The 57,671-nt window shown below is 71.2% G+C and carries 34 protein-coding genes and 3 pseudogenes (1 of these 37 running past the window's edge); 17 read left to right on the forward strand and 20 right to left on the reverse strand.

The features are described from left to right. Positions 1-527 precede the first annotated feature (527 nt). Positions 528-620 (reverse strand): annotated as a pseudogene (locus tag AB0J58_RS14385) (class I SAM-dependent methyltransferase); the annotation flags it as partial. A gap of 326 nt (positions 621-946) precedes the next feature. Here AB0J58_RS14385 and AB0J58_RS14390 point away from each other — a divergent pair. The 3 genes from AB0J58_RS14390 to AB0J58_RS14400 all read left to right on the forward strand — a co-directional run bounded on the left by AB0J58_RS14390 (position 947) and on the right by AB0J58_RS14400 (position 3,314). Beyond that, positions 947-1,102, forward strand: coding sequence for a hypothetical protein (locus AB0J58_RS14390; RefSeq protein WP_364214971.1), 156 nt, complete (start codon positions 947-949; stop codon positions 1,100-1,102). 88 nt (positions 1,103-1,190) lie between these two features. Next, positions 1,191-2,177, forward strand: coding sequence for an MvdC/MvdD family ATP grasp protein (locus AB0J58_RS14395; protein WP_364214974.1), 987 nt, complete (start codon positions 1,191-1,193; stop codon positions 2,175-2,177). Between the two features lie 3 nt (positions 2,178-2,180). Further along, positions 2,181-3,314, forward strand: a complete 1,134-nt coding sequence (locus AB0J58_RS14400) for a TIGR04500 family putative peptide maturation system protein (protein WP_364214977.1) — start codon at positions 2,181-2,183, stop codon at positions 3,312-3,314. Between the two features lie 910 nt (positions 3,315-4,224). Here the strand turns inward: AB0J58_RS14400 and AB0J58_RS14405 are convergent. Continuing rightward, positions 4,225-4,938 carry an alpha/beta fold hydrolase gene (locus tag AB0J58_RS14405; protein ID WP_364214980.1) on the reverse strand — a complete coding sequence of 238 codons (714 nt, stop codon included), beginning with the start codon at positions 4,936-4,938 and terminating at the stop codon, positions 4,225-4,227. Between the two features lie 372 nt (positions 4,939-5,310). Between AB0J58_RS14405 and AB0J58_RS14410 the strand changes: the two are divergent. Then, positions 5,311-6,555: pseudogene (locus AB0J58_RS14410) on the forward strand (RNA-guided endonuclease TnpB family protein). Continuing rightward, a complete protein-coding gene (locus AB0J58_RS14415; RefSeq protein WP_364214982.1) occupies positions 6,552-7,046 on the forward strand; it encodes a hypothetical protein in 495 nt (164 codons plus the stop codon). The pseudogene AB0J58_RS14410 and the gene AB0J58_RS14415 overlap by 4 nt, the downstream one beginning before the upstream one ends. Before the next feature lie 135 nt (positions 7,047-7,181). Here the strand turns inward: AB0J58_RS14415 and AB0J58_RS14420 are convergent, their stop codons facing one another. From AB0J58_RS14420 to AB0J58_RS14445, 6 genes are all read right to left on the reverse strand, one after another. Beyond that, positions 7,182-9,044: a hydantoinase B/oxoprolinase family protein gene (locus AB0J58_RS14420; RefSeq protein ID WP_343977525.1), complete on the reverse strand. Its 1,863-nt coding sequence runs from the start codon at positions 9,042-9,044 to the stop codon at positions 7,182-7,184. Then, positions 9,041-11,080 carry a hydantoinase/oxoprolinase family protein gene (locus AB0J58_RS14425; RefSeq protein ID WP_364214984.1) on the reverse strand — a complete coding sequence of 680 codons (2,040 nt, stop codon included), beginning with the start codon at positions 11,078-11,080 and terminating at the stop codon, positions 9,041-9,043. Before AB0J58_RS14425 ends, AB0J58_RS14420 begins: the two co-directional genes overlap by 4 nt. A gap of 443 nt (positions 11,081-11,523) precedes the next feature. Beyond that, positions 11,524-12,912: a HAMP domain-containing sensor histidine kinase gene (locus AB0J58_RS14430; protein WP_364214987.1), complete on the reverse strand. Its 1,389-nt coding sequence runs from the start codon at positions 12,910-12,912 to the stop codon at positions 11,524-11,526. After that, positions 12,909-13,616 (reverse strand): response regulator transcription factor, encoded by a 708-nt coding sequence (locus AB0J58_RS14435; protein WP_364214990.1) that lies wholly within the window; start codon positions 13,614-13,616, stop codon positions 12,909-12,911. The genes AB0J58_RS14430 and AB0J58_RS14435 overlap by 4 nt, the downstream gene beginning before the upstream one ends. Before the next feature lie 73 nt (positions 13,617-13,689). Then, entirely contained in the window at positions 13,690-15,204 is a 1,515-nt protein-coding gene (locus AB0J58_RS14440; RefSeq protein WP_364214992.1) for an NAD(P)/FAD-dependent oxidoreductase, read from the reverse strand. 249 nt (positions 15,205-15,453) lie between these two features. Next, on the reverse strand, positions 15,454-16,380 hold the full coding sequence (locus AB0J58_RS14445) for a LysR family transcriptional regulator (protein WP_364214995.1): 927 nt from the start codon (positions 16,378-16,380) through the stop codon (positions 15,454-15,456). A 70-nt stretch (positions 16,381-16,450) separates the two neighbouring features. Here AB0J58_RS14445 and AB0J58_RS14450 point away from each other — a divergent pair, with 70 nt between their 5' ends. The 5 genes from AB0J58_RS14450 to AB0J58_RS14470 all read left to right on the forward strand — a co-directional run bounded on the left by AB0J58_RS14450 (position 16,451) and on the right by AB0J58_RS14470 (position 23,177). Next, on the forward strand, positions 16,451-17,506 hold the full coding sequence (locus AB0J58_RS14450) for a putative sulfate exporter family transporter (protein ID WP_364214998.1): 1,056 nt from the start codon (positions 16,451-16,453) through the stop codon (positions 17,504-17,506). 123 nt (positions 17,507-17,629) lie between these two features. Next, positions 17,630-18,571 (forward strand): pseudouridine-5'-phosphate glycosidase, encoded by a 942-nt coding sequence (locus AB0J58_RS14455; protein WP_364215001.1) that lies wholly within the window; start codon positions 17,630-17,632, stop codon positions 18,569-18,571. A gap of 7 nt (positions 18,572-18,578) precedes the next feature. Next, a complete protein-coding gene (locus AB0J58_RS14460; RefSeq protein ID WP_364215004.1) occupies positions 18,579-19,529 on the forward strand; it encodes a sugar kinase in 951 nt (316 codons plus the stop codon). Positions 19,530-19,593: 64 nt separating this feature from the next. After that, positions 19,594-21,255, forward strand: coding sequence for a hypothetical protein (locus AB0J58_RS14465; protein WP_364215007.1), 1,662 nt, complete (start codon positions 19,594-19,596; stop codon positions 21,253-21,255). A gap of 452 nt (positions 21,256-21,707) precedes the next feature. Then, a complete protein-coding gene (locus AB0J58_RS14470) occupies positions 21,708-23,177 on the forward strand; it encodes an MFS transporter (protein WP_364215010.1) in 1,470 nt (489 codons plus the stop codon). Between the two features lie 103 nt (positions 23,178-23,280). Here AB0J58_RS14470 and AB0J58_RS14475 read toward each other — a convergent pair. From AB0J58_RS14475 to AB0J58_RS14485, 3 genes and pseudogenes are all read right to left on the reverse strand, one after another. Continuing rightward, positions 23,281-25,014 (reverse strand): annotated as a pseudogene (locus AB0J58_RS14475) (hypothetical protein); the annotation flags it as partial. After that, on the reverse strand, positions 25,011-25,901 hold the full coding sequence (locus AB0J58_RS14480; RefSeq protein WP_245651495.1) for an SIR2 family protein: 891 nt from the start codon (positions 25,899-25,901) through the stop codon (positions 25,011-25,013). The pseudogene AB0J58_RS14475 and the gene AB0J58_RS14480, both read right to left, overlap by 4 nt. A 210-nt stretch (positions 25,902-26,111) precedes the next feature. Further along, positions 26,112-26,270 carry a hypothetical protein gene (locus AB0J58_RS14485; protein ID WP_364215013.1) on the reverse strand — a complete coding sequence of 53 codons (159 nt, stop codon included), beginning with the start codon at positions 26,268-26,270 and terminating at the stop codon, positions 26,112-26,114. Between the two features lie 202 nt (positions 26,271-26,472). On the opposite strand from AB0J58_RS14485, the gene fxsT (AB0J58_RS14490) reads away from it, so the two are divergent. Then, positions 26,473-29,004 carry an FxSxx-COOH system tetratricopeptide repeat protein gene (fxsT, locus tag AB0J58_RS14490; protein WP_364215016.1) on the forward strand — a complete coding sequence of 844 codons (2,532 nt, stop codon included), beginning with the start codon at positions 26,473-26,475 and terminating at the stop codon, positions 29,002-29,004. Positions 29,005-29,015: 11 nt separating this feature from the next. On the opposite strand, the gene AB0J58_RS14495 is transcribed toward fxsT (AB0J58_RS14490), so the two are convergent. Both AB0J58_RS14495 and AB0J58_RS14500 read right to left on the reverse strand, forming a co-directional pair. After that, positions 29,016-30,320 (reverse strand): HEXXH motif domain-containing protein, encoded by a 1,305-nt coding sequence (locus tag AB0J58_RS14495; RefSeq protein WP_364215019.1) that lies wholly within the window; start codon positions 30,318-30,320, stop codon positions 29,016-29,018. Then, positions 30,317-31,564 carry an FxsB family cyclophane-forming radical SAM/SPASM peptide maturase gene (locus AB0J58_RS14500; protein WP_343977565.1) on the reverse strand — a complete coding sequence of 416 codons (1,248 nt, stop codon included), beginning with the start codon at positions 31,562-31,564 and terminating at the stop codon, positions 30,317-30,319. Before AB0J58_RS14500 ends, AB0J58_RS14495 begins: the two co-directional genes overlap by 4 nt. A gap of 190 nt (positions 31,565-31,754) precedes the next feature. On the opposite strand from AB0J58_RS14500, the gene AB0J58_RS14505 reads away from it, so the two are divergent. Beyond that, positions 31,755-34,268: an FxsB family cyclophane-forming radical SAM/SPASM peptide maturase gene (locus AB0J58_RS14505; RefSeq protein WP_364215022.1), complete on the forward strand. Its 2,514-nt coding sequence runs from the start codon at positions 31,755-31,757 to the stop codon at positions 34,266-34,268. Positions 34,269-34,344: 76 nt separating this feature from the next. Here AB0J58_RS14505 and fxsT (AB0J58_RS14510) read toward each other — a convergent pair whose 3' ends face one another. Beyond that, positions 34,345-36,882 (reverse strand): FxSxx-COOH system tetratricopeptide repeat protein, encoded by a 2,538-nt coding sequence (fxsT, locus tag AB0J58_RS14510; RefSeq protein WP_364215025.1) that lies wholly within the window; start codon positions 36,880-36,882, stop codon positions 34,345-34,347. A 278-nt stretch (positions 36,883-37,160) separates the two neighbouring features. On the opposite strand from fxsT (AB0J58_RS14510), the gene fxsA reads away from it, so the two are divergent. From fxsA to AB0J58_RS14525, 3 genes are all read left to right on the forward strand, one after another. Beyond that, complete coding sequence (gene fxsA, locus AB0J58_RS14515) at positions 37,161-37,337, forward strand: FxSxx-COOH cyclophane-containing RiPP peptide (RefSeq protein WP_364215028.1); 177 nt, start codon at positions 37,161-37,163, stop codon at positions 37,335-37,337. A 78-nt stretch (positions 37,338-37,415) separates the two neighbouring features. Further along, positions 37,416-38,294 (forward strand): SIR2 family protein, encoded by an 879-nt coding sequence (locus tag AB0J58_RS14520; RefSeq protein ID WP_343977574.1) that lies wholly within the window; start codon positions 37,416-37,418, stop codon positions 38,292-38,294. Further along, on the forward strand, positions 38,291-40,276 hold the full coding sequence (locus AB0J58_RS14525) for a tetratricopeptide repeat protein (protein WP_364215031.1): 1,986 nt from the start codon (positions 38,291-38,293) through the stop codon (positions 40,274-40,276). The genes AB0J58_RS14520 and AB0J58_RS14525 overlap by 4 nt, the downstream gene beginning before the upstream one ends. Here AB0J58_RS14525 and AB0J58_RS14530 read toward each other — a convergent pair. Then, positions 40,212-41,027, reverse strand: a complete 816-nt coding sequence (locus tag AB0J58_RS14530; RefSeq protein ID WP_364215034.1) for a hypothetical protein — start codon at positions 41,025-41,027, stop codon at positions 40,212-40,214. The two genes, AB0J58_RS14525 and AB0J58_RS14530, sit on opposite strands and share 65 nt — an antisense overlap. Before the next feature lie 96 nt (positions 41,028-41,123). After that, entirely contained in the window at positions 41,124-41,546 is a 423-nt protein-coding gene (locus AB0J58_RS14535) for a DoxX family protein (protein ID WP_343977580.1), read from the reverse strand. Positions 41,547-41,625: 79 nt separating this feature from the next. Here AB0J58_RS14535 and AB0J58_RS14540 point away from each other — a divergent pair, with 79 nt between their 5' ends. Then, on the forward strand, positions 41,626-42,129 hold the full coding sequence (locus tag AB0J58_RS14540; RefSeq protein ID WP_364215036.1) for a MarR family transcriptional regulator: 504 nt from the start codon (positions 41,626-41,628) through the stop codon (positions 42,127-42,129). 133 nt (positions 42,130-42,262) lie between these two features. Here the strand turns inward: AB0J58_RS14540 and AB0J58_RS14545 are convergent, their stop codons facing one another. After that, positions 42,263-43,591, reverse strand: coding sequence for a glycoside hydrolase family 6 protein (locus tag AB0J58_RS14545; protein ID WP_364215039.1), 1,329 nt, complete (start codon positions 43,589-43,591; stop codon positions 42,263-42,265). 261 nt (positions 43,592-43,852) lie between these two features. Between AB0J58_RS14545 and AB0J58_RS14550 the strand changes: the two genes are divergently transcribed. Next, positions 43,853-45,517, forward strand: a complete 1,665-nt coding sequence (locus AB0J58_RS14550; protein WP_364215042.1) for an IS1182 family transposase — start codon at positions 43,853-43,855, stop codon at positions 45,515-45,517. Positions 45,518-45,589: 72 nt separating this feature from the next. Here the strand turns inward: AB0J58_RS14550 and AB0J58_RS14555 are convergent, their stop codons facing one another. The 3 genes in view from AB0J58_RS14555 to AB0J58_RS14565 are tightly spaced (at most 10 nt apart) and all read right to left on the reverse strand, a layout consistent with a single transcriptional unit that may run on beyond the window. Beyond that, on the reverse strand, positions 45,590-46,876 hold the full coding sequence (locus AB0J58_RS14555) for an MFS transporter (RefSeq protein ID WP_364215045.1): 1,287 nt from the start codon (positions 46,874-46,876) through the stop codon (positions 45,590-45,592). 7 nt (positions 46,877-46,883) lie between these two features. Further along, positions 46,884-48,254, reverse strand: a complete 1,371-nt coding sequence (locus AB0J58_RS14560) for a serine hydrolase domain-containing protein (protein ID WP_364215048.1) — start codon at positions 48,252-48,254, stop codon at positions 46,884-46,886. A 10-nt stretch (positions 48,255-48,264) separates the two neighbouring features. Continuing rightward, a protein-coding gene (locus AB0J58_RS14565; protein ID WP_364215051.1) for an amino acid adenylation domain-containing protein crosses the window boundary here: on the reverse strand, positions 48,265-57,671 show its 3' portion. It continues 3,061 nt past the right edge of the window; the window shows 9,407 of its 12,468 coding nt (coding positions 3,062-12,468); its start codon lies beyond the right edge, outside the window; the stop codon is at positions 48,265-48,267.

Below are 57,671 nucleotides of genomic sequence, written 5' to 3' on the forward strand. Positions count from 1 at the left end.
CGGACACTGGCGCTCCTCGGGGGAAGGGCCCACTTGCCGGGCCTGTTCTCTGTGGTGTCCCCCGTCTCAACTGCCTCACCAGTCAGGTATCACAGATGTCACCCGATTGGACACGGATGGTAATCGACCCTGGACGTATCCAGCCCGTCCATCACGACCCCTTCGGCGCCCAGCTGCTCCAGCAAGCTCGACTTGCCCGAGTCCCCGTCCATAGCCGTCACCTGGTGTCCCCAGGCCGCGAGCTGCGGCACCGACCGCCGCCCCAACGCCCCGGCCCCGCCGGCCACGAACATCGGCTCGATCCTGCGGCCGTCGACGCCGCCGCGACGGAGCGGGATGCGGTGCTGTCGACGCTCGGAGTGCTGCCCGCCAGAGCAGCACCTTCAACCGGCGCCGCAACCGTCCGGAGGGGCCTTGCCCGGCACGGGACCCCGTGCCGCTTCCGACGCCTGATCCTCAGCCGGGTTGCCTGGCCACGACGACCAGACCCGGCCCGCTCTGCTCATCCGCAGGGAACCGAAGTTCGGCGACCGGAGGTCCACCCCGGACACGTCTAGTCCCCGTTCGGCAAGGTAGGCGGTCACCGTTCCGGGTCCGCAGCCGACGTCGAGGACAGGCCCAAGCTCGCTCACGGTGTCAGCGAAGGCGTCGGATGATCCCCTCACGGAGTGCCGGCATCCCACAAGATGACGGTGTCGCCTGACCTCGGGACCGCTCTTCAAGTTCCACGAGCTGCGGGACATCCTCGCCTCCCCGTTGAGGATCAGTCCAACAGCTCTCTCAGCATCCCGTTGACCTGTATGAACAGAGCTGCTCCTGCGTTCTGGTTCCGTCATAGGTCCGGCCCCGAGCCACGTGCCTGCAGCCGTTCCCAAGCTGTTTGCAAGACAAGATCTGCAGCATTGACTGGGACATCGTCTTCTTACACGGAAAGGAGGAATGTTCCATGGAATCGGCGCCACGCACCGAGCTCGGGGAAATCACCTCGGTCGGTATGGAGTTGGACGAGAGCGTGCTGAGCAACGTCAGCGGCGGCCGGTGGGACGAGTTTCACACGGGCGAGTATCACGACCCGCCCGGTGTCTGCCTCCCCGACTCCTGAGCGCTCACCCGCACAGCCCGCCGTGGTCGCCGTTCCTTCTGGGGGGCCACGGCGGGTGGCCTGTCGCCCCCGCTCTCCGAGGAGATCCGTGTCACCCCCGCATGTCCTCGTCCTCACCCGTGACCACGACGCGCACGCCGATCACGTCCGGCATCTGCTGGCCGGGCGCGGCGCCCGTACCACCGTCTTCGACAACCGGGACTATCTCACCCGGGCCCACGTCGAGCTGGCCTACACCACGCGCGGACTCTCCCGGCGGCTGCTGCACACCGAGTCCGGCACGCTCGACCTCGACTCGCTGACCGCGCTGTGGTGGCGGCGCCCGAGACCGCCGGAGGCCCACCCGGCGATCACCGATCCGTCGGTGGCCGCTTACACCACCCAGGAGAGTGTGAACCTGATCACCGATCTCTGGGAGCACCTGCCGTGTCGTACGGTGCCCGCACGCGAGTCGGTGTTCCGGCGGGCCGCGCACAAACCGTCCCAGCTGATGCTGGCGGCCGAGCTCGGGTTCGAGATCCCGGAGACCCTGATCGCGACCCGGGCGGACGACCTGTGGGACTTTCACAACCGCCATGACGGGCACATCGTCACCAAGCCCATGGGCCTGCCGTGGGTAGAGAACCTCGCGGCGGGCCACACGGTCATCCGCAAGTGCGACTTCGTCTCGCCCCGCGATCTGGCGTACGCCGAGGCGCTGCGGTTCTGCCCGGTCATCGCGCAGCAGTACGTGCCCAAGCGACTGGAGCTCCGGGTCACCGTGGTCGGGCGACGGGTGTTCGCGGCCGAGATCCACTCCCAGGAGAGCAACCGGTCGATGGTGGACTGGCGCCGGTACGACCTCGCGACGACCCCGCATCGCGTGCACCCGCTTCCCGACGAGGTCTCCGACCGATGCCTGGCGATGACAGACCGTCTCGGACTCGACTTCGGAGCCTTCGACCTGGTCCTGACCCCGGACGGCCGGTATGTGTTCCTGGAGATCAACCCCAACGGGCAGTGGCTGTGGATCGAAGGGCTGACCGGCCTGCCGATCAGCGAAGCCCTCTGCGACCTGCTGCTGGAAGGAGCCTGACCCGTGTCCCCGATCGTGCCCCCCAATCTCCTCGATGAGGCCCTGGAATGGCTGTGCGGGCTGGACGGCGTGCCACCGGAGCATGCGAGGGAGCGGCTGACGGAACTACGCGCCCGATATCCGGAGACCAGGATGCGGCTGCTGTGGCAGCGCGAGGCGGCCACCGAGGAATACCACTACGACCTGCTGTTCCCCTCACCCGAGGGGAGCGTCTCGGTGGCATTCGCGCCGGACCGGGTGATCCCCTGGCCGCTGCGGGGAGGCCAGCGCTCCGGCGAGCAGCTCGTCCTGCGCGTCGACGGCGTCGACATGACGATGGAGCGGGCCATCTCGGTCCTCGACGCGCTGTGGAACGACGCCGCACTCGCCAGGCGACTGGTCGACGCCGCCCTGGTCGAGCAGGCCGTGGACGCCCGCGGCCGAGACCTGCCCACCGACCGGCTCCAGGAGGCCGTGGACGCTTTCCGCCGGGCGCGGGGCCTGCTGACCGCGCAGGCGCTGCGGCAGTGGATGACCGAACGCGGCCTGAGCCACGCCCGCCTGGAGGAGATCGTCGCCGGCGAGGCGGCGGTGGCGGACCTGCGCCGGGAGGTGGCCGCAGATCGGGTGGAGGACTTCTTCGCCGCCCGTCACGAGGAGTTCGACCGGTTGCGCGTGGTCAGGCTGCGGTACGCGGATCCGGATCGTGCCGACGCCGCCGTGGCCCTCCTGCGCGCAGGACGACCGGCCGAGCCGGCGGTGAGCACCGGAACCGTTCAGGTTGACGGGGCGGGAGCGTCCGGCGGGGCGAGTGGACGCGATCCCGTCGCGTTGGCGGCCGAGGAGATGCTGGCGGCCTCGGCCACCTGCCGGATGGAGGCGAACCTCAGGGACGACCTGGTCGCGCTCTTCGGCGCCCCGGCGGCGGATGCGCGGGCCGGTCAGGTGCTCGGCCCCGCCCGGCTCCCGGACGGCGGCTTCTGCGTCGTGTCCGTGCTGGCCGTGGAACCGGCGGTGCTCGACGAGGCGACCCGTCGGCTCGCCGAGAAGCGGATCTTCGATGACTGGCTGGCGGAGCGGCGGCGCCACGCCCACGTGGAGTGGTTCTGGGGCAGCCGGGCCCGTACCGATGAGATCACCGCCGCCCTGCGGGTCTGATCGAGTCCTTCCAGGGTGGACTCGCGGATGGCCTCGCGTTCGATCTCGTCCGGCCCGCTCCACGCCGCCTCCGCACAGCGGAGGCGGGCCGCTTCGGCCGGTGTGGCGTCGCGGACCTCATAACCGTTCTGCCCGTCGTGCCCCAGGACCGTCACGATGCCGGTGACCAGTACCTTTCCGCTCATGGTGTCGTGGCAGACGACGCGCCGGTCGACACCGAAGGTTTCATGGGCAGGCCGATCGGCGTAGTCCCAGCGCCGGCCCCGGTAGGTTCCACCCGGCTGCGGCTCGTACGCCTGGACGTCGGCGGTGAAGGTGACGTCGTCCGGGTTCAGGACTTCGGCGGTGTGTATGCGCGCAGCAAGGTCTCGGGCCCGCTCCTCACGCCGCTCGGGAGCCCACTGCTCGACCGTTTCCGGCAGATGGTGCCAGTGGCCGGCGATCTGCGGGTATTTGCTGACGAGATCGGCCGACCAGTGCGGCCATCTCTCGCGTTCGGCGATGGCGGGCACCTCCCGCTCCGCCATCGCCGCCTGCCAGCGGTCGAAGGGCATGTCCGGCGGCAGACCCTGGGCCGCCAGAAAGTCGGCCATGGTCATCCCCTGGCGGACGAGCTGCTTGTTCAAGGCCGCCTGCCTGCGGCCGATCCGCGCCGCGGGCCAGTGCTCGGCCGTGGACATCGGCACTTCGACCGGGCGCGCCTGCCGGCCGTTCGCCCTGTCGGGACGCGCGTGCCGGGCCGGGGGGCCGAAACGCTGACGGAGGGTGGCGAGAAGACTTATGCCCTGCCCTCGTGTTGTCAGCGGTGAGAAGGAGAGCGGCGCGCGCAGGAAGCCCGCCTCAGCGGTCGCTCGGTGACGGGCTGTTGCCGCCTCGGTGACCGCTACCGGGTCGGCGGGCTCCCATGCGATCAGCCGAGCTTGAGCAGCAGTTCGGTGAGCTCGGCCGGCATGGTGATCATGCAGTCGTGGCCCGTCTCCAGTTCCCACACCTGTGCCGGGCCGCCGTTGGGCTGTATCGCCGGGACGGGCCGCCGCTCGATGCCCTCCGGTACGCCGACGACACAGTGAACGTGCGTCCGCGGAATCGCGCGCACGGCCGGGTTGTCCAGCCGGACCGGTTGCCGGAGGCAGAGCACCGGCTGATCCGACAACATCGTCCGCAGCCACGCCACGTCCGCCGGGTCGGTGACCCCGAACAGGCCCAGGGGCGGCGGCAGCTCGGGCATCGGCGGGACCCGCCAGCCGACCTCGGACTCCGCGGCGCGGTCGATGAGGTCCTGGGTCACGGGATGCACGTCCACCGCGCTCTCGCCGTCCTTGGGGACCATAGCGTCGAGATAGACCAGATGGGCGATCCGATCCGGGATCCGGTTGGCGGCGGACGAGATGACCAGCCCGGCGTAGCTGTGGCCCACCAGGATCACGTCGGTGAGGTCCTCCTCGGTGATCAGCCTGACGATGTCGTCGACGTGCGTGTCCAGCCCTACCTCGGGGCCGAGCAGATGCGCCTTGTCGCCGTGGCCGGTCGGCGACGGCGCGACCACCCGGTGCCCGGCCGACGCCAGCAACGAGACCACCCGCTCCCAGCATTGCCCGCTGTGCCAGGCCCCGTGTACCAGCAAACCTGCTACGCCTCGGGGCGGGAAGACCCCGGCGGCGGCGGCCCCGGATAACGACGCCAGACGTCGACCGGCGGCAATTAAGCAACAGAGTCCTTCAGGCCGGGGGTGAAGGCCCGCGCGGGAGTGCCTGCCAGGGCGCGAGCGTGCCCTAAACCGGGCGATTCAACCAGACCGGCCGCCATGCGCTTGTTCGGTGGCTTCCGCGATCGGCACGGGCACGACCGCCGCGACCCTGCGTCCTCGGTTCGTGATGTAGGTGATCCTGCCTCGTTCAGGACGTCCGCGAACCGCCCCCGCGCGTCGGCGACGCTCATCTCTCCCGATTCCATGAACGTCACGGTAGGCGGATGCACCTTCACCTACGATCGGCCCGTGCAGCTCAGGTACAATTTCCGCCTCTCCCCGACACCGGGTCAGCGCCAAGCGCTGGCACGGGCGTTCGGGTGCGCGCGCACGGTGTTCAACGATGGGCTGCGCGCACGCCGGCAAGCACACGAGAACGGCTTGCCGTACATCTCCGACGCGGACCTGTCCAAGCGGGTCATCACCCACGCCAAGGCGGCACCGGAGCGGACGTGGCTGGGCGAGGTGTCCAGCGTGGTTCTTCAGCAGGCCCTGGCCGACCTGAACACCGCCTACCGCAACTTCTTCGCCTCCCTGTCGGGCAAACGCAAGGGCCGGAAGGTCGGCCTGCCCCGGTTCCGGTCGCGGAAGGACTCTCAGCAGGCGATCCGGTTCACTAAGAATGCCCGCTTCTCGATCACGGCGGGCGGGAAACTGCGACTGCCGAAGATCGGCGACGTGGCGGTCCGCTGGTCACGCTCTCTACCCTTGGACCCGTCATCGGTGACGGTGATCAAGGACAGCGCGGGCCGGTACTTCGCGTCGTTCGTCGTGTAGGCGGGCGATGAGCCGCTGCCCGAGACGGCGGCCGAGGTCGGCATCGACCTGGGGCTCACCCACTTCGCGATCCTGTCCAACGGCCAGAAGATCGCCAACCCGCGTATTCTGCGGCGCGCGGCCAAGAGGCTCCGCAGGGCACAGAAAGCGCTGAGCCGCACCCGGAAGGGTTCGGCGAACCGCAAGAAGGCCAGGGTGAAGGTCGCCCAGGCACATGCCACGGTGGCCGACACGCGCCGCGACTGGGCACACAAGCTCTCCACCGCACTGATTCGCGAGAACCAAGCGATCTACGTGGAGGACCTTGCCACCTCCGGCCTGGCCCGCACCCGCCTGGCCAAGAGCGTGCACGACGCCGGATGGTCGCAGTTCGTGGACATGCTGGAGTACAAGGCGAAACGGTACGGGCGGACACTCATCAAGATCGGCCGGTGGTTCCCCTCTTCCAGGCTGTGCTCGGAGTGTGGTACCCGGCGAGACGACATACCGCTGGACGTGCGGGAGTGGACCTGCCCCTGCGGCGCCGTCCACGACCGCGACGTCAACGCCGCACGCAACATCCTGGCCGAAGGCCGACGAACCGTCGCCGCTGGACGGAAACCCGCCGCTGGGATGCGGCGGGGGGCGGAGACGTTAAACGCCTGTGGAGGTGACGTAAGGCCACCGCTCGCGGTGGCGGACGCCGATGAAGCAGGAAGCCTCAGAGGTGTCGCGTGAAGGCGCGGCACGGGCTGAAACCCCTGCCTTCAGGCCGGGGAGCACGTCAATTCGACGTCCTCGCCGCCAACGTGCTGGCGACCGCTCTGTCGCCGCGACTCGTGGCGGGGGGCAACCGCCTGCGGGACGTGTTCCTCGACCCCGCCGAGCAGGCCCTCTACCCGGACTGGGAGGACGCCGCGCAGGGCATGGTCGCCGGCTTCCGCGAGTCCGTCGGCACCGACACGGACGACCCCCGATTCATCGAACTCGTCGGCGAGCTCTCCCTCGCCAGCCCTCGCTTCAGCAGGCTCTGGGCCCGCCACGACGTGAACACGTGCGAAGGCACCCCCAAGCACATCGACCACCCCCAGGTCGGTGGCCTGTGGCTGAACCGGGAGAGGCTGGGCGTCAGCGGCGCGACAGGCCAGACGCTCGTCGTCCTCCACCCGGACCCCGGCACCGACAGTGCCGACAAGCTGGCGCTCCTCGCGTCCGTCATGCGGACATGACCCCGCCCGTGCTCAGCCGCTCTGCCGGGTGGCCCGGCCCGAGAGGTTCGAAAACCGGCAGGTGATCTTGAGTCGGCCATTGACACCGGATGAGAAAAGGACTGAGCCTCCCGGCGACGCCGGGAGGCTCAGTGTTCACACCCGTAGCGGCGGGCGGGGGGCGGGCAGGCCGGTCTCCTCCTCGCAGCGGGCGAGGACCTCCTCCAGCGGCGGCCCCATGTTGAACACCGCGGGCTCGGGCCTGGAGGCGCGCAGGGACTCACGGAGCCCGGCCGTCGCCTCCAGGTCCACCGTTCCCGCCTCGTCGCAGGACACTCCGTAGCGGCGGGCGCCGCCGGGGGTGACCAGACCGCGCCGCACCTCCAGCCCGACGAGGTCCGGATCGCGCTCCAGCGGGTCGCCCCACCCGCCGCCACCCCAGGTGACGAAGTGCAGCAGGTCTCCGGGGGCGACCGGGACGTCGTGCACCTTGCTGGGCAGCACCTCCACGGTCCCGTCGGCCCGCTCGATCCACTTGCGCCCCCGGGCGCCGGGGTCACCGCCGTTGACACCCCACGGGTAGGTGAGCCAGCGGTCGTCGTGGATGGCGATCGTGCCCGGCTCCAGGAACCGGTAGGCGACGTCCACACCGTTGCCGCCACGGTGCAGCCCCGCCCCGCCGGTGTCGGCGACGGTCTCCCAGCGCTCGACGCGCAGGGGATAGTAGGACTCCAGGAACTCGCACGGGATGTTGGTGAACGAGGGCCAGAGCGAGTGCCCGTCGGGGCCGTCGCCGATCGGGCGTCCGGGGATGCCGCCGAAGCCGATGGAGTAGAGCTGGAACCACTCTCCCGTACCGGTCTTGTGCCCTGAGTACATGAAGTGCGGAGAGGAGGAGAAGCCCGCGGCGTTCAGCAGTTCCGGCGTCTTCTGCCCGAGCAGCCCGCCGAACAGGTCGAAGATCCGGCCGATGCCGTGGTTGCGGGCGTTGAGCGCGGCCGGGTACTCGGGCCTCCAGAAGCTCCTCTCCGGGATGCGCACGTCCACCAGTGGGTAGAAGCCGTCGTTCCACAGGATCTGCGGGTCGGCCACGGTGATCAGGTAGATGCCGAAGAACATCCGGGCGAGGTTCTCGTTGATGTAGTAGTTGATCGGCCCCTGGGCCTGCGGGTCACTGCCGGAGAAGTCGAGCAGCACCTTCTCTCCGGTGCGGGTCAGCGACAACGTCAGCCGGTACGGCCCGTACCCCACCCCGTCGTCGCAGATGTAGTCGGAGAAGGTGAGGGTCTCCCCGTCCTCGAACAGCGTCGCCAGGAGGATTCTCATCGCGTCGTGGTTGCGCTGGAGCAGCGCCTCCAGCGCCGAGGTGTAGGTCTCGGCCCCGAAGCGCGCGCACAGCTCCTGGATCCGCCGCGACGCGGTGCGGCAGGCCGCGATCAGGCCGTTGAGGTCGGCGCGGTTCCAGTCGGGCTGGCGTACCTGGTTGAGGATGATGCGCAGCGCGTCCTCGTTGAGCACGCCCCGGGAGTAGAGCTTGAAGGGCGGGATGACCACGCCCTCCTCGAAGATGGTGCGCGCGTCGGTCGGCATGGAGCAGGCGGTCTTGCCACCGACGTCGGACATGTGGCCGAACATCGACGCCCAGCCGACGACCCGGCCCTCGACGTAGATCGGCATGACGACCAGCCAGTCGTTGGCGTGACTGATCGCGCCGTCACAGGAGTAGGGGTCGGAGGTGAGCAGCACGTCGCCCTCCTCGATGGTCCCGTCGAAGCCGTCGAGCAGCGCCGGGATGGACAGGCCGAACTGTCCGACGACCATGCGGCCCCGCGGGTCGCCGATCAGCGGGAACTCGTCGTGCTGCTCCCGGATGCCGGGAGAGAGCGCGGTGCGGAAGAGCACCTCGTCCATCTCGTGACGCGCGTTGCGCAGGGCGTTCTCGATGATGTCGAGGGTCACCGGGTCGACGTCCACCGCGGCGAGCGGCACGGTGGCGGTCTCGATGATCTGGGCCATCATGCCTCCAGGGGACGGATGAGCAGGCTGCCGCTCTCGTGGACCGTCGCGGCGTGACCGGGCAGCACGAGGGTGGTGGAGTCCATCTCGACGACGATCGCCGGGCCGCGCACCACGTTCCCGGCGAGCAGGGCGGAGCGGTCGTGGACGGCGGCCTCGGTCCAGCCGCCCTCGACCCAGATCTCCTGGGTTTCGGTGACGGCCGCCGAGGGGTCCTCCCCGCCCGGGGCCAGCGAGACGGCCTGGACGTTGGGACGCGGCCCGCTGACGGCCGCGCGGGCGCTGACCAGTTCGTGCTCGTTGTCCAGCAGGAACGAGAAGAGCCTTTCGTGCTCGGCGTCGAACGCCTTGCCGAGGGCGTCGAGCCCGGTGTCCGGGGTCAGCGGGATCGGGATCTCGAATCCCTGGCCGTGGTAGCGGACGTCGACGTGATAGGTCGCGCTCTGGTCCGCGCGGTCGACGCCCTCGGCCTCCAGCGTCCGCGCCGCGGTCTCGGCCAGCTCGGTCAGCAGCTCGCCCAGTTCGGTGTCGGTGAGCTGGGAGAAGCGCCGGATGTAGGTGCGGGCGGCCTCGTCGCGCAGGGACGTGGTGGCGTCGCCGTACGCGCAGAGCACGCCCGGCGAGGGCGGGATGACGACCGGCCAGGAGCCGGTGAGCCTGCCCAGCGCGTTGGCGTGCAGCGGGCCGGCGCCGCCGAAGGCGACCAGCGCGAAGTCACGGGGGTCGAAGCCCTGCTGCACGGAGACCAGGCGCAGCGCGCCGAACATGTTCTCGTTGACGATGTCGACGATGCCCTGGGCCGCGGCCTCGACCGACGGCAGGCCCATGGCCTCGGCGACCCCTGCCACCGCGGCGCGCGACCGCTCCCGGTCCAGGACGATCTCGCCACCGGCCAGCCGGGTGGGCAGGTAGCCGAGCACCACGTTGGCGTCGGTGACGGTGGGCTCCTCCCCTCCCCTGCCGTACGCGGCGGGGCCAGGGTCGGCACCGGCGGACTGCGGGCCGACGCGCAGCGCCCGGGTCAGCTCGGGGACGTGGGCGATGGAGCCGCCGCCCGCGCCGACGGTCCGCACGTCCACCGAGGCCGAGCGGACGGTCAGGTCACCGACCCTGGTCTCGCGGCCGACGCGCGGGCGCAGGCCCTGGACGAGGGCGACGTCGGTGGAGGTCCCGCCCATGTCGAAGGTGAGGAAGTCCGGGAAGCCGGCCTGCTCGGCGACCCAGGTCGCGCCGGCGACTCCGCCGGCCGGTCCGGACAGCAGCAGGTTGACCGGGCTGCCCGCGGCGGCGGAGGCGGAGGCCAGGCCGCCGTCGCTGCGCAGGATGTTCAGGGAGCCCGTCACACCGCCCTCGGCGATCCGGCCGGCGAGGTTGTCCAGGTACCTGGCGACCTGGGGCTGGACGTAGGCGTTGGCGACGGTGGTGATCGTCCGCTCGTACTCGCGCAGCTCGGGCAGGACCGCGGAGGAGATGGAGACCGGCACGCCCGGCAGTTCCTCCGCGGCGATCTCGGCGACCCGCCGCTCGTGGCCGTCGAAGGCGTAGGAGTTGATCAGGGAGACCGCGAGTGCCTCAACGCCGCGCAGGCGCCTGAGAGAGGCACGCAGCGCGTCCTCGTCAAGGGGCGTGACGACCGACCCGTCGGAGGCGACCCGCTCGACCGCCTCGACCGTGTCCTCCAGCGCGGCCAGCGGCTCGGGCTTGGGCCAGATGATCCAGCCGGCCAGACCTCCGGGGACGAACGAGCGGGCGATCTGCAGCACCTGCCGGAATCCGGCGGTGGTCACCAGGCCCACTCGCGCGCCCTTGCCCTCCAGGATGGCGTTGGTGGCGACGGTGGTCCCGTGCAGGACCTGGCCGATCTCCGAGAGGGGGATCCGCGCCTCGGCGCGGACCTTCTCGATACCGGCCAGGACGCCGACCGACTGGTCGTGGGGGGTGGAAGGGGTCTTGGCGCGGAAGGTGCGCCCGGTAGCGGGGTCGATGAGAAGGATGTCAGTGAACGTCCCTCCGACGTCCACCCCGAGCCGGTAGTGCATGCCGTGCTCCTTGGTCGGATGGTCCCCGCCGTGACGAGCCGTGTGATCTCCTCGCCGGTCGGACCGAGCGCCGAGCACGCTTCCCGGGGCGGTCGCAGAGTTCGGGGACCCCGTTCCACGCGGTCGGCTCGGCCTCAGGGGCGTACCGCCCTCCGAGAATCCGCCCGTACGGGTAGCCATCCGTAGATATGTGTACATTCCTCCGGTTGATCTGCCACCATGATGGAGATGCGATCACCCAATGACAAGAGATTGCACACAATTCATGGAAATCGACGTCGCCGGGGCGGCTCACGGAACCGGCCGGCGATCGGGTCCACAGGCGCCGGAGTCGGCCACGCCGAAGCGCCGGCGGCGACCGTGCCGCACCGCGTCGAGCCGTCCCGGAGCGTCGGGACGGGTCCTGTCTTACCGGGCGCCGGTCGCCACGGGTGAGCCGTGGCTCACGCCCCGGCGGGCCGGGCGAAGGAGCCGGGCAGGCGAACGCGCGCGAGGGTGCCGCCCCCCTCGGCGTTCTCCAGCTCCACCTCTCCCCCGGCGTCGCGCACCGCCTTGGCCACGATGGCCAGCCCCAGCCCCGACCCGGGCATGCTGCGGGCCGAGGACGACCGCCAGAACCTGTCGAACACGTACGGCAGCTCCCCCCGGGGAATGCCGGGGCCGTGGTCCCTGACCGTCAGCTCGCCGTCCCGGAGCCTCACCCGCACCGGCCCCTCCCGCCCGTGCGAGAACTTCACCGCGTTGTCCAGCAGGTTCACCACGGCCCGCTCCAGGGCTGCCTGATCACCTCGCAGGTACCAGGGGCGCAGCTCCACCTCGATCGGGGTATCGGGGGCACGCAGCCGGGCCCGGCGCACGGCCTCCTCGACGACCTCGTGGAAGGCGACCTCGACATGCGGCTCGTGCTCGTCCTCGGCACGCGAGAGCTGGAGCAGGTCCCCGACGAGCGTGGACATCTCCTCGAACTGGGCCTTGAGGTTGGTCAGCAGCCTGTGCTTGGGAGCGGGGTCGAGCGGCCGCCCGGTGTTCTCGCTGCGCAGCAGCAGGTCGATGTTGGCGCGCAGGCTGGTGAGCGGGGTGCGCAGCTCGTGTCCCGCGTCGGCGATCAGCCGCCGCTGGCGCTCGCGGGACCCGGCCAGCGCGGCGGTCATCGCGTTGAAGGAGACGCCGAGCCTGGCGATCTCGTCGGTGCCCTCGACCGGGATCCTGGTGTCGAGGTCCTCGGTCCTGGCGACGTACTCGACGGCCTCGGTCAGCCGGCCGACCGGGCGCAGCGCGGTGCGGGAGACCAGCAGCCCCGCCGAGGCCGCGCAGAACACGCCGAGCGCGGTGACCCCGGCCAGGATCCAGGCCAGGGCGGCGAGGGTGGCCTGGACCTCCTCCAGCGACCGGGACTCCATGATCGCGGTACCGGGCCCGACGTTCCTCGTCATCACCCGGACCTCCTCGCCGCCGTCGGTCACCCCGTCCCTGAACCTCCTCGTGCCGGGCGGGGCCTGGGTCAGGGCCAGGTCGGCGGGGGTGACCTTGACGGGGGCGGTGCCCACGACACACCTGCCGCCCCCGGTGTAGACCAGCTGGACCGACGGGACGCGGAACGGCGGCCTGTGCTCGCTGCTCTCCCTCGGCCCCGCCGGGCCCCCCGCGCAGTACGACTCGATCCACTCGACGCCCTGCGGTCCCTTCGGCACCTCCAGGGAGCGTTCCACCTGCCGCAGCAGTTCCGCCCTGACGACGAACCAGCACAGCACCGCGCAGACCGCGATCGCCAGCGCCACGGCCGCCGCCACCAGCAGGGTCAGCCGCGAGCGCAGCGAACGGCGACCGTTCACGCCGAGTTCCGCAGCACGTAGCCGACTCCCCGGACCGTGTGGATCAGCCGGGGACGCCCGCCGGTCTCGGTCTTGCGGCGCAGGTACATGACATAGACGTCGAGGGAGTTGGAGGAGGGCTCGAAGTCGAAGCCCCACACCTCGCTGAGGATCTGCTCGCGGGTGAGCACCTGGCGTGGATGGATCATGAGCAGCTCCAGCAGCAGGTACTCGGTACGGGTCAGCTCCAGCCGCTCGCCCGCCCGGGTGACCTCGCGGCTGGCGGTGTCCATCCGCAGGTCGCCGAAGGCCAGGCGGGCGTCGTCCGCGGCCGCGGGCGCGCTCAGCGCGCCGCGCCGCAGCAGCGCCCTGACGCGCGCCAGCAGCTCGTCCAGCTCGAACGGCTTGACCAGGTAGTCGTCGGCCCCCGCGTCCAGGCCCGACACCCGGTCGCCCACGGCGTCGCGGGCGGTGAGCATGAGCACCGGCAGGTGGTTGCCCGCCGCCCTGAGCCTGCGGCAGGCGGTCAGCCCGTCCAGCCGGGGCATCATCACATCCAGCAGGACCAGCTCGTACGACTCCCGCTCCAGCGTCTCCAGCGCCTGCTGGCCGTCCGAGGCCACGCCGACCCGGTAGCCCTCGAACTCCAGGCTGCTCTGCAACGCCTCCCTGAGCGCGGGCTCGTCGTCCACGACCAGCACCCGCGCCGCCTCACCGTCACCCATGGCCCTCACGTTAGACGCTCATCATGAGAACCCGATGAACACCTCAGGCCGTCTTCGCCCAGGCCGGACGGGCTCAGCCGAGCAGCGCCATGGCGGCGTTGTGGCCGGGGATGCCGCTGACGCCACCGCCGCGCCGGGCACCCGCGCCGCAGAGCAGGACGCGCTCGAGGTCGGTCTCCACGCCCCAGCGCCCCGGCTCCCCGTACGGCCAGGACAGGTCGCGGTGGAAGATGTGGCCGCCCGGCAGTCCCGCCTCGGTCTCCAGGTCGACCGGGGTCTTGGCCTCCAGGCAGAGGCCGCCGTCCGGGGCGCGCAGCAGGCAGTCCTCGACGGGTTCCGCGAGCACCCGGTTCATCGAGGCGAGCGTGGCGCGCAGCGCGGCCTCGCGGGCCCCTGCCGGGTCGTCGCGGAACAGCCTGGCCGGCATGTGCAGGCCGAACAGCGTCATCGTGTGGGCTCCGGCCTCCCGCAACCCCTGACCGAGAATGGAGGGGTCGGTCAGCGAGTGACAGTAGACCTCGGCCGGGGGCAGCGTGGGGATCCGCCCGGCCGACGCCTCCGCGAACGCGCGGGCGAGCTGGTCGCGGCCCTCGTTGATGTGGAACGTGCCGCTGAACGCGGCCTCGGGGTCCACCGCGGGGTCCTTCAGCCGCGGCAGCCGGGACAGCACCATGTTGACCTTGAGCTGGGCCCCCTCGGGGGCGGGTTCGGTGCCGCCGAGGAGCCGGGCGAGCACGGCGGGCGGCACGTTGGCCAGCACCCGCTCGCCCACCACCGCGTGTTCCCCGCCCGCGTCGCGGAAGGCGACCTCGCCCGAGGCGTCGACCGCGAGGACCTCGGCACCGGTCAGGATCTCCGCCCCCGCGGCGCGGGCGGCGTCGGCGAGCGCGCCGGAGACCGCGCCCATGCCGCCGACGGGGACGTTCCAGTCGCCGGTCCCGTCGCCGATCACGTGGTAGAGCAGGCACCGGTTGGCCAGCAGGCCCGGATCCGAGGGGTCGGCGAAGGTACCGATGAGGGCGTCGGTGAGGACCACCCCGCGTACGGTGTCGTCGGCGAACCGCTCGTCCACCACCTCACCGATCGGCCGCTCGAACAGGTCGCGCCACGCCTCGTCGCCGACGAGGCGCCGCATCGCCGCGCGGTCGGCGAGAGGCTCCAGCAGTGTCGGCGCGACCCTGGCGGCCACGTCGGCGGTCATCCCGTAGAAGCGCCGCCACGCGTCCAGCTCGTCGGTGCCCCCGGTGATCCGGGCGAAGGAGGCGGCGGTCCGCGCGGCGTCGCCGTTGTCCACCAGCAGCCCGCTCTCCCCCACCGGCGTGTACGAGGCGTACCGGCGCCGGCGCAGCGTGACCCTGAGCCCCAGGTCGGCCACGACCTTGGAGGGCAGCAGGCTGACCAGGTACGAGTAGCGCGAGAGCCGCGCGTCGACCCCGGGGAACGCCCGCGCCGACACGGCGAGACCACCGACGTGGTCGAGGCGCTCCAGGACGAGGACGCGCCGGCCCGCGCGGGCGAGGTAGGCGGCGGCGACCAGGCCGTTGTGGCCGCCTCCGACGATCACTGCTTCATAGCGAGAGCGGAGCACGATACTTCCCCTTGACGTCCTCCCACGGCTTGAGGGCCGGGGATTCCAGCACCCGACCTGCCGGCCGGATCTGCCGGTCCGCGGTTCACCGGCCCGGACGTCCCGAAGCCTCCCCGCGCGGACACGGCACGCCCTGCGGCGTTCGGAGAAACATGCCCCGCTTGGTCGTCGCGGAACACCCCGACCCTACCGAGCCGCACCCGCGCCCGCACAACGAGCCGAAGCAGGAAGGGGCGTCCGCCCCAGACGTCAGTGAGCGGACGGCGGGGCCGGGGGCTCCGGCCGCCCGGCGGCGGAGAGGGTGATTCTCAGCAGGGTGGCGGCCGGGCCGCTGGGGGTGCGACCGCGGCGCCAGACCGCCCGCAGGCGGCGCGCGAGGTCGATGTCCCTGGTGGGCACCTCGATCAGGCGGCCGGTGGCCAGCTCGGCCTCCACGGCGTAGCCGCTGAGCACGGCGGGGGCCGCGCCCTCGCGGGCGGCCCCCTTGACCGCCGCGTTGGAACCGAGCTCCAGCCTCGGGGAGGCGACGGTGTAGCCGGTCAGCGCGACGTCCAGCGTCTCGCGGGTGCCCGATCCCCGCTCCCGCACGACCAGTGGGGTGGCGGCCAGCTCGGCGGCGCGCAGCGGGGTACGGCGGCGCGCCCACGGATGGCCCGGCGCGACCACCACCACGAGCCGGTCCGTGGCCACCACCCGCGACGCCAGCCCTGGCGGCACCGAGGGGCCCTCCACGAAGCCGAGCTCGATCTCACCGCCGATCAGCTTCGCCACCTCCGCCGAGTTCTGCACGTCCAGGCCGACCTGTACCTGGGGCTCACGGTTCTGGAGCTCTCCCAGCCAGCGCGGCAGCAGATACTCGGCCACGGTCATGCTGGCGGCGATGTGCAGGTGGGCGGCCCGGCCGTGCCGTACCGCCTCCACTCCCCTCATGAGCTCCTCGGCCGCCGCCAGCACCTGCGCGGCCCAGGCGGAGACCATCGCGCCCTGCGGGGTGAGAACGGAGCCGCGCGGGGTGCGTTCCAGCAGTTCCAGCCCGAGACGTCGTTCCAGCAGCGAGATGCGCTTGCTCACCGACGGCTGCGCGACGCCCGCCGCCCTGGCCGCCTGGCCGAGGCTGCCCAGGCGCTCCACATCGACGAGCAGGCGCAGGGATTCGATGTCGGGCAGCTCACTCATAGCCCCAGGCTATGACCTACCAGCAAGACGACGGGTACCGGCCCCGCCGGGCCGCGCCGACACTCGGACAATGCCCTCCTCCCCGCCCGCCCGTTCACCGGGGCCTACCCGGCACTCCCCTCCGGGGTCCGCAGAGACGGGGCTCGGGACGCTCGCGCCGGGGCTCGGGGCGGTGGCCGTCGCGGTGGTGCTGGCCACGGCCGCCACCCGGATCGTTCCCGAGGTGAGCGCCGCCGTGATCGCGGTGGCACTCGGGGTCGCGCTCACCAACCTCGGCGGCCTGCACCGTTCGCTGGCCCCCGGGCTGAGGTTCGTCTCCCGCCGGGTGCTCCGCCTGGCGATCGTGCTGCTCGGGCTGCAGATCGCGCTACCGGAGCTGCTGGCGCTCGGCTGGCCGGTGCTGGCGGTGGTCGCGACGGCGACCGGTGTCACGTTCGCGGCGACGCGGTGGATCGGGGGCCGGGTCGGGGTGAGCCCGCGCAGGTCCCTGCTGATCGCGACCGGCGTGTCCGTCTGCGGGGCGGCGGCGGTGGCCGCCATGCACGCGGTCGCCGGAAGCGATGACGACGACGTGGCGTCCGCGGTCGGCGTGGTCGTCCTGTACGGCAGCGCCTCGATCGTCGCGCTGCCGCTGCTCGCGGGATCCCTGGGCCTGACACCGCACCAGCTGGGCATCTGGGCCGGCGCCTCGGTCCACGAGGTCGCGCAGGTCGCCGCCATCGGCGCGGCGGCCGGCGCGGGGGTCCTGGTGAGCGCGGTGGCCGTCAAGCTGGTCCGGGTCGTCCTGCTGGCCCCGATCGTCGGCCTCACCTCCGCCGCTCTGCGCCCCGCCTCGACGGAGCCTCCGGAGAGCGGGCGGGCGGCGGGCCGGCCGCCGGTGGTACCGCTGTTCGTCGCCGGGTTCGTCGTGGCCGTGGCGGCGCGCAGCCTGGGCCTGGTGCCATCCGAGGTCACCCGGGTCATCCCCGGTCTGACGGCGACGCTGCTCGCGGCGGCGCTCTTCGCCCTGGGCACCGGTGTCGATCTCCGAAAGCTCGTGCGGGGCGGGCGGTCACTGCTCCTGGGCGGGATCGCCACGGCCATCATCGGCGGGATCTCACTGATCGGAGTCCTACTCATTAGCTGATCTTTAAGTGGACGTCTCCCGGCAACCGCCGTAACGTGCTCTTTTTGGGGAAGACGGTGTCGTTTACACCGTTCCAAAAGCAAGCAATGATTACGACCTCGGACAAGGAGACAGAACCAGCTCATGCGTACCACCCGACAGTCCCTCACCGGCGGCCTGCTGCGCCCCTCGACCGAGGTGGCCGAGGCGCTGGAACAGGGCGCCCCGATCGTGGCCCTGGAGTCCACGATCATCTCGCACGGCCTGCCCCAGCCCCGCAACCTCGAGGTCGCGGTGGAGCTGGAGCAGCTCGTCCGCGAGGCCGGGGCGGTGCCGGCGACGATCGCGGTACTGGACGGCGTGGCGCGCATCGGTCTCGACAAGAGCCAGCTGGAGCGCATCGCCGGCGAGCCCGGGCTCCGCAAGCTGGGCTTCCGCGACCTGCCCGCCGCCGCCGCACTCGGGGCGAGCGGTGCGACCACGGTCTCCGCCACCTCGTTCCTGGCCGCCAGGGCGGGCATCCGGATCTTCGCCACCGGCGGTCTCGGCGGGGTGCACCGCGGGTGGACCGACAGTCAGGACGAGTCGGCCGACCTCGACATGCTGAGCCGGACCCGCATCACCGTGGTCTGCGCGGGCGTGAAGTCGATCCTGGACGTCGAAGCCACCCTGCAGCGGCTGGAGACCCGCGGCGTCACGATCTCGGGGTTCCGTACCGACGAGTTCCCCGGCTTCTACCTGCACACCTCGGGCGAGCCGATCGACTGGCGGATCGAGACCCCGGCCGAGGCCGCGGACATCATGCGGGCCCAGGACGCGCTGGGCGGCCCGGAGAGCGCGCTGATCGTCGCCAACCCGGTGCCACTGTCGGAGCAGCTCGACCCCGAACTGCACGACCGGGTGCTCGCCGAGGCTCTCGCGGCGGCCGAGGAACAGAAGGTCACCGGCCAGGCCATCACCCCGTTCCTCCTGGGCTACCTGGTACGCGGCACCGCCGGCGCCTCGCTCGAGGCGAACCTGGCCGCGGTGCGGGGCAACGTCCGCCTCGCCGGGCAGATCGCGGCCTCCTGGAGCCGGGGAAACTGAGGAAACCATGACCGGAACGGGTCTACTGGTCATCGGCGACGTGGTGACCGACGTCGTCGCGCTGCACGGCGGGCCGGCCAGGAGCGCTCTGGCCGTCGGCACGGACACCGCCGCCGACATCGTGCTGCGGCCCGGCGGCTCGGGGGCCAACACGGCCTCCTGGGCCGCCCGGCTGGGCACCGACACCCGCATCCTGACCCGGGTCGGCTTCGACACCGCCGACTGGCACGCCGCCGAACTGCGGCGCTTCGGGGTACGGCCGCACCTGCGGGTCGACCCCGACCGGCCGACGGCCGTGGTGATCGCCATGGTCGACGTGACCGGGGAGCGTTCCATGCTCACCAACCGGGGCGCGGGCGGGCACATCGGCACGGGCGACTGGGACGAGAGCCTGCTGGAGGGGGTGGGCCACCTCCACCTGTCCGGATACACGCTGTTCGCCGAGCCGGGGCTCCAGCTTTCCCGGCTGGCCATGGCCGAGGCGTCCCGGCGCGGCGTCTCGATCAGCGTGGACCCCGCCTCGACCGGATTCCTGCGCTCGTTCGGCGTCGAGCGGTTCATCCAGGAGACCCTGACCGCCCAGCTGATCATCCCCAATCTGGACGAGGCTCTGCTGCTCACCCGCGAGACCTCGGCCGAGGGCGCGGCGGAGACTCTGAGCCTGCGCTACGGCGCGGCGGCGGTGAAACTCGGCTCCCGCGGCGCGCTGATGGCCAGGAACGGAAAGTTGGCCGCCCGGGTTCCCGCACTCACCACCGAGGTGATTGACTCCATTGGGGCGGGGGACGCGTTCGCCGCGGGGTTGCTTACCGCCCTGCTGGGCGGGGCCGACGACGAGGCCGCGCTGGACGCCGGACGCCGTGCCGGAGCGGAGGCCGTGACGGTACTGGGGGGCCGTCCGCGTATCCTTCCGTCGGAGTTGGGTACGAACGAGCTTTACCCTCTTAACACCAATTGATAGCTTGCGGCGTAAGCTGCACCATTAGCCACACGCGTCACTTTGGGGAGGTTGCGGTCCGCCGATGGATGCCGAGTCATCGATCTGCCTGAGTGATCTGGTCCCAGCCCTGCGCTGGAGCCGTCCCCAGCAAGTCGCCGAAGCCCTGGCCGACCCCCGGCTGCCCGCCGGCTGGTGGTCCTCGGTCACCCTGCCCAAGGCTCTCGGTTCCGCCGGGCTCGACTGGGTCTGCGACAGGCTGGCCCGGCTCTCGCTGTCGCGCTGGGACCACCTTCCGCTGAGCGACGTGCTGCCCGCCCTGCACGTGCACACGGTCGACCCCACCCTGCCAGGCTGGCCGGAGCCCGCGCGCCTGGCCATCACCGGGCTGGGCGGCTGGAGCCGCCTGCGCCGCCTGACCGCGGGAGACCTGAGCGGGCCCGCGCTGCCCGCCTCTCCCGAGGTCCTGGTCACCGCCATATTCCGCGAAGTGCTCAGCCGCATCCCGGGGCTCGCCGAGCATGCCGTGCCGGCCGCCCAGGCTCAGCCCCAGGTGCCGGAACAGACCCCCGCACAGATGCCCGCGCAGATGCCCGCGCCATCGATCCCGGTCCAGCCGCCCGCGCCGCAGGAGCAGCACCGGTCGCCGGCCCCGGAGCCGGTCGCCCCCGCCGCCGAACCCCCGGTACGCCTCAGCGACTATCCGCTGGTGCGCCTGGTGGACAACATGTTCCGCGACTGGAGCCCGCTGGAGCGCGCGGTCGCCGTGGAACGGCTCTTCGCGGTCGACCCGATCAGCCTGCGCGCGCTCGCGCACAAGCTGAACGCCGACCGCGACGCGCTCTCCGCGGCCCAGCGCACCGCCGAGGAGCGCATCCTGCTCTGGCTACGCTCCTCGGAGTCCGCACCGCTGACCGGGCACATGTTCGGGCTGACCGAGTGGCTGGGCGCCGCCGCCACCAAGGACCAGCTCATCGGCGCGGACCCCGCGCACCCGATCGAGGTCCCCACCCTCCAGACCCCGCTCTGGCGGGTGCTGGTCACGCTCATGCCCGATCGGCGGCTCCAGGACGACTGGCTCGTCGTGGGCGATCTGGGCGGCCTGCGCGACAGGACCCGCCAGCTCCTGGCGAACAAGCCGATCGACACCGACGCGGTCGCGCTCATGGAGCACCAGCTCGGCATCCGGGCCCACTCGGCCCAGGCCTGGCTGGACGCCCTCGCCGCGAGCGGGCAGGAGACACCTGCCCAGGAGGCCGACGCCGAGGCGACCAGGCAGTTGCCTCGCCGCACTCCGGGGGCCAACGGCCACCACCACCGCGGCGGCCAGCCGATACCCCAGGTGAACACCGGCAGCATCGATCCCCGCGCCGCTCTGGCCACCCTGTCGGCCCTGTCCGGCGGCAACACCCGGCCACACCTGATCACCAGCCAGCGGGCTCCGCTGCACCCGCCCGCCAGCCCGTCGGCCGACCCGAGCCGCTGGCAGCGCATCGAGGTGACCAGCGACCACCTGCGGGGCGGTCCGGTGGCCGTGCCCGAGGGGTACGCCACCCGGCTGGGCATGCGTCCGGGCACGCTGCTCTCGGTCACCGGCCCCGGTGACAACGCGGTGGTCCTGGTCTGGCGGGACCACCCTGTCTTCGACTCCCTGCAGCCCGTCCTGATGCGCCTGAACGCCCGGCCGGGTGACCAGGTCTACGTCACCGTGGACGGCTACCGCCTGGACGCCCAGCTGCCCGCCTGAACCTCCGGCTTCCTCGGGGCGATTTCCGCCCTCGAGAACCGGCCGTCCGCGGTGACCGAAACCGGCATAGGCGGCCCCCATTCCCGGGGGCCGCTCGCCGGTCGCGTCGATTCGGCCGCCGAGCGCCGTCGACGACCTGTAATTTCCACCAAGGATTCCGAAACGTCCCTTTTCTCGGCATGGGAATGACCAACCTTTCCCGGCTGCTCTTTTTCGGCGCTATGCTTTTGGGACTCAAGTGACTTAGCGACACCGCTGGGGCCCGTTTCACCGAAACGGGCTCTCGTTGTTGTTGAATCCTGCGACCTTTCGTAAGGAAACGCCATCTGGTGGGAGTCGGGATAGCTCTATCCTCCGTCGCCTTGTGAAGTGTCCCCAGGGACGCGGACGGGGACGGCGGGCGGCTAAGTCGTGATATGGCCAGGGATTAGAGAGCGACTTCGAACTAGCCGATGAGAAAATTCGCCCGTGTCTGGCTGGGACTGACGTTCTCCACCGTGGGATCACGAGCCGTGAGCGTCGCCTATCCCCTCCTGGCACTGGCCTTGACCGGATCTCCGGTGCAGGCGGGCTGGACCAGCTTCGCCCTGACGTTTCCGGTCCTGATCTTCTACATTCCGGCGGGCGTCCTGGCCGACCGGGTGAACCCGCGCTCGCTCATGCTCCTCACCGAGACCCTGCGGGGGCTGGCCGTCTTCAGCGTGTTCCTCGCCCTCGCCCTCGACTGGCCGTCGCTCCCGCACCTACTGGTGGCGGCCTTCCTGGAGGGCACGCTGTGGGTCGTCTACTCGCTGGCGGAGACGGCCTTGATCTCGTCCCTCGTCCCGAGGGAGCAGGTCTCCGTCGCGATGGCCAGGAGCGAGACGATCTCGCACGTCGCGGTGCTGGCGGGCAGGCCACTGGGCGGGTGGCTTTTCGGGATCATGCAGATGGCGTCCTTCGCGGTGAACTCCGCGCTGTTCTTCCTGGCGCTGCTGTCCCCGCTGAGCGTGACGGGCGGCGGGAGAGGGCGCCGGCCTCGGTCGCACGCGATCCGCGAGATCGCCGGCGGGCTCGTCGACGGGCTCAGAAGCCTGGCGGGGCGGCACCTGCTGCGGGAGATCGCCGACGGCTTCAGCGAACTGGCGAGGCACCCGTTCCTGCGCAAGGCCATGGCCCTGACCATGGTCACCAATCTGATGATCAACGCGCTCATCATGATCTTCATTGCCGGGTCGGCGAACCTGCCCTCCTACGAGGTCGGCCTGGTGCTGGCCGCCGGGGGGATGGGCGGGGTGGCGGGATCGAGCCTGGCTCCCTACCTCAAGCTCAAGCCGAGAAACTCCACGCTCTTCGCCCAGTTGTGGATCTGGGTGCTGGCGCTCCTCATCGCGGCGTACGGTGCCGGGCCGATCTTCTTCGGGCTCGCGATACTGCTGACCGGGTGCACCGGGGCGCTCAGCAACGTGGCCATCAGGACCTTCGAGGTCGACACCGTCGACAAGAGCAGGCTCGGGCGTGTGATGAGCGTGCACCGGCTCGTCACGTACAGCGCCGTGTGCGTCGCGGCCCCCCTCGGCGGGACCCTGGTCGCCGTGGCGGGCGTCCGGATGGCGGCCGTCATCCTGGCCGGCCTGATGTTCTGCGTCGCCCTGGTGGTGACGCTCGCGGCACTGCTGAACCTCTGCGCGCGACTCGGCATCGCCGGGACGGCCAGGGAGGTCCGGGCGACCGGGGCCCACGCGGCCACGCGGGTGCTCACGACCTGGCGACCAACCGAGCCGCTTCGGCCGCGAGATGGGCAGGGAGGGTGGGCGCCCGCGCCGTCCCCGCCCTCCGGGCCAGATCGGCCGCCGCCGAGGCGTCGCCGGCCAGAGCCTCGATCCGGGCGGCATACAGCAGCACCGGACCGTGATCTCCCACCTCGGCCAGCACAGCCCTGATCTCCCGCCTCGCCTCGGGGAGGCGCCCCAGCAAAGCCAGCGCGAGGGCGTGGGCGGCCCGGGTGGAGGGCCACTGCAGCGGCCTGACCCGGTCGAGGTCGCGCAACGCCGCTTCCGCCCGGCCGAGCCCGGCGAGGATCTCGCCCCGTGCCCGCAACGCCTCGGTGAGGTTTCCCTCCCTTCCCAGAACGTCGTTGAGAACGTCACGCGCCGCATCGGGATGGCCGTCGTACCAGAGCGCCCAGGCGAGCTCGGTCTGGATGCTCATGTCGTTGGGGACGCGGCGTATCGCCGAGTACAGCTCCCGCACCGCGACCGAGGGGCGCCCCTGGACCAGCCGCAGCCGGCCGATCCCGGCGAGCAGGCCGCCGACGGCCGACGTCGCCCCCAGCGTCTCGAAGAGGACCGCGGCGGTGCGGTAGTGCGACACGGCCTTCTCGAAGTCCTCCCGCCGATGCGCCACGTTGCCGAGAAAGGACTCGATCTCCGCGCGGATCCTGGTGTTGTCGCCACACCGCTCCAGAGCCTCCTCGGCCTGTTTGGCGGCCAGCGCGAACTCCCCGTCGCGGAACGAGAGCTCGGCGGCCCGCAGGTAGTCGTCGGGAAGGGCCCGGCTCTCGGCCTGCACGACGAGGCGGTCGTTCTGCAGGATCGGCTGGATGAGACGCTCGTGCGACAGCTCGCACCAGCGCGTGCCCGCCTTGATGTCCTCACGCAGGATGTGGCGGTCCACCAGCGCCCTGACCACCGCGTTCGGCATGCCGGCGGTGACGGTCTCCCCCTGGTAGACGACCTCGCGGGTGCCGAGTTCGGTGATGAAGCAGCGGCGCAGCCAGCTCCTGAGCTCGGCGACGTCGTCACCGAAGTGGTCGTGGGCCACCTCGGCGATCATCCGCTCGGAGAAGCCGGTGAGGGAGCGATCGGCGTTGGCGAACCTGCGGACGTGCTCCAAGGAGATGACCCGCACGTCCTCGGGCAGGGAATGCCACATGGCCGAGCACACGACCTGCAACTGGACGGGCTCGACCACCTTGGCGTCGGCGACGACCTCCTCGCCCAGTGCCCTGCCGACCCTGATCATGCGGAGATCGTCGACCAGGCCGCGCGCCGCGCCCGGGGCGAACGAGCGTCCCGTTCCCTCCAGCGGGCCCTCGGTCGCCCGGACCGCGGCGGCCGTGTCAAGGGCGGTCAGCGAGAAGCGGCTCCTGGCCATGCCCGCCAGCTTCGGCTCGTGGGGAAGGATCGCGGCGAGGTAGTCCTCGCGGATCGAGATGAGGAGGCGCAGGTTCGGGTCGTCGTCCAGCGCCTCGACGAGCTGGCCGATGAACCATTCCCGGTACGGCTGGCGGTGGGCGAAGTCCCCGAAGAGCTCCTCGGCCTGGTCGATCGCGGCCAGGGTGAGGACCGGGTCGCCGTAGGGATCCTGGCGCGGCGGGCGCCGGCTGAGGAACTCACGGATCGTCAGCCCCGCCAGCCGGGTGGGCGTCTCGGTGGGAGACCACGACGACAGCAGCGCGAACACGTGCGGGTTGTGCCGGGAGAGCGCGGCCGAGGGGAAGGGCGAGCCGTGCGACACCCTGCCTATCGGCAGTACGTCGGTCCTGCCGATGTCCAGCAGCGGGAGCACGCCCGCCTGGATCAGCGAGGTCTTGCCCACGCCCGACGGCCCGTACAGCACGGTCAGGCGCCCGGCCTGCCACAGGTCGGAGACCTCGTACGCCTCCCTGTCGCGACCGAAGAACTTGGCTCGGTCCTCGCGGCGGAAGGCCCGCAGGCCGACGTACGGCTGGCCGGCCTCGTCCGGCCGGACAAGGTCGGAGGTCACGTCAGAGGTCACGGCACCGGTCCCATCCGCCGGCGCAGCTCACGGCAGAACTCCTCCGCCGTCCCCCAGAAGATGGAGATCCGCCAGTCTTCGTAGTATCTGGCCAGCTGGCGCTGGACTTCCAGCACGTCCGCCTTCGTGCTGGCGAGCGAGGGGGCGAGCTGGACGCTCACGTGCCTGCGGCGGTTGATTCCGGGAACGGCTTTCAACAACCCATGGAAAAGCACGCGAAACGTCCAGTCCTGCAGGCTGTATCCGATGAACAGCAGGGGCCTCCTGGTCAGCGCCGCGAGAATGGAGGTGGGCAGCATCCGCTGGCCGCCCGCGACACCGTCCACCGCGAGGTTGGTGAGAAACTCCAGATAGTCGTCCTCCGCCAGCACTATCGACGCCGGATCCTGCAGGCTGCCGTGCAGGTGGTAGATGAGCGGAGCCTCGGGCCTGGGATTCCAGCCCGCCTCGCTGCTGAACAGATCCTCGGCGTAGGCCAGCCCTTTGTTCCATGGACATACAGCCACATTCGGTCTTTTTCCCACGGCTTCGAGCGAGCGCAGGATGAAGTCGTCGTAGTTCGTCGTCAGATATACCGGAAGCGGGAAACTCGCGAGCAGACCGTGCGGTTCCAGGGGGTCGAGGAAGTCGGGCGCCCCCCCGGCGTCGAGCTCGTCGCAGATCCGTCTCTTCACATATACCGAATCCCCATATCGCATCACCGCGAACTGCGTCACCCGCGGGAGATCATGGTCGTCGTCGAACGGATAGTCCCATCGGCGTGCCATGTCGCGGCTCAGCGCCGTCCCGGTCGGCAGAGTGCCCACGCACGCCCCGGACCCCAGGAACGGCGTGCAGTCCCCGCTGTTCAACTGGTCGAGCAGGCGTTCCCACTCGGCCTCCCCCATGTCATGCACGCAGGGCACCACCTCACGGGCAAGAGGTCCAATCGGATCATGGACTCGATGCCGTACGACTCTATTGGCATGGTCAATCCCTCCGGCGAGGGAAGGCACCTCTTGTCCCGCCGACGTTTGTCCCGACGGCACGCCCGGAGCAGGCGAACGATTCACGATCACCTTTCTGCCGCGACCCGCGCGGAACGGCAGGGTGACCGTTCAGATCGAGCTGGTGAATCCGGCCGTCGGCTCCGCCGTCTCCAGAAACAACGGCTCCAGCGCCCTCCGCAGGGAGTGGTCCTCGATCTCACCGAGCATCTCCAGGGAGAGGCCGCCGAGGTCGACGAAAATGTTTGATCTTGAGCCGTCAGCGCGCATGCGTGCTCCCCTTACATCGCTCCGGATCCGGCCTCGACCACCACCCGGGTTTTGGGACGTCCTAAAAAAATGCGAAACGACGTCCCTTTCGAAAGTCTCCAGGCCGCTTTCTTCTTACTATGCGATTCTGTAATACCCCACTCGCCGAATCAACCTTTAGGATGACCGTACGATCCCTTTGGCTAAAAAACGGAGGCCCGAGGTGGTGGAGCTTTCACACGCGGCGAACACGGTGCCGGAACGGCAGCCCGAGGTCTGGGAGAAGGTGCCGCCCCGCAACAGGAACTTCACCGGGCGAGACGACCTGCTCGTCAGGCTCCGCCAGGGCATCAGCACCGTCACCGCCGTCGTGCCCCAGCCCCAGGCACTGCAGGGGTGGGGCGGTGTCGGCAAGACACACCTGGCCATCGAGTACGCCCACCGCTACCGGTCGCACTACGACCTCGTCTGGTGGATCCCCGCCGACCAGCGCGTGCTGGTGCCGTCCGCGCTGGCCGCGATGGCCCCCCACCTGGGGCTGCCGCCCGCCTCCGCCACCGGTGTCGAGGAGGCCGCCGAGGCCGTGCGCAGGACGCTGCAGAACGGCAACCCCTACCGCCGCTGGCTGCTGATCTTCGACAACGCCGAGGATCCGGGACAGGTCGAGGAGTTCATCCCGCGCGGGCCGGGTCACGTCCTGATCACCTCGCGCAACCCCAAGTGGGAGGACCACTTCGAGACCCTCCAGGTCGACGTCTTCACCCGCGAGGAAAGCGTGGCGTTCCTGAAGAAACGCCTGCGCCGGGAGGTTCCCGACGACGACGCCTCGCGGCTGGCCGAGCAGCTCGGCGACCTCCCGCTGGCTCTGGAGCAGGCCGGCGCGCTGCAGTACGAGACCGGCATGTCCGTCGACGAGTACCTGGAGCAGCTCGGCGAGCAGGCGAGCAGGCTGCTGGGCGTCAACAGGGCACCGGGGTATCCGCTGTCGATGACCGCGGCCTGGAAGGTGTCGGTGTCGCTCCTGCAGGACCGTCTTCCCGAGGCCATCACGCTCCTGCGATGCTGTGCCTTCTTCGGCCCCGAGCCCATTCCGCGCGACGTCTTCCGCAGGGGCAACAAGGCCGTCGTCCCCCGGCTCAGCAAGATCCTTTCTGATCCGATCCTGCTCGCCACGGCGCTGAGCGAGCTGAGACGCTTCGCCCTGGCCAGGATCGAGCCCACCACCCGCACGATCCAGGTTCACCGGCTGATCCAGGCGCTACTCCGTGACGACCTGCCCGAAGAGGATCAGACGGACATCCGGCACGAGGTGCATGTGCTGCTGGCCGGCAGCGCCCCGAACGACCCCGACGAGACCGACAGGTGGCGCAGCTTCGAGGAGCTGGTCGCGCACGTCACCCCCTCCGGTCTGGAGGAGTGCACGGACCCCGCGGCCAGGCAGTTCGCCCTTAACGTGGTCCGCTACCTGTACATGTCGGGCAACTACCAGTCGGCCCACTCCTTCCTCACCAGCTTCATCAGGAGATGGAGCGAGGTCAGCGGGCCCAAACACCTGGACGTGCTCGTCGCGCACCGGCACCTGGGCAATGTCCTGCGGGCGCTCGGCCAGTACGCCGCGGCCTACGAGGTCGACCACCAGACCCTCGACGACATGCGCGCCATCCTCGGCCCCGACCACCGCGAGACGCTCCTGACGACCAACGGGTACGGGGCCTCCCTGCGGGCCCGCGGCGACTTCGCCGCCGCCCGCAAGCTGGACGGCGAGTCCCGGGACGCCCACATCGCCAACCGGGGTCCCAGCGACCCCGCCACGTTGCGCGTGCTCAACAGCCTGGCCCTCGACTACGCGCTGACCAGTGACTACCAGGCGGCACGACGGTTGCACCAGGAGACATACCTGGAGATGAGCGACGCGATGGGGGGCATCGGCAAGAGCACCCTGCTGCTGTCCTGGAACGGCCTGGCCAGGGCGGTACGGCTCTGCGGCGACTACACCGAGGCCTGCGACCTGGGCGAGGAGGCCTACGCCTACGGTGTCCAGGAGCTGACGCTCGACCATCACTTCACCCTGCTGACGGCCAAGGACCTGTCGATCGCAAAGCGCCGGGCCGGAGAGATCTCCGAGGCGCTGGACCTCGCGCGTGACACGCACACCCGGCTCCAGCGGCTCTTCGGAGACGAGCACGCCGACACGATGGCGGCCGCGATCAACCTGTCCAACTCCCTGCGGGTGACCGGCGAGCTTGAGGAGTCGTTCGCGATAGCGAACAGGACGGTCGCGCTGTATCCCCGGGTGTTCGGCGAGGAGCACCCCTACGGCTTCGCCTGCGGCGGCAACCTGGCGATCCTGCACCGCCTGCGAGGCGAGGTCGAGACGGCCCGCCGGCTGAACGAGCAGGCGGTGCGCGGCCTGATCGCCAAGGTCGGCAGGGAGCACCACTATCCGCTGACGTGCGCCATCAGCCTCCAGACGGACCTGGCGATCCTGGGAGAGTTCACCCAGGCGTGCGAGCTCGGCAGGGAGACGCTGAACAGGCTGCAGAAGCTCTTCGGCGAGAACCACTTCCTGAGCCTGGCCTGCGCCGGCAACCTCGTCCTCGATCTGAGAGCCGCCGGCGCGGAGAAGGAGGCCGAGCTGCTGTACCACGACACGATGCGGCACTATGAGCGCCCCCTGGAGGCCGGCCACCCCGACGCCATCCTCGCGAGTGAGGGCCGACGCATCGACTGCGACTTCGACCCCCCGCCGATCTGACCACGCCGAGGTCAGGTGTTGCGCCTCCGCCAGGCGTCGAGGTGCCGCTCCGCCTCGCGGAGGGCCTGTGCCTCCGCGAGGTCGTCCACCGGTTCGGCGGCGCACTCTTCGAGGGTTCTCCTCATGCAGGCCACGAACTCCTCTCCGCGCTCGTTCAGGCTCCCGCTGGCCAGCAGCGTGCCGGTGACCTGGTAGGCGCCCCGCCTCCACCGGGCGAGTTCCACGCGTGCCCGGAACGCCTCGGCGTCCCGCTCGAAGCTGTGCTGCCTCCGCCAGAACTCCGCCACCCCGAGATAGGCGTACGAACCCTGCAGCAGGCCATAGGCGGGGCGCGGGTCGTCCCGCCAGGGCGCGTAGTAGCGTCTGCCGTCGTCCGGCAGGGTCAGCGGGATCACCTCGGTCAGCGCCGTCAGCTTCGCGTGCTGGATCTCGTGCGCGAGCGTGGCGGCGAGCCCCAGGCCGTGCCACGGGTCGGACATCGCGACGGTCCCGAACGCCTCGCGGGTCGAAGCGCTGTTCTGCCCCCTGTCCGGCGCCTTGACGGGGGTGAGCACCGACACCGTGGAGCTCACCTCCTCCGCCACGTGCCGGTGGTGGGCGGTCAGGACGCGCCACGCGTCGTCCAGGTGCGCCCGCCACGCGCGGAGCCGCTCGCGGCCGAGCCGCGGCTCGGTGACCCCTTCCACGGGCCACCGGTACGGGTCGAGGTCGTCGACGACCAGGTCGAACCCCGGGATCACCGACCAGCCGCGCAGCGCCTGCCAGCCGGGCCGGTCGCCCGGGGGGGCGACGCGGACCGTCAGGCCGCCGGCGTCGAGTTCGGCGCCGTCCCCGTCCGGCCGCACCTCGACGTCGACCGTGGCCGGCGCGCCGGCGGGGAGAGTGAGGCGCCCCAGGGACGGCAGCATGATCGTGCTGTCGCGGACGGGCAACCGGACCCGGCACCGGACCCGGGCCCGCACCGCGACCACCACGGCCAGTGCGCCCAGCTGCGCGGGATCGTCGCGGCTGTCATCCCCGCTCCGCAGGGACCGGTAGGTCCGCCACGCCCACGCCCCCACCGCCGGATACCTCAGCAGGCGCTCGACCTCCTCGTCCGCCTGCCCCTCCAGTTCGGCCAGCAGGCCGTAGGCGCGCATCGCCAGGGCGGCGCCGGGATGCCCGGCCGACCGCGCCTCGCCGACGACACCTCGCACCAGCACCCTGTTCCTGGCGCGCTGCGCGGCCCGCAGCTCGGCCACGGCGCCGGCACCGCCCTCACCGGCCGCCAGCGTGAGAAACGTCTTGTCGGACACCTGCTGCGAACCGTGCCTCATCGGCTTCCCTTCAGCCTGGCGACATCCCGCGCGAGCCGGGTGCGGATATGGGTGATCAGCCGGTACAGGTCGGGGCAGTAGACCGAAGGTCCCAGAAAGCCGGCGGCCTCGCTGTATCTGTGCGCGTACAGCCCGCCGCCGCAGACCGAGTGGATGTCACAGGCCAGGCAGACGGGTGCCAGCGCGAGCTCGCCGATCTGCCTGGCCGCCATGGACGGGTGGGTGAGCGCGGCGTCGAACGAGTCGCGGAGCAGGTGCAGGCGGGTCGCGGCCGCCCCGTGGTAGCTGGACTTCAGAATGTCCGACTGCTCGATGCTGCCGTCGGTCTCCACGACGGCCATCCGGGCGGGTGAGAGTCCCACGGTCTCGCTGCGCGAGGCGCCTCCCGTCAGCAGGCGCATGATCTCGCGGAACAGCCGGACCTCCGTCTGGTCGGCGACCGATCCGTACCAGCGGTCGAAGATCGGGATGAGCCAGTCGGCGTACGGCGTCACCCCCGCCTCCGGAACGCGGAAGGGCGGCGGGGTGGACCAGTTGCCGTGCGGGAGCAGGAAGTCGACGGCCGGGGGATCGAACTCCAGAAGCGCCTCGTAGGTCGCCAGCGGATCGTTGCGGACGTCGATGGTGCACAGCAGGCCGCTGAACAGGTGGTGGAAGGGGCCGCCGGTCAGCCTGCGGAGCGAGGCCGCCACCTTCGCGTGACTTCCCCTGCCGTCCGCGTGGCGCCGGTGCCGGTCGTGACCCTCCGCGTAGCCGTCCAGGCTCACCCCGACCCGGATCTCCAGGCTGTCGAAGAGCCGCAGGTAGCTCTCGTCCAGGCGCAGCCCGTTGGTCTGCACGCCGACGTGGACGCGGGTCCCGACGTCGGCGGCGGCCCCCCTGATGGCGCGCACGGCGTAGGAGATGAGATCCGGCCCGGCCAGAAGGGGCTCACCGCCGTGCAGGACGACCTCCACCTCGGCCAGCTCGTGGGTGAACGCGTGCTCGGCTATGCGCTTCGCCGTGCGGTCGACGATCGCCTCCGACATGCGCCTCGGCTGTGCCCTCCAGGACTGGTCCGCCATCTCGTAGACGTAGCAGTGGCGACAGGCGAGGTCGCACCTGCTGTGGATCTTCAAGATGAACTGCCGGAAAGCCGCCGGTCGCCACCCTGATTCCAGCAATCCCCTGACATCGAGCGTCGCCGGGAACACGCTTCTGGGTGACGGGATTATGGGGTCAAGTTTCTCAGGCAAACGCGGCACACCTCTCTTGCGCCATTTCCTATCTGGCATTAGTTTGCCCAAATAGTCAAGTTCCAGGCTTACAAACAGCGGGCTCCGCGACATGGCCGAAGGGTTTCATCCGTCTCTGGAACGGCGGTCGGCCATCATCTATCGTGGAAGCATCTTTCGGGCATCACATAACGTGGTCTCATCAGGGGGCTGATCAGCGGTGCGCGAGTGGCCGTCGACTCTCGACATCGGCAGGCTGACGGCCGACGGCTGGAGACCGACGCCGTTCCGGCAGTTCATCTTGAAGATCCACAGTAGGTGCGATCTCGCCTGCAAATATTGCTATATGTACGAAATGGCCGATTCATCGTGGCTGACACGCCCGAAACAAATGTCACGGGAGATCGTCGCCGCCACCGCCGCGAGAATCGCCGAGCACGCCCACCGGCACGGCCTGCGCGACATCGAGATCATCCTGCACGGGGGCGAGCCACTGCTCGCCGGCCCCGAGGCGATCCGCGAGACCGTCACCCGGATCCGTTCGGCGGCCGCCGGCACCCGGGTCAGGGCCAGCCTGCAGACCAACGGGCTGCGCCTGGACGAGAGCTACCTGCGACTCCTCGACGAACTGGACATCCGGGTCGGGGTCAGCCTCGACGGTGACGAGACGATGCACGACCGCAGCCGCAGGCGCGCAGGCGGCCGCGGCAGCCATGCCGAGGTGTCCCGAGCCCTCCGGCTGCTGGCCTCGCCCACCTTCAGGCATCTCTTCAGCGGCCTGCTGTGCACCGTCGACCTCAGAAACGACCCGATCGGGGTCTACGAGGCGCTCCTCGCCTTCGATCCCCCGGCCGTCGACTTCCTGCTCCCGCACGGCAACTGGTCGGCGCCCCCGGCCGGCCGGCTTCCCCACGAGGAGACGACACCGTACGCGGACTGGCTCATCCCGATCTTCGACCGGTGGTACGGCGCGGCGCGCAGGCCCACCCGGGTCCGGATGTTCGGCGAGATCATCCACGTGCTGCTCGGCGGTTCGTCGTCGAGCGAGCAGATAGGCCTGTCCCCCGCGGGGATGGTGGTGGTGGAGACCGACGGCGGCATCGAGCAGTCGGACGTGCTGAAGTCGGCCTACCAGGGAGCCCCCGAGACCGGGCTGCACGTGACACGTGACTCCTTCGACGACGCCCTGCTCCTTCCCTCGATCGCCGCCCGCCAGATCGGCGAACTGGCCCTGTGTCCCACCTGCCGGGCCTGCCCGGTGTCACGGATCTGCGGAGGGGGGTTGTACGCCCACCGCTACCGCTCCGGCCACGGTTTCGCCAACCCCTCCGTCTACTCCCCCGACCTGCTCCGACTCATCAAGCACGTCAAGAGCACTGTCGAGGCCGATCTGCCGGCTCGATCGAAACGACGGGGAAGGGACACGATGAACCTGCGTGAGCACCGGATCACGGCCGGGGTGTTCTCCAAGCTCGCCGCCGGCGGTGGCGGCGCCGCCGCGGTCGCCAAGCTCTCCGCGGCGCAGCACAGCAAGCACGTGCTTCTCGTACGGGGAGTGCTGGAGGCCGCGCGCGCGAACGGCCACCCGGACGCCGCCGTCACCCGCCGTGCCTACGACCTGCTCGCCACGGTACAGCGCCGTCATCCCGGCGCCGTCGACACCGTTCTGCGCCATCCCTCGGTGGGCGCCTGGGCGCGGCGGACGGTCAGGATGCTCGACGCTCACGCCGAGGACGCGGCACCGGGGCAGCTGGCCGCGCTCGCCGCCGCGGCGGCGATCCGCTCGGGCACGGCCTGCGACATCGACGTGCCCGCGGTGGAGGGGGTCGTCACGCTGCCCTCCCTGGGCCAGGCGATCCTGTCGCCGACCGTCTCGTGGGCCACGGTGGAGTGTGCCGAGGGCGGTGCCGAGGTCACCGCGGACGGGACCATCGTCACCGTCCCGCGCGACCCCGGCCGGGACGCCCCCGGGTGGAAAGGCCTGCGATCGCTCTCCACCGAGGTGGACGGCGTGCCGCTGCACCTGGTCATCGACGACCTCGACCCGTACCGGATGCCGGAGACCACGAACATCGGCGGGCGTCTGACCGAGGCCGAGACCGAGCGCTGGCAGTCGACGCTGGAGGAGGCGTGGCATCTGCTGGTGCGCCACCACCGCGCCGTGGCCGATGAGGTCGTCACGGCCATCACGGTCCTCACCCCGCTGGTCGCCCCGGCCCGGGGCCAGTCGAGCTCGACATCCGGCGAGACCTACGGCTGTGTGGCCCTGTCGACGCCGCCGGACGCCTCCACGTTCGCGGTCACCCTGACCCACGAGACGCAGCACGCGAAGCTCTCGGCCCTGCTCGACCTGATCCCCCTGACCCTTCCCGACGACGGCAGGCGCTACTACGCTCCCTGGCGCGAGGATCCCCGTCCCGTCCCCGGCCTGCTCCAGGGGGCCTACGCCTTCCTGGGCGTGGCCGGCTTCTGGATGCGCCAGCGCCACCTGGAGACCGGGGAGGCGGCCCTGCGCGCGAGTTCGGAGTTCTTCCGCTGGCGCGAGGCGGCTCACCTGGTGACCGGCACCCTGCTCGGCAGCGGGCGGCTGACCCCGGCCGGCGAGAACTTCGCGGCCGGAATGGCCCTGCGCCTGGACCGCTGGGCACAGGAGAGCGTGCCGGCCCGCGCCCGGGCCCTGGGCCGCGCACGCGCCGACGACCACTACGCGCGCTGGCTCGAACGCAACGGTTAGGCCCTGCCCGCCGGATCTTGCCGTGGCGGGTGTCGGCCGGGCGTCCGCGGCGGGCAGGAGATCCAGGCGACAGAGTCTAGAGAGCGGGCGGGTCGAAGTCGAAGTCGAGCCGTTCACCGCGCATGGCGACCCTGGTGTCCGGATGGTCGTTGCCCAGCACCCGCTGGTAGCGCTCGAAGGTGTCGGCCTCCAGCGCCTGGGCCTCCTCGAAGGCACCCTCCGCCCGCAGGTCGATGACCAGGTTGTTCGCGCAGGCGAGAGTGAGCGGGTGGTCCACCCCCAGCAACTCGCGCAGCTGGGCCAGCGTCTCCTGCCCCAGCCGCCTGGCACTGGGGGCGTCCCCCTGTGCCGCGAAGTCGCTGGCGAGGTTGATCGCACAGGTGAGGGAGTAGTGGTGCTCGCGGCCGAGCGTGCGGTCGAAACCCTCCAGGGAGCTCAGATCGAGCCGGCTCGCCTCCTCGATCTGCCCGTTGACCCGCAGCAGCAGCGCCAGGTTCATGCCACAGCCGAAGGTGAAGGGGTGCTCGTCGCCGTACATGCGGGGATAGCGAGCCGTCACGTCCCGCAGCAGCTCCAGCGCCTCGGCGATCTCACCTCTGGTGCGTTGCGCGTTGGCCAGGCACAGTGCCGCCGCGAGCGTGTCGTGGTGGTCACGCCCGAAGATGCGCTCCTCTCGCTCGTACGTCGCCTGCGCGAGGTCGAACGCCTCGTCGATCTGCCCCACCCGCCGTTTGGCGATGGACAGATCCTTCGCCGTGCGCAGGGTCCAGGGATGGTCCGGGCCGAGTTCCTGCACCCCGAACTCGTACGCGTCCTCGCCGAGGTCACAGGCCTCGGCGTAGTCACCTCTGAGCCGCACGATACGTGAGAGACCGTTGCCCGAGGTGAGGATGTTCTGTTTGCTGGATCCCGAGTCGGGACGGCGGTGCAGCCTGTAGGTGGTCTCCTGCAGCTCGAACGCCTTCTCGTAGTCGCCGAGCAGCAGATAGTCGATGGCGAGATTGTTCATGGCGCGCAGCGTCCGGTGGTGCTGGGGCCCGAACACGCTCTGGTGCCGCCGCAGCGACTCCCTGTCGTGCGCCAGGGCCGCCGTGAAGTCACCTCGCATCCGCAGGTCCCCGCCGTGACTGTTGGTGAGCAGGAGGGTCTCCACGTGGTCGGGTCCCAGGACCCTCCTCATCCGCGTCAGGGTCTCGCGGTTGAGTTCGAAGGAGGCCCGGTAGTCGCCGAGCTCGCGAAGGACGATGCCGAGATGCCGCTGCGCGGAGAGCACGTGCTGGTCCTCGTCCCCGCTGTCGGCCCGCCATCTGGCGATGAAGCCCTTGACCAGGTCGCTGGCCGACTGGTAGCCCCCGGACGAGTAGAGGTAGCGCACGACGTCGAGGGCGAAGCGACGGATGCGGGGATCCTCACCGGCCTCCACCATCGCGGGCGTCATGTGGCTGAGCAGCTCGGCGTAGCGCGGCCACAGGACGGTGTCGTCCGGAAGGCCCGGCGCCGCCGCGGCCAGCATGAGGTGCACCTCGTGCCGGAAGGACACGTGCTCCTCCCAGCCCAGCTCGGCACGGAGCAGTGCCTGGACCAGCCGGTGGACCTGGATGGTCCGGTTCTCCGAGTCGATCCGCGCCAGGGCGTACCGGCCCAGCTCCCTGATGGCCCGGCTCAGCAGGATCGGATTGTCGAGGAGCGGGCCAAGACGCGACCCGGCCGCGAGGTCGTCGGGAAGTGCCCCGAACACGTCACGGGGGATGGGGTCAGGTCCGAAGAAGGCGCAGCAGCGCAGGAGCTCCACGGCCTCGGGCAGCTTCGCCTTGAGCTGTGACACCGACAGCGACCAGGCAGCCGTCATGGACAGCGGATAGTCCGACGCCTTGTTGGCGTCGAGCAGCTGGGCCGTCTGCTCGTCGAGCAGCCGGAGATACTGCTCGACGGACATCCCGGTCTCCGTCTGCAGGGCTCCGGCCTGCTCCAGCGCGAGCGGGAGGTCGCCGAGCTGCTCGGCCAGCCGGTTCATGTCCTCCTGGCTGGTCGAGCCGGGGACCCGCCTGGTGAGGAACTCGATGCTCTCCACCCGGCTGAAGACGTCGACGGGCACGGTGTCGACCACGCTCTGCCAGGCGTAGTTGCGTGAGGTGATCAGGACGTGCCCCGGGCCCCGGGGGATGATGTCGTTGATGTCCTCCGGCTGCTCGGCGTTGTCGAAGATGAGCAGCCACCGGGAGTACGGGTCGCCGCGGCGCAGGGCGTCCAGCACGGCGGCGGACGCGTCCTCCACCCCCATCGCGGCGGAGGAGGGCACGCCCAGGTGCGGGGCGAGCGCGGCCAGCGAGGAGCGCACCAGCATCGGCTGGTCCGCGGGTATCCACCAGACCAGGTCGTACTCGTGCCGGAATCGGTAGGCGTACTCGATCGCGACGTGGGTCTTGCCGACGCCGCCGAACCCGTGAAGGGCGTGCGGCACCACGGCGGTGACCTCGGACGTGACACCGGTGTGAAGCTTGTCGAGGAGGCCTTCACGACCTGTGAAGTTCTTGTTCTGCTGGGGGACCCTGCCCCAGATCTGGGGCTGGCGTCCCGGCAGGCGGGAAGTCCCCGAAGACTGTGAAATGGGCACGCACGGCCTCCACTCGCCCGATTGGGAATCAGCTTATGGCTCCGGGCCTCCGCAAGCGCATAAGCGAAGGGGTCAGAGTCTCATTGCCACACCTCAACAGCGGATCTCTGTCACACCCTAAAACGTCTATTTTCCGGTCAACTATATAGTCCCACCCGCCAAATTATCTTCCCGAGTACTCGCCTGAACACCGAAAGGATGTAATCATCAAGGCGTAGGCGAGGACGCTCGGAGATCCGGGGACGCGTGCGTCTCGCCGTGGGCGCAAGGGAGTCCGCATGAGCGAGGAAGCCGCCATCGCTAACATCGATTCCGGCAAAGGTCTGATCGACCTGACGGGTCTGAACTTGGCCGATCTTGACAAAATCGGCGATTCCATCCTGGACCTGGTCCGCCGGCGAATAACCGCCGACGGGGACGCGGGGCCGGTGGCCGGATTCGACTCCTCCATATAGAAACCTTGGTGATAACCCACCAATGTGCGACATTGGAGTGCGAGACTGGCACTTTCTGTCGACAACAATGGTGGGACCGTGGACGATCTCGACTGGCAACGGTTGATCGACCAGCTCCACAGGGGTGACTGCACCCCTTTCCTCGGAGCGGGTGCCTGCGCCGGGACGCTCCCCACCGGTGCCGCCCTGAGTAACCGGTACGCCCTCCACTACGGCTATCCGTTCTCCGACCCGGGCAATCTCGCCCGCGTGATGCAGTACGGCGCGGCGGTGGTGCGGGATCCGGTGGATCTCAAGGAGGGGGTCTGCAGGCTTCTCCGCTCTCACGGGGGACCTGCTCCCGGCGATCCGGAAGAGCCGCACCGAGTGCTGGCCGGCTTCCCCGTGACGACGTTCCTCACCACGAACTACGACGACTTCCTGGCCGAGGCGCTGCGGGCCGAGGGCAAGGAGCCCCACGTCGCCGTCTCCCCCTGGTGGGAGGCCGATCCCGCCGCCACGCCTGTCCTGCCGGAGCCGACGGTGGAATGTCCCCTCGTCTACCATCTGCACGGAAGCTGGTCCGAACCGGCGTCGCTGGTGCTGACCGAGGCCGACTACCTGACCTACCTCGTCAACATGGTGGACGTCGTCGCGACCGGCGGGAGGCAGCCACTGCCGACCCCGATCCTGCGGGCGATGACCGCCCGGCCACTGCTCTTCATCGGCTACAGCCTGCAGGACTGGACGTTTCGGGTGCTGTTCCACGGCCTGATGCGCAGCACGCCGCGCAGTAACAAGCGGCGGCATGTGAGCGTGCAGCTGATGCCCGAGGTCAACGGATCGGCGAGCGACGCGGAGAGCAAGGCCAGGCGCTACATCGCCCACTATCTCGACGGCTGGAACATCTCGATCTTCCTGGGGACCGCCTCGGAGTTCTGCGCGGAACTCCTGCGGAGAATGGGACGGGCACCATGACAGACGCGGTTCACAGGGCCGACAGGGCCGCCCACCCGTACGTGGGGCTACGCCCCTATGACCGCGACGAGCACGCGCTGTTCTTCGGGCGGGAGCGCGAGGGCCGCGACATCGCCACCATCTGGCAGGCCACCGGTCTCACCGTGCTGTTCGGCGCCTCGGGGGTCGGCAAGACGTCCCTGCTGCAGGCGGGTGTCCTGCCGCGCATCGAGCCCGAACGCGCCGACGTCCTGCCCGTGGCCCGCGTGTCGCCCCGCGGCATCGTCTCGCTGCGCCCGAGGGTCACCGGCAACCCGTACGTGCTGGCGCTGCTGTCGTCCTGGGCGCCGGAGGAGCCGCTGTCCGTGCTGGCCGGGCTGACGGTCTCGGACTTCCTGGCCGGGCGCCCGGAACGCGTGGACCGGTACGGTGACCCGGTGCCCACCCTGGTCGCCGTCGACCAGGCGGAGGAGCTGTTCGGCGGTCCGCCCGACCGGGAGGAGGAGCGTCACGCGCTGCTGCGCCAGCTCGCCAGGGCCGTCGAGGAGCATGACGGGCTCCACCTGCTGCTCTCGCTGCGCGAGGAGTATCTGGCCTCCGTGCTGCCGTACGAGCGCCCGCTGGGCCGGGGTTCGCGGGCGCGGTTCCAGCTGCTGCCGCTCTCGCGCGCGGCGGCGCTCGACGCCACGACGAGGCCCCTTGAGCGCACCGGCCGGTCCTTCGCCCCGGGGGCCGCCGAACGACTCGTCGACGACCTGCGCACCGTCCCCTTCCTCAACGACGAGGGGCAGACCACCACGGTGACGCTCAACACCGTCGAGCCCGTCCAGCTGCAGGTCGTCTGCTCCGCGCTGTGGGACTCGCTGCCGCCGGGCCTGCACGAGATCACCGCCGAGCACGTGAACCTGCACGTGAACGTCGACCACTTCCTGACCGGTTTCTGCGAGCGGATGCTGGCGCAGGTCGCGGCCGAGTCGGGGGTCACGTCGAGCGAGATCCGTTCCTGGCTGCGCAGGACCTTCGTCACCGAGCACGGGACGCGCAACACCGTCTACGAGGGCCTCCGTGAGACGGCGGGCATGCCGAACGCCATCGCCGAGGCGCTGGAGGACCGTCACCTGCTGCGGGGCGAGCACCGGCTGGGGATCCGCTGGTACGAGCTGCAACACGACCGCCTGATCGGCTCGGTGCGCCAGTCGCAGCACCCGGCGACCTACCTCGATGACGCACGGGCGGCACTGGCCAGGCGGAGCTGGGAGACGGCCCGCGGCCTCGCGGAGGAGGCGGTCCGCGCCTCGGGGCCCGGTGAGACGTGGGTGCGGGCCGAGGCCCTGGTCGTCCTGGGAGAGGTCGCGGCGGCGGGAGGCGAGGTGGAGGGTGCGCGGCGCCTCCTCGGGGAGGCGGCCGACGTGTTCGCGACGCTCCAGCGGTTCAACGGGGTGGCCTCGGCGCTGACCGCGGAGGGACGGCTCTGGCTGGCCCAGGGCCAGTACGCCAGGGCGGTGGAGCAGTTGCGGGCCGCTCTCTCCTGGGTTCCCAACGACCTTCCCGCGCAACTGGCGCTCGGGGAGGCCCTGTGGCATCTGGGACAACCGCGCGCCGCACTCGCCCTTCTCAACGGCGCCGTGGCGCTGGCCGGCGAACCCCCCGCCGAGGCGCTGGCGCTGCGCGGAGAGATCCTCGCCGATCTCGGAAGGCCCGGTGAGGCCCTGCGCGACCTGGATCGGGTGAGACGGCACCAGCGGCCCACCACGATCGCCGCCAGGGCGCTGGCCCTCGCCCTGGCCCAGCGGTTCGACGCCGCGGGACAGGAGATCCTCGACGCGACCGCCGACGAGTCGGACAGCGGGCCGGTCCTGCTGCGGGCCGCGCGCGTCCATGCCCTGCTGGGTCAGCACGCGACCGCCGAGGAGTTCGCCTCGCGGGCGCTCGACGCGGTCACTCCCGGGCTTCCACCGCATCTCCGGAAGCAGGCTGAGGAGTTTCTCCGGAGAACGGCGTGACATCGGATCTCGCCGCCTCCCATATGTGGTTGAACTGCTCCACCCAGTAGGTGTACCAGCGCTCGTCGCGGCCGCGGGTCAGCTCCAGGTGCATGCGCGACGAGGTCGAGGGATTGTGAAAGCCGTGAATCTCCACGATGACCCGGCCCCGCGGGGTCTCCGGGTCGAGAAGCACAAGGCTGAATCCCGGGCTGTAGGAAAGGAGTCGGTACTCGAACTCGCCCACGGTCTTCCAGCCGTTCATCAGGCGGAGGCGCTCCATGGTGCTCTCCAGCGCGGCGGGAAGCCGCTGGACGGGAAACTCGATCGAGTCGTCCAGTTGCCTCGCGGTCTGCTGGACCGCCCCCTTCTCCAGGGGGTCGAGGATGACGATCCTGACGCGTCCCCTCTCCCGCGCGAGCACCGTGTTGCGCATGATCTCGCAGGTCTGCGCGGAGAGCAGGTTGACCGCGGAGGGGGCGAACACCCGGACGTCGCGCGCGTGGGCGAGCAGCGACGACAGCGGTGCGCTGTCGTACACCGACCGGTCGTTCAGCAGCCCGTCGGGAGATTCGGCGGGCTCCGCGGGAAGGGTGATCCGGTAGAGCAGCAATCCCACTCCCGAGAGCAGGACCGCCCATCTGAGGTCGTCGTCCAGCGCGTCGCTGACGATTGACAGGAACGCGAAACCGAAGACGACGATCGTGAGAGCGTACGCGTCGATGTGCTGCCGAGCCTTGAAATCGCTGCCGATTCTTCGCAGCCACCGCACATCGACCCCCAGCCATTCGGCACCGTCGAAACAGCTATGCCCATTGTCGGCGGTCCGGACCTCATGGCGCGCGATGTTCCGCCCGGCGGACGGGTCCTAGACCGTGACCGGCCGGCGGCGCCCCTGACGGAGACCGTCGACGGCGAGGGCGCCGCCGCCGCTGAAGGCGATGGCCAGGGTGCCGGCGGCGAGGGCCAGGACGAACTCGTAGCCGCCCTCACTCACCGAGAAGCCGGCCGCGGCGTGGGCGAAGACGATCGCGCCGAGCATGTTGAGCACGAGGAGGGTGCCGAAGACCGGCAGGGCCGCGCCCAGGATGAGCGCGACGCCGCCGACGACTTCGAGGGCGGCGACCGCCGGAGCCGCGACGTTCGCCAGCGGGATGCCCAGCGAGTCGAAGAAGGCCGTGGTCTGGGCCAGCCCCATCGTCACGAACTTCTGCAGCCCGTGGACCAGGAAGACCACGCCGATGCCGACCCTCGCCAGCAGCAGGGCGTAGGGGCGCACTTGGTCAAGCATGATGACTCCTCGTTGTCATTCGAATTTGAACTGAACCATAGCGGTTGGTTCAAATTTGAACAAGCCGTAGGATGTTCTGGTGAGCGAGACGAGATGGCTCGGCGAGAGCGAGATGGCCATGTGGATGGCCTACCTGTCCGCGACGCATCTGCTGGAGCGCCGTGTCGAGGATCAGCTGAAAGTCGACTCGGGTCTGACCCACGCCCAGTACGAGATCCTGGCGAGACTCTCCGAACACCCCGACGCGCGACTACGGATGACCGAGCTGGCCCGCCGGCTGATCATTTCCAAGAGTGGTCTCACCTACCAGATCGGGCAGCTGGAGCGGCGGGGACTCGTCGCGCGGACGACCTGCCCCTCGGATGAGCGGGGCGTGTTCGCGGTGCTCACCGAGGAGGGCTCGCGCTGCCTGGAGCGGACCGCCCCGGGGCATGTGGCCGTGGTCCGCGCCTTCCTGATCGACCGGCTCACCCCCGAGGAGGTCGAGACCATGCGGCGGATCATGACGAAGGCCGTCGCGGCCATCGAGGCGGCGCCGGCCGGTCCGCTCCGCGGCTCCCCGCCGGGCAAAAGCCCAGGCTAGCGCGCGGGGCGGGCCCAGGCCCCCGGTTCTCGCTTTCGGCCGCGGAACCCCGGGAAAGACGCGAGAATCCGGTGCGGCTCGCACGGGGGGCATACCGTGCGAGCCGCACCGGGTTCAGGGCCGCACCACCGGGTCAGGCGGCGGTGCAGCTGACCGAGGCGGGCACGCCGTTGGTCCCGGACCAGCTGCCGGTGAACCCGAAGGACGTCGAGGCGCCCGAGGAGAGGTTGCCGTTGTGGGACACGTTCCGCACCGAGACACCGGCACCGCTCTGAGTGTGCTGTCCGTTCCAGAGCTGGGTGATGCTCTGGTTACCGGGGAACGACCAGCTCGCCGTCCAGCCCGTGATCGCCTGGGCGCCGCTGCTCTTCACGGTCACCTCGGCCTGGAAACCGCCCTGCCAGGAGCCGACCAGCTTGTAGGTGGCCGTGCAGGCCCTGCCGCCGGTCGGGGTGGGGGTCGGGGTGATGGTGGGAGTGACGGTCGGGGTGGGGGTCACGGTGGGCTGCGGAGCCGCCATGGCCAGGTCGTAGGCCCGCTGCGGCACGAACTGCCCCGCCCCGGCGATGCAGCCGTCCGCCTCGCCCGGCAACTTGATCCAGAGGAACGCGTCGATCGCCGGGTCGCCGGTGGCGTTGGTACTCGGTGTGCCGATCGCCCGGCCTCCCGGGTCACACCACTCGCTGCCCTGCGGGCCGTTGCCGTTACGGCTGGTGTCGATCACCGCGCGGAGCCGGGAGACGCCGGTGGCGGAGATGACGTTCTTGGCATAGGCGACCTCGGTGGAGCTCCACCGGTAGTTGGAGACGTTGACGGAGATGCCGTCCGCGCTGCCTCCGATGTCCGCGGCGTTCAGCCGGGCCGCGGCGTCGGAGGCCGACAGCCATCCCGAGTGCCCGATGTCGTAGTAGACCTTGGCCGAGGAGGAGGCGGCCTTCAGCTTCTTGCCGGCGTACGCCATGGAGGCGTTGGTCTCCTGCTGCTGGGCGGAGCTCATGCAGTTGGTCATGATCGGGAGCACGTCGGGCTCCAGGATGATCGACGCCGGGCGCCCCTGGAGGCCGGCGGCCAGTTCGTCGATCCACTGCCGGTAGGCCGTGTGGTTGGGCGCCCCGCCGGTGCTGGCGCCGCTGCAGTCACGGTTGGGGATGTTGTAGACGACGAGGATGGGGATCTTGCCCGCACCGGCCGCGGCCCCGACGAACGACGACACCTGGCCGCGGATGGCGGAGGTGTTGGTGGTGGTGTACCAGCGGGCCTGCGGCACGGAGGCGATCCGGTCGCGGATGACCGGCGCCCTGTAGTCCCCGGCGTTGGCCGCGACCCATTTGGCGGCGCCGGTCTCCGGATCGACGTAGAACGGGGAGTCGGCCGCGGAGGCGCCGGAGGCGACGGCGACCGCGGCACCTGACCCGATCACCAGAGCCGCGCAGAGCGCGGCCAGAACTGACCTTCTTGGCATGGATCGACTCCTTAGGGAGGATGCATGGGAGCGCTCCCACAATAGGCGGCCAGCCGCCCCCGCATACAGCGGGCGCCCCTGCCCGCTCACATCAGGACGCGCTGACCTGTGCGAACACCCGTCGCAGTGGATGAAAGTTTCAACACGGTCTAGCCAGGAATCCCGGCCCTTCAGGACTCCGTTGGGAAATCCGCAAACCGCTGATGATGGACAGTCGAGGCTGCCACGATCGCTCTGTTTGCCGATCGAGAAGGAGTCCGAATGTCGCTGGAGCCGCGGGCTGATCAGGGTGTACCGGAGCTGACCGCTCGGATGGTGCGGGCTTCGTTTCCCAAGGGGACACTGGCGATCCGTATCCGTGAGGCGCTCGGCCCGCTGCTCGCGGATGAGTCGTTCGCCGAGGCGTTTCCCGCCTGGGGTCGGCCTGCGATCTCGCCGGGAGCGCCGGCGTTGGTGTCGGTGCTGCAGTACGCCGAAGGGCTGAGCGACCGGCAGGCCGCCGACCAGGTACGAGCCCGGATGGACTGGAAGTTCCTGCTGGGACTGGAACTGGACGATCCAGGGTTCGATTTCTCCGGGTTGGGCGACTTTCGCGCCCGGCTGATCGAGCACGGCATGCAGGAGAGAGTCTTGGACCTGGTCGTGGAGCGGATCGGCGAACTCGGTCTGTTGCGAGTGGGGGGCCGCCAGCGGACGGACTCCACCCATGTCCTGGCAGCGGTCCGGGTGTTGAACCGGATGGAGTTCGTGGGCGAGACTCTGCGCGCGGCGCTGGAGGCACTGGCGGTGGCGGCTCCGCAGTGGCTGACGCAGCACATCACGGCCGAGTGGGTCGAGCGCTACGGCGCCCGGATCGACTCCTACCGCTTCCCCAAGGGCGATGACGTTCGCCGGCGGTGGGCCGAACAGGTGGGCCGGGATGGCTTCATGGTCCTTGAAGCGGTATTCGCGCTCGACGCGCCGCGCTGGCTGCGGCAGATCCCCGCGCTTCAGGTCCTGCGCCGGGCCTGGGTGGAGCAGTACCACCGCGACGACGAGGGGGTGCGCCGGCGGGAGGGCAAGGACCTTCCGCCTGCCAGACGGCGGCTTTCCTCCCCTTACGACCCTGATACCCGCTACGGCGTGAAACGCAACTCAGGCTGGTGCGGCTACAAAACCCACCTGAGCGAGACCTGTGAACCAGATGCCCCGCATCTGATCACCCAGGTTCTCACCACCGACGCCACCGTGGCCGATACCGAGGTGACCGAGGCCGTCCATCAGGGCCTGGCCGCGCGACGGTTACCGCCCGGCGAACACATCGTGGACGCCGGCTACGTCACCGCCGCCCCCGTTGTCGCCGCCCGCGACACTTATGGGATCGAGGTGGTGGGGCCGGTCGGGCTCGATACCCATCACAGTGAGCCCGGCGGTGGCGTCTCGGGGCCGCCTCAGAGCGCGTTCAGCGTCGACTGGGACCGGCGCGAGGTGGTCTGTCCGCGCGGATCGGTCAGCATCATCTGGTCTGACCAGGTCAAGTCGAGTGGGACCCCGATCAGCCGGGTCCAGTTCGCCGCCGCCGACTGCCGCCCTTGCCCGCTGCGGCCGGTCTGCACGCGAGCTTCTGAGAAGGGCCGATACGGACGCAGTCTGACTCTTTTGCCTCGCGGACAGCAAGAGGTCCTGGAACAGCGGCGCCGGGAGCAGCAGAGCGAGGAATGGAAGCGGCGCTATGACATCCGGGCAGGCGTCGAAGGCACGATCTCGCAAGTCGTTCGCCGCACCGGTATCCGCCGCACCCGCTATCTCGGTTTACCCAAGACCCATCTCGGACACGTGCTCGCCGCCACCGCGCTCAACGTCATCCGTCTGGACGCCTGGCTCAACGGCTCACCCCTCGGCCGGACTCGCATCTCCCACCTGGCCGCACTCAATATGTCAGCTTGATCCGCCCTGTTCCTTCCTGTTCCTGAATTTCCCAACGGAGTCCTTCAGGGCCGAGAAGCTGACTCTCGCGGCTCACATCCGATCGGTGGGCGACAACACGGGAAACCGGCGCAGTGTCGGGCTGAGCAGCGTACCCAGCGCGACGAGGGCCAGGCCGGCCGCGCAGGCCGGCACGGCGACCGGGCCGCCGCCGGCCGTCATGAGGAAGCCGCCGGCCATCGGCCCCAGAGCGCCGGCCCCACCGGAGAAGAGCCCCGCGATGCCGGACAGGCGGCCGCGCAGGTGGTCGGGGGTGACCGTGAGCTGGTAGGTCAGGACCGTGGTGTTCGCGACCGGCGCGAGGAACGCGGCACCGCCGAGAAGCACCCCGAGGAGGATGCCGCTCGGGACGAGCGCCATCGCCGCGGTCATCACCGCGGCGACGAGCGGAAAGCCGACGATGGTCAGGACCGGTGGGAGGGCGGCGTGCAGGCGGGCCGCGGCCAGTGCGCCCAGCAGGCCCCCCGCACCGATGCACGCCATCGTCAGGCCCACCTCGCCGGCGCTCACCCCCTCCCCCGACATCGCCAGGACGATGATGACGAGCGCGCTGAAGACAAGGTTGGAGGAGACCATCCACACCAGCGTCGTCCTGATGACCCGGTGTCCCGCCACCCAGCGGATCCCCTCGGCGACGCCGCCCATGGCCGAACCCTCCCTCGGGAGCGCGGCGGGGGCCGCCCGCCGCGGCAGGCGCAGGAGGAGCAGCGTGACGAAGGAGAGGCCGAGCATGATCGCGTCGGCGCCGAAGGGCGCCGTATGGTGCAGGGTGAACAGGAAACCCGCCAGCGCGGGACCTAGCAGGGTGGCGATGAAGGGGCGCGCGGTATTGCGGGCGACCGCCTGCGACAGCTGCGACTCGGGCACCACCTGGGGAAGCGCGGCATGCTCGGCCGGCTGGAAGACAGAGCTGAAGAAGCCCTCGACCGCGGCGGCCAGCAGGATGTGCGGGAAGGCGTAGGTGTCCAGGAGCAGCGCCACGACCACACTGCCCATCGCCAGGGCACGGGCACCGTGGCACAGCAGCATGACCTTCTTGCGGTCCCACCGGTCGGCGACCACCCCGGCGGGCACGTTCGCCACCATGTGCGCCACCGCGAGCACCGACGACGCCAGGCCCATCTCCAGCGGAGAGCCCGACATGGCCAGGATCAGCAGCGGGAAGGAGACGAAGGTGATCTCACTGCCCAGTTCGGAGAAGAGCTGGCTGGTCCACAGGATGTTGTAGTCACGGTTGCGGGACAGGCGGATCGGCCCGCCGGCCGCGTCACCGGCCGCGTCACCGGCCATGTCACCGGCACCTGCCCGCGCGGTGCTCATCGCGGCGTCAGCCTTCCCCGCCGGGGGCGTCGTTCTCGTCGCGCGCCCGCCTGGCCAGCCGTCCGGTGACCTGGATGAGATCGATCCCTCCCGTCTCCGGGTCACGCAGGAAACGGCCGGTGTAGGTGGTGCGGCCACCGGACGTTTCCCGCATCGTGAAGCGCAGGCCCTCGAAGCAGGTCAGCTCGAACCGCTCGGCCTCGCCCGTCGTCAGGCGGAGCCCGCCCGCACCGTCCGCGACGACCGTGAGCTCCATCTCCCCGTTGACGTACCGGCCGGCGCATTCCGGTGGTCCTGACGTCCGCAGGGCCGGGTCCGGCGGCGCCGACAGGCCGCGGCCTCCCACGGCCGGCCCCACCGACCGGAGTTCCGCCAGCAGGTCCTCCCAGAGCGCCGGTCCGGTGGCGGCGTTCGCGGTCAGCGCGACGACGGTCCCGCCCGCCGGTTCGAACCGCAGATGGCAGGAGGTCCCCTCACCGGTGCCGTCGTGCCCGAACCAGTCGGGCCCGGCGTCGCGGTACACCGCCCAGCCGAGCCCCCAGGAGTCGGCCATGCCGAACGGGCCGGCCGTCACCCCCGCGAGCTGGTCGCGGCGCATCTCGCGGGCGGAGTCGCGGTCGAGCACCGGCTGGAGCGCCGGGTGGGCCAGGTGCATCAGCGCGAACGTGACCAGATCGGCGGCCCCGAGGGCGAGCCCGGCACTCGGCGCCGCCACCTTCGGCAGGGTCTGCCAGGTGACCGGCAGCATCCGGTCCCCCGGCTGCCGTACCGTGTGGCCGTCCACCACCGGCCGGAACCCCGACGGCGGCCCGACGACGAACGCCGGCACGATGTCCAGCGGCTTCAGCAGGACCGCCTCCATCGCCTCCCACCAGCTCATCCCGGTGACCACCTCGACGAGGTGGCCCGCCAGGATGTAGCCGATGTTGGAGTAGGAGAAGACGGCCCCCGGCGGGTGCGCGGTGCCGGACTCGCGGCAGTGGCGCGCCACCCACCGCCGCCGGGCCCCGGAGTGGTCGCCGCCCTCGTCGATGTTCGAGGCCAGCCCGCTGGTGTGGCTGAGCAGCCGCCGCGCCGTCATCCTCGGGCCCGGCCCGCCGCGTCCGGCCCCCACCTCGGGCACGTACTCGGCCAGCGGGGCGTCGAGGTCGATGTCGCCGCAGGCCGCCAACGTCATCACCAGCGTCGCGGTGAAGGGTTTGGTGAGCGAGCCGAGCGGAAAGGCGGACCGTCGGGTCACCGGCTCGCCGGCCGCGTACGTCTCCTCGCCGGTCTCGGCGGTGACGGTCTCACCCTCGTGGTGCACGGCCAGCTGCGCCCCCGGCACACGGTGCTCGCGGGCCAGCCGGGCCAGCCGGGCGGCAAGGTCGACGTCCACGCTCACTCCCTCACTCCCTCTCCGCCCGGCCGGCGGCCGGATCGATGTGTGCGGCGACGGCGCGCAGCGCCTCCAGCAGGTCCTCCGCCAGGCGCTCGACCGTGGCCCGGTCGTGCACGCCGACCACGTGGCGCCAGTCGAAACGCAGCCTGCCGTCCGCCAGGTAGGCGGTGATCTCCAGGGGCCGGATGCCCGGCGCGACCGGCTCCGCCCGGCGGGCGGGCGGCGGGGAGTGGAACGAGCGGTAGAGAACGCTCTCGCCCGGGTCGACCGGCTCGTGGAAGGCGAAGGCCACCCGTGGCCGGTCCCCTCCCGGCGGTCGCGGGGCGAGGTGGCGCAGCGCCCCATAGCCCAGACCGGCGCTCGGAACGGCGCGCAGTCGCCCACGTACGGCCCTGACGATCGCCGGCCAGTCGGGCGGGGTCCCGCCGGGCGTGCCCCCGAGCACGACGGGGAACGTGCCGGCGAACCGGCCGACGGTGCGGGAGAGGTCGACCCCGTCGAAGATCTCCTCCCTGCCGTGCCCCTCCAGCTCGACCAGCACCCGGTCAGCGCCCGTCCAGCGGCACAGCACCCGCCCCAGCGCGCCGAGCAGTACGTCCCCGGTCCCGGCGCGGAACGCCGCGGGCGCCGCGCGCAGCAGCGCTCCGCTCTCGCCCTCCCCGAGGGAGACGGACACCTCTCCCGCGACCGGCGGCGCCTCACCCGGCCCCTCGGGCAGCACGGTCTCGGGCAGCACGGTCTCGGGCAGCACGGTCTCTGGCAGCGCGGTCCAGTAGGCCAGTTCCTCGTCGAACCCTCCCGCCTCGGCGTGCCCGGCCAGCAGCCCCGCCCAGTGCTGGAAGGAGGAGGGCTCCGGCCCCAGGTCCACCTGCGTTCCCGCCACCGACTGCCGGTAGGCCCGCTCCAGGTCGTCGAGCAGGATTCGCCAGGACCGGGTGTCGGCCGCCAGCGGGTGGACGGTGAGGCAGAGCCACGGCCGCCGGCCCGGCCCGAAGTCCAGCAGCGAGGCCCGGAGCGGCTCCCCGGCCGGATCGAGGCCGCGCGCGGCCTCGTCGGCCGCGAACCCGTCCACGACCTCCCGCACGGCCGCGCTCCTCGGCGCCTCTGCCATCCCGGATCCGGCCGCGGCACGGAGGTCGAACCGGCGTAGCGGGTCACCGGCGGCGGCCGGCGCGGCCCGCTGCCACCAGGAGCCGTCCGCGTGCCCGAAGCGCGAGCGCAACGCGTCGTGCCGGGCCACCAGCGCGGTCAGGGCCGCGCGCAGTCCCTCCTCGGCGGTCCCCTCGGCCAGCTCGACGAGGACCGGCCTGGCGAGGAGGTGCGGGGAGGCCCCCCTGGTCTCGACGAACTCGCGCTGGCCGGGTGTCAGGGGTACCGGGCCGTCCGCCCGCGGGCCGGCCGTCTTCCCCCGCCCGGCCGCCGTCGCGAGCCGCGCCACGGTCTGGTGCAGGAAGAGATCCCTGGGCGAGAGGCGCAGCCCCGCGTGCCTGGCCCGGTGGATGACCTGCATGGTCAGCAGCGAGTCGCCGCCGAGGTCGAAGAAGTTGTCCTGTACGCCGATCCTGGCCGCCTCGATGCCGAGGACCTCGGCCCAGATCCCGGCGAGCAGCCGCTCGGCCGCGTCGCGCGGGGCGACACGCTCGGCGCCCGCGTCGCCCTCGGGAGCGGGCAGCGCGCGCCGGTCGGCCTTCCCGCTCGACGTCAGCGGAAGCTCCTCCAGCAGGACGAAGAAGGCGGGAACCAGGTATCCGGGCAGCGAACGCCTGGCGTGGTCGCGCAGCTCCGCGACCGACGGCGGCGTGTCCCCCGCGGGCACCAGGTACGCGGCCAGCCGCCGGTCGCCCGGCCGGTCCTCCCTGACCACCACCGCCGCGGACGCGACGCCCGGGTGGCCGAGCAGGACGCTCTCGATCTCACCGGGCTCGATCCGGAACCCCCGGATCTTCACCTGGTCGTCGACCCTGCCCAGGAAGGTCAGCACGCCGTCGGCCCGCCACCGGACCATGTCCCCGGTACGGTACATCCGCGCCCCGGCGGGGCCGAACGGATCGGCGACGAACCGTTCGGCGGTCAGCGCGGGCCGGCCCAGGTAGCCGCGGGCCACGCCGTCCCCGGCGATGTACAGCTCCCCCGGCACGCCCGGGGGCACCGGCTGGCAGAGCCGGTCCAGCACGTACACCCGGGTGTTGGCGATCGGCACTCCGATGGGGGGCGCCACCGCGTTCCCCGCCTCGACCGCCGCCGTGGTGGACCAGATCGTGGTCTCCGTCGGCCCGTACAGGTTGGTCACCGACCGCGCCGAGGCCGCCAGTGTCCCCGCCAGGTCCGCCGGCAGCGCCTCACCGCCGACGAGGACCCGCACGCCCGCGAGGACCCGGCCGGCCTCCCCGGCCACCGCCCGCCAGAGGCTGGGCGTCGCCTGTATCACCGTCACGGATTCCTCGGCGACGACCTGTCTCAGCCGCCAGGGGTCGTGGACCAGCTCGCGGTCGGCCAGTACCACCGCCGCGCCGCTGATCAGCGGCATGAACAGCTCCAGGCCCGCGATGTCGAACCCGATCGTCGTCATCGCCAGCAGGCGGTCGCGCGGGCCGAGGCCGAACCGGTCCCGCATGTCCACCAGGAAGTTGCGCAGGTTGCCCCGGGAGACCACCACCCCCTTGGGCCTGCCGGTGGAGCCCGAGGTGTAGATGGTGTAGGCCGCGCTGTCCGGATGGAACCCGCCGGCGGGATCGGTGGTGGGACAGCCGTCCAGCGCGGCGAGCACCTCGGGGTCGTCGAGAAGGACCCGGGGCACCCCCTCGAAGGCGCCGGCCGGGATCTCGGCTCCGGCGGTCAGCACCAGTGCGGGGCCGGCGTCCTCAAGGAGGAGCGCGACGCGCTCCGGCGGGTGTTCGAGGTCCAGCGGCAGGTAGGCGGCGCCCGCCTTGAGCACCGCGAGCACCGCCACCACCAGGTCCGCCGTCCGGGGGAGGGCCAGCCCCACCAGTGTCTCCGGGCCGACACCCCGCGAGCCCAGGTGGTGGGCGAGCCGGTTGGCGCGCGCGTTCAGCTCCGCGTACGTGAGCGTGAGGTTCCCGCGGACCAGCGCGGTCGCGTCCGGGGTGGCGGCGGCCTGGTCCTCGAAGAGCCCGGAGAGGTCGGCCCGCGGGATCTCCCTGCCGGTGTCGTTCCACTTCACCAGCGACCGCTCGCGCTCGGCACTGGTCAGCAGGCGAACCTCCGACAACCGCCGCTCCGGATCCTTCGCCACGGCGTCGAGCAGCATCACCAGGTGCCTGGTCATGCGCTCGATCGTGGTCTCGTCGAACAGGCCGGTGCTGTAGGCGACGGCCACGGTCAGCGCGCCCCGCCGCTCGTAGAAGTTCACGATCAGGTCGTGGCTGACCTCGGCGCTCGTGACCGGCAGCGTCTCGGCGCGCAGCCCCGGCAGGTCCATGCCCCGCGCCGGGGTGTTCTCCAGTACCACCATGACCTCGACCAGGGGGGTGCGGCTGGGGTCCCGCTCGGGCCGCATGACCTCCACCAGCCGCTCGAACGGCACGTCGTCGTGGCTGAACGCGTCGAGCACCGTCGCGCGGACCTGGGAGAGCAGGTTTCCAAAGGACGACGACTCGTCCACCAGGGAGCGCAGCACCACGGTGTTGACGAAGAAACCGACCAGCCCCTCCAGTTCGGCCCGGTTGCGGCCCGAGGTCGCCGTGCCCACCGCGACGTCCTGCTGGCCGCAGTAGCGCGCGAGCAGCACCTGTGTGGCGGCGGTCAGCACCATGAACAGGGTTGCGTCGTGCCCGCGCGCCACGGCCCGCAGCCGGTCCACCGTCTCGGGCGGCATCTCCGCCGTGTGCGTCGCGCCGGCGGAGGCGCGCACGGCGGGCCTCGGCCGGTCCACGGGCAGTGCCAGCGGGGCGAGCCCGTCCAGCCGCCGCTTCCAGTAGCCGATGTGCCCGTCGAGCGCCGGCCCCTCCAGGTGCTCCCGCTGCCAGGCGGCGTGGTCGGCGTACCGTACGGGGAGCGGCGCGGGTTCGCGCCGCTCGCCGCGTGTCTCGGCGGAGTAGAAGGCGGCGAAGTCCCCGGCGAGCACCCCCATCGACCACCCGTCGGTCACGATGTGGTGCATGAGCAGCGCCAGCACGTGGTCGGCGGCGTCCAGGCGGATCAGCACGGCCCGGAACAGCGGGCCGCGCCGCAGGTCGAAGGGGCGCGACGCCTCCTGTTCGAGCCGCCGCCACATCGCGGCCTCGCGCTCGTCCGCGGGTGCCCCCTCCAGGTCGACCGTCTCGAAGGCCGCTTCGAAGGCCGCCTCCGAGGGCGGGTGGATCGTCTGCGTGCCCCGTCCCCCGACGTCGCCGAACGTGGTGCGCAGCGACTCGTGCCGCCGCACCAGCCGCCGCAGGGCGATCCGCGCCGCACCGGCGTCCAGTTCGCCGCGGAGCCGCAGGGCGAGGGCCGTGTTGTATCCGGTGCCCCCGGGTTCGAACGCGTCGAGGAACCACAGCCGCTGCTGGGCGAAGGAGAGCGGCAGGTCGTCGTCGCGGTCCACCACCTCGATCTCACGCCGGCCACCGTCCGGGTCGGCGTCCGGGTCGGTGTCGCCGAGCAGGGGGGCGAGCGTCGCGATGGTCGGCGTGTCGAAGAGCTGCCTGGGCGGCGGCGCCGAGCCGAGCGCGGCCCGGACCCGCGAGACGATCTGGATGCTGAGGATCGAGTCGCCGCCGAGGTCGAAGAAGTTGTCGTCCACCCCGACCCGGGCGGCGTCCACGCCGAGCACCTCGGCCCAGATCGCGGCCAGCAGGCGTTCGGTCGCGTCGCGGGGGGCGACGTACGCCGTGCCGGTGTCGGCCCCCCTGCCGGGGTCGGGCAGCGCGCGGCGGTTCAGCGTGCCGCTCGGGCTCAGCGGCAGCGCCTCCAGGGTCACGAACCCCGACGGTACGGCGTGTCCCGGCAGGACCCCGCTGAGGAACGTCCTCAGCTCCCGGGCGTCCGCCGGCTCGCCCTCGGACACCACGTAGCCCGTCAGCCGGACGCGGCCGGGGGCGTCCTCCCAGGCGGCGACCGCGGCGGCGGCGACACCGGGGTGGCGGGCCAGCGCCGACTCGATCTCGCCCAGCTCCACCCGGAAGCCTCTGACCTTGACCTGGTCGTCCGCCCGTCCCAGGAACTCCAGGTTCCCGTCGGCGCGGCGGCGCACCAGGTCTCCCGTCCGGTACATCCGGCCCGCATCGCCGGGCGCGAACGGGTCGTTCAGGAACCGCTCCGCGGACAGCTCGGCACGGTTCCAGTAGCCCCGTGCCGCCCCGTCGCCGCCGATGTAGAGCTCTCCGGCGACGCCGAGCGGCACCGGGCGCTTCTCCCCGTCCAGTACGTAGACGCGGGTGTTGACCAGTGGCCGTCCGATCGGGACGAACGCCGCCTCACCCACCGGATCGCCGCCCAGTTGGAAGACCGTGGAGTCCACCGTCGTCTCGGTCGCACCGTAGGCGTTGACGACCACGGTGTCCGGCCCCACCCCGCGCAGCACCTCCTCGGAGTCGCCGGCCGGCCAGCCCTCCGAGCCGACCATGAGGACGCGCAGCGAATCCAGCCGCACACCGCGCCGCCCTGCCTCCTGGACCAGTGCCCTGGCCAGCGACGGGACCGTCACCAGGATCTCCGCCCGGGTGCCGGCCACCGCCTCCAGCAGGGCGGGCGGGTCCGCCACCGCCTCGGCCGGGCACACCGCCATCGTCCCGCCGAACAGGGCCGAAAGCAGGAAGTCGCCGAAGAACAGGTCCACCGACAGGCTCGACACCGACAGGGTCCGGGGCCGCGTCCCGGACAGTCCGTAGCGGGCGTCCCAGGCGCGCACCATGTGGTGGACGTTGCGGTGCTCGACCATCACCCCCTTCGGGCGGCCGGTGGATCCCGAGGTGTAGACGATGTAGGCCAGGTCCGCCGGGGTCACGGCGACGTCCGGCGGCGACGCGGGCAGGCCGTCGAGGACGGCCCGGTCCCGGTCCAGGCAGACGAAGGCCGCCGGGGACCCGGCCAGCCGGTCCAGCAGCCGCCGCTGGGTCACCACGACCGGGGCCGACGCGTCCTCCAGCATGGTCGCCAGCATCCGGGGCGGGTAGCCGGGATCGAGCGGCACGAAGGCGGCTCCCGCCTTCAGCACCCCCAGCAGCGCGACCACGGCGTCCACGCCGCGCTCGACGCACACCCCCACCGGCACGCCGGGGGCCGCCCCCAGCTCCACCAGGCGGTGGGCCAGCCGGTTGGCCCGCTCCTCCAGCCCGGCGAAGGTGAGCTCGCTGTCGCCGCAGCTGACGGCGACCGCGTCCGGGGTGCGCCCGGCCTGCGCGGTGAAGATCTCATGGACGCAGCCGGCGGGCGGGAACTCCACGACGGGGCCGTTCCACTCCCCCAGGAACCGCTCCCGCTCGGGCGCGGTGAGCATCGGCAGGTCCGCCACCGGGCTCTCGGGGGCGGACACGATCGCGGCGAGGACCGTCTCCAGGTGCCCCGCCATGCGTTCCACCGTCGGCTCGTCGAACGAGGCGGGGTCGTACCCCAGCGCCAGGGTCAGCTCCTGTGCCGCGTGGGCGGTGAGCGTGAGCGGGTAGTTGGTCTGCTCCTCGCCCCGGTGGTCGCGCACGCGCAGCCCGTGCCCGGCCGCCGCGTCGGCGTCGTACGGGTAGTTCTCGAAGACCACGACGCTGTCGAACAGGTTGGTGCCCCTGGGCACCTCGGCGCACGCGTGGATCCGCGCCATCGACAGGTACTCGTACTCGCGGGACGCGGCCTGCGCGTCCTGCAGGCGCCGCAGCCAGGACATCACCCGCTCGGTGCCGTCCACCTCCGTCCTGACCGGCACCACGTCGACGAAGAGCCCGATGATCGACTCCGAACCGGCGAGCCCGGCCGGCCGGCCGGAGACCGTCGCGCCGAAGCAGACGTCCCGCTCTCCCGCGTAGCGGGAGAGCAGCAGCGCCCACGCGCCCTGCAGCAGGGTGTTGACGGTCAGCCGGGCGTCCCTGGCGCACTCGTACAGCGCCCCGGACAGTTCTTCGGGCAGCCTCAGCCGCACCTCCCGGGAGGAACGCGCCCCGTGGGCCCGCGCCACCGGCCGGTCGAACGGCAGCCGGGTCGGCGCGGTCATGCCCGCGAGCACCCCCCGCCAGTGCCGCTCCGCCTCGGCCTGGTCCTGGCGTGCCAGCCACCCGACGTACTCCCGGTAGGGCGGGCGGCGCGTCACCGTGCCGGTCCGCCCCGTGGTGAGGGCGGCGTACTGTTCGAACACCTCCGACAGCACGTGCGAGGAGCTCCAGCCGTCCAGTGTCATGTGGTGGGCCGCCCACAGCAGTCGCACCTCGGTCTCGGACAGCCGCACGAGGTCCAGCCTGGCCAGCGGTGCGACTGCCAGGTCCAGCCGCCGCTCGGCCCGGCGTTCCCACAGCCGCCGCACCGCCTGCCGCCGCTCGGCCTCCGGCAGGTCCCGGAGGTCGTGGTGGGTGACGGGGAGCCGCACCCCGCGGTGGACCACCTGCACGGGCTCGGGGACGCCCTCCCAGATCACCGCCGTACGCAGGGCGGGTGTGCGGTCGACGACCCGCTGCCATGCCTCGGCCAGCGCCACCGGATCGGTGACCCCCTCCAGGACCATCGAGTAGTGGCCGGCGTAGACGTCCGACTCGGGCTCGGCCAGCGAGTGGAAGAGCATGCCGTGCTGCATGGGCGTCAGCGGGTAGACGTCCTCGATTCCCCTGCCGTCGCCGGCCAGCCGGTCCACCGTGGCCTGGTCCAGCCCGGCGAGCGGGAAGTCCGAGGGGGTGCAGCCGCCCGCGCCCGGCTCCGCGCAGTGCTCGACGATCTCCTCCAGCGCCGACATCATCCGCTCCGCCAGCGCCTCGACGCTCTCCCCGCGGTGCACGGCCGCCGAGTACGTCCAGCGGAACTCCAGCTCGTCGCCGTCGACGAGCCCGGTGATCTCAAGCAGGTGCCGCCTGACCTGCCCCGGGCTCCGCTCGGCGCCGGGGTGGGGCAGCCGCCCGCGCAGCAGCCCGCCCCGGCCGCCGGATCCGGCCTCGACCCGCCCGAGGTAGTTGAACCCCACCTCGGGAACCACCTCGGGAACACGGCCCGGCCGCCGGCCGCCGGGCACGCCGAGATAGCGCAGCGCGCCGTATCCCAGCCCCTGGCTCGGCACCGCGCGAAGCTGCTCCTTGACCGACTTGAGCGTCTCCCCCCAGCCGGGCGCGGACGGAAGGCGCAACGCGACGGGGAAGACCGTGGTGAACCAGCCGACGGTCCGCGACAGGTCGACGCCGGGGAACAGGTCGCCGCGGCCGTGGCCCTCCATCTCGACGAGGGCGGTGTCGCCGCCGGTCCACTCGCACAGCACCCTGCCCAGCGCGGTGAGCAGCACGTCGTTGATCTGGGACCGGTAGACCTCGGGCACGTCGCGCAGCAGCGCCCGGGTGCTCTCCGCGCTCAGCCTGGCGGTCACGGTACGCGCGGACGCGACAGTGTTATCGATGTGCCCGCCGTGCCCGCTGTACCCGCTGTGCCCTCCGTGCCCGTGCTCTCCGGCGACGTCCACCGGCAGCGCGGCGGCTCCGGCCGCGACCTCGTCCAGGCGGGCCCAGTGGTCCAGCTCGTGGTCGAGGCCGCCCGCCGCCACGTGATCCGCGAGACGGTGGGCCCACTCCAGGAAGGAGGTCGTCTTGGCGGGGAGCCGGATGTCCTGGCCCGCCTCGGCCTGCCGGTAGGCGGTCTCCAGGTCCGGCAGCAGGATCTGCCAGGAGACGGCGTCGACCACGAGGTGGTGGGCGGTCAGGAACAGCCGGGGGCGGTGCCCGTCGCCGAGCACGAAGAGCAGCGCCCGGAAAAGCGGGCCGACATCCAGCCGGAACCCCCGCTGCGCGGCCAGGATCTCCTCGCGCATCCGCTCCTCCCGGTCGGCGGCGCCGGTCTTGGACAGGTCGATCCGCCGCAGCGGCTCGCCGTCCTCGGCGGCGGCGTTGTGCTGCCGCCACCGCCCGCCGTCGTGCTCGGCACGCAGGCGCAGGGCGTCGTGGTGGGCGGGCAGCGCGGCCAGGGCGGCGCGCAACGCCGCCTCGTCGGGCTCCTCGCCGAGTTCGACGAACACCGCCTGGTTGAACCGGTCGACGCTGTCGGCGAGGTTCTCGAAGAACCAGTGCTGCACGGGCGTGAGCGGGACCTCTCCCGACACCGCCCGCTGCTCGGCGCGCGGCTGTTCCTCGGCGACCGCCTCCGCGGCCAGTTCGGCGACGGTCTGGCGCAGGAAGGTCTGCCTGGCCGTCACCCGCAGCCCGGCTTCGCGGGCGCGGGCCACGACCCGCAGGCCCAGGATGGAGTCGCCCCCGAGGTCGAAGAAGTTGTCGTCCACGCCCACTCGGTCCACGCCGAGCAGTT

The organism is Streptosporangium sp. NPDC049644 (genome assembly GCF_040675205.1).
GTDB lineage: Bacteria > Actinomycetota > Actinomycetes > Streptosporangiales > Streptosporangiaceae > Streptosporangium > Streptosporangium fukuiense.

Excerpts from the sequence above, each read along its gene's own strand:
- AB0J58_RS14390 (WP_364214971.1), top strand. The coding sequence starts at position 947 with ATGGAATCGGCGCCACGCACCGAGCTCGGGGAAATCACCTCGGTCGGT.
- AB0J58_RS14420 (WP_343977525.1), bottom strand. The coding sequence starts at position 9,044 with ATGATGGCCCAGATCATCGAGACCGCCACCGTGCCGCTCGCCGCGGTG.
- AB0J58_RS14425 (WP_364214984.1), bottom strand. The coding sequence starts at position 11,080 with ATGCACTACCGGCTCGGGGTGGACGTCGGAGGGACGTTCACTGACATC.
- AB0J58_RS14435 (WP_364214990.1), bottom strand. The coding sequence starts at position 13,616 with ATGGGTGACGGTGAGGCGGCGCGGGTGCTGGTCGTGGACGACGAGCCC.
- AB0J58_RS14445 (WP_364214995.1), bottom strand. The coding sequence starts at position 16,380 with ATGAGTGAGCTGCCCGACATCGAATCCCTGCGCCTGCTCGTCGATGTG.
- AB0J58_RS14450 (WP_364214998.1), top strand. The coding sequence starts at position 16,451 with ATGCCCTCCTCCCCGCCCGCCCGTTCACCGGGGCCTACCCGGCACTCC.
- AB0J58_RS14455 (WP_364215001.1), top strand. The coding sequence starts at position 17,630 with ATGCGTACCACCCGACAGTCCCTCACCGGCGGCCTGCTGCGCCCCTCG.
- AB0J58_RS14460 (WP_364215004.1), top strand. The coding sequence starts at position 18,579 with ATGACCGGAACGGGTCTACTGGTCATCGGCGACGTGGTGACCGACGTC.
- AB0J58_RS14465 (WP_364215007.1), top strand. The coding sequence starts at position 19,594 with ATGGATGCCGAGTCATCGATCTGCCTGAGTGATCTGGTCCCAGCCCTG.
- AB0J58_RS14470 (WP_364215010.1), top strand. The coding sequence starts at position 21,708 with ATGAGAAAATTCGCCCGTGTCTGGCTGGGACTGACGTTCTCCACCGTG.
- AB0J58_RS14480 (WP_245651495.1), bottom strand. The coding sequence starts at position 25,901 with ATGGGGGAGGCCGAGTGGGAACGCCTGCTCGACCAGTTGAACAGCGGG.
- AB0J58_RS14485 (WP_364215013.1), bottom strand. The coding sequence starts at position 26,270 with ATGCGCGCTGACGGCTCAAGATCAAACATTTTCGTCGACCTCGGCGGC.
- AB0J58_RS14495 (WP_364215019.1), bottom strand. The coding sequence starts at position 30,320 with ATGAGGCACGGTTCGCAGCAGGTGTCCGACAAGACGTTTCTCACGCTG.
- fxsA (WP_364215028.1), top strand. The coding sequence starts at position 37,161 with ATGAGCGAGGAAGCCGCCATCGCTAACATCGATTCCGGCAAAGGTCTG.
- AB0J58_RS14525 (WP_364215031.1), top strand. The coding sequence starts at position 38,291 with ATGACAGACGCGGTTCACAGGGCCGACAGGGCCGCCCACCCGTACGTG.
- AB0J58_RS14535 (WP_343977580.1), bottom strand. The coding sequence starts at position 41,546 with ATGCTTGACCAAGTGCGCCCCTACGCCCTGCTGCTGGCGAGGGTCGGC.
- AB0J58_RS14545 (WP_364215039.1), bottom strand. The coding sequence starts at position 43,591 with ATGCCAAGAAGGTCAGTTCTGGCCGCGCTCTGCGCGGCTCTGGTGATC.
- AB0J58_RS14550 (WP_364215042.1), top strand. The coding sequence starts at position 43,853 with ATGTCGCTGGAGCCGCGGGCTGATCAGGGTGTACCGGAGCTGACCGCT.
- AB0J58_RS14555 (WP_364215045.1), bottom strand. The coding sequence starts at position 46,876 with ATGAGCACCGCGCGGGCAGGTGCCGGTGACATGGCCGGTGACGCGGCC.